The organism is Rhodococcus sp. MS16, assembly GCF_013277795.1.
Classification (GTDB): Bacteria; Actinomycetota; Actinomycetes; order Mycobacteriales; family Mycobacteriaceae; genus Rhodococcus_F; species Rhodococcus_F globerula.
Map to the genome: position 1 here is coordinate 859,178 of NZ_VBTM01000001.1, position 57,671 is coordinate 916,848.

Below are 57,671 nucleotides of genomic sequence, written 5' to 3' on the forward strand. Positions count from 1 at the left end.
CTGCGCGTGCACCGCATCGGCGGGTCCGCCGGCAGCGATAGTCCGCCGCAGCTGGACCGACGCCTTGGGCCAGTTGACGGTAAAACCGCCGCTTGCCCGGCCCTCGGAGTCCTGCCAGATCGCTGCCAAACGCAGCGGGTCGGACTGTTCCACCACTAGCGGGTCTGCCGCAACGTCACGGGTTCCGAACAACTGAATCTTCCAGTCGTACTGATCGCTCCACACGTAGGCCACCGGGTCGTGCGCGAGCAGATCATCCGCGTGAACAATGTTGTGGGCCACCGTGTTTGCTTGCTCGACAGCGTTGGTCCAGTGTTCAACCCGCGCCGACGTGCCGAGCCGCGGTTGGTACCACTTCGAAATGTCACCGACAGCGTGGATGTTCGCAAAGTCGGGAGTGCGGCCGTATTCGTCACACACGACACCGTCGTCGAGCGTCAGGCCTGACGACTCCAACCACCCGAGTTCCAGAACCGCACCAATTCCCACCACGACAGCGTCGACGGGAAATTCTGAGCCGTCGGAAAGCGTCGCGCGCAGACTGTCGTCTACGCAGTCGAGTGCGCTGACGGTGGTGCCGAATTTGGCCTCCACACCATGCACCCGATGCAGGTCCGACAGTCGTTCTCCCAGTTCAGTGCCGACAATACGGGCCATCGGGACAGGGGCGGGATCGACAATCGTGACGTCGACGCCCTGCTTGCGCGCGAGTGACGCGACTTCCGCACCGATGAACCCGGCACCGACGACGAGGAGACGGCTCGCGCCGTGCAGACTCTCGCGCAGCGCACGAGCGTCGGCAAGAGTGCGAAGTACATGGATACCAGGGCCGCTCCACGGCGAGGGCCGAGCCGCGGCGCCGGTAGCGATGACCAGCTCGTCGTAGTCGAGAACACTGCCGTCGGCGAGTGCCAGCTGGTTGGCCTGCGCCCGCACTTCGATTGCGACAGCGCCTAACCTGAGCTCGATGTCGAGCTCTCGTGCCTCCGCCGCGGTGAGCAGTGGCACGTGCGCGTCGCCGTCGAGCGGAACCTTCGACAGCGGCGGTTTGTCGTACGGCAAGTGCGGCTCGGCCTCGACAACTGTTACCGCCCCGGTGTAGCCCTCATTGCGCAACGCCCGGGCCGTACGGATACCGCCGACCGAGCCGCCGACGACGAGAACCCCGCCGCTCACTCTTCCTCCAGCCAGAGGGCGTTGGCGGGGCAGCTCTTCGCTGCGGTCTCGACGCGCTGGCGGTCGGACTCGTCCACTCGGGTTTTGAGCAGCACCACGAGGCCGTCGTCGTCCATGTCGTAGACGTCGTCAGCCGCGACCACGCAGTTTGCATAGCCCTGGCACAGTTCGAGGTTCGCTTTGAGGATTGCCATTTCCAAGTTCTTCTTTCGGTAGGTCGCGCGGTGCGACTCTTAAACTTTGATGCCCATGCCGCCATCCGAGTGGACGACGCGGCCGGAAATGCCGCGTGATCGGTCGGAGGCGAGGAAGACGTAGCTCCACGCGTGGTCGATGCCGGAGAGTGCGACTCCCAACGGGTTACGGCCGGCGAGTTCCTTCGCGCGGTCCGGACCGTCGAGTCGGTTCTCGGTCAGTCCCAGCGTCGTAAGCCCGCTCAGATCGGTCCCCAGGGTGCCGCCAGGGGCCACGCCGTTGACCCGGATGTCCGGTGCCAACTCGTACGCGAGGGTGGTGACCAATCCTCGTACGGCGAATTTGGAAGCGACATACAGGGTTCCGCCGCGGCCTGGGTAGTAGGCCGACGTCGACTCTGTGAGCACGATCGACCCACCCGACTCACGCAGCGCCGGCGTCGCGGCCTTGACGCTGTGCAGGTGCGACTTGACGTTGATCGCGAACATCTCGTCGAACGCCTGATCCAGCATGTCGGCGTCGATGCTCTCGAGCTTGCGGTAGAAGTCGAAGACGCCGACGCAGTTCACCAGAATATCCAGGCCGCCAAAGCGATCCACGACTGCAGAGACTGCAGCCTGATTCGCGGCAGCCTTGGTGGCGTCGCCCTGCACAACTTCGACCTCGGGGTGCTCGGCCGCAAGTGCCTCACACTTGGCAGTGTCGAGTTCGAGGACGCCGACCTTGGCGCCCTCGGAGAGGAAGGCGTCGACCACACCGCGCCCGATGCCGGAGCCCGCCCCGACGACAAGCGCACGCTTACCGTCGAGCCAGCCGGTCACGAGGCGTCCTCGGTGCCGAGGAGCGACTGGAACGGTTTCCCGACCATCGCAGACAGCGTGGTTTCGTTCTGCCACGTCAGCGCTTCGAGCTCGAGAGCGTCGAGAGTGATCCACTGGCCGGACTTCGGCGATTCGATGAGCAGCCGAACGCCGTTGCGGGTGTGGACCTTCGAAATTCGCATGTCGGCGAACTCATTCGCGACGACGATGGTCTCACCGTCGCGCTGGTCCTGCAGCACGCCGAGCCGGGAACTCGCCCGGGCTGCCGCTGCGGCGTCCTCGGCCTCACCCTCCCAGGCGAGCTTCACAGGAAGACCGCCAAGTTCTGCATGCGCAGCACGGACTCGTCGGCGGCGATGTGTCGACGGGCCAGGCGCCAGACGTCCTCCTCGAGACGCAGCAGGTCGACGCGACCAACCGAGAGCAGCGAGGGCTCCAGCACGTCACCGCGGCTGCGGAACAAGAGGACTGCCGACTCGACGACGAGTTCGTTCTCGTTCTCCGTCGCGAAGGTGCGGACGTTGGACAAGTGGTGACGCAGTCGTGAGGGCGGATCCTCTGCCCACGCGTGGCCCGTGTCGAAACGCGCGACGCGACGGCTCAACGAGTACTTGTCCTCGTCGAAGTGCGCCATGTCCTTGGCAGTGTCATAGCCGGTTCCCAGCGCCGTGGTGACGCGGATCGGCATGAAGTAATGGATGTCCTCGGCGAGGGTATCGAGCCAGGCGTCGTAGTCCTGTCGATCGAGAATGTAGGTCTCCTCCACGAGCCAGCGATTCGCGGTCAGGTGCCGCGGATCGTCGAATGCCAGTGAGGAGCCAACGGCGGTGGTCTTCGACGCGGCCTGACCCAGCGGGGAGCTGGCGGAGTCGATGGGGATGTAGGTGCTCATGAGTTATACCTCCGCCTTCTCGCTGCTGCACTGCGCTGCCGTTTCACTGCTGCACTCACCATCGACATTGGGAGCACCGACGTGAATGTTCTCCGTCACCGGCGCCGGCTTCTCCAGATAGTCGGCCCACTCGTTGAGAAGGTGCCGCTGGTTGTATTCGCCGTAGCCGACGTGCGCCACGCCGGGACCGCAGAACTCGTCCTCCGTCAATGGCTGCACTACCGGGCTGTCGTCGTGCAGCATGCCCATGCGGCCGTTGAGCAGCAGGCGGCGGGCCATGGACCCACCGGCGGTATTGGTCAGAGAAACCCAGTTCTCGACGTCATCCTGCTCGAACATGCCGCTGGAGCCGAAGCACATCAGGTAGGCCTTGTAGGAGAGCTTCTTGAACTCCTCCGGAGCTTCCTTGTCTACGACGAACCAGGACAGGACCTCGGTCTCGTCGGCGCTGATCGGCTGCCACTGCCGGATGGAGATGAAGGGCAGGACGTCGTCGCCTTCAGCGACCTTCGGCCAGTTGTGAACCAGGCTGATGTTCGGGAAGACCGAAGCGGCCGAGATCATGAAGCCGTCGCGTCCGATGACGTCGACCTGCTCCTGGGACCACTGCTCCTTCATGCGCTCGACCATTTCGTCGGGGTAGCCCACGTAGTTCATCTTCTCTTCGAAGGTTCCCGGGGGCAGCTTGTACGTGGTGCCGCCGCCTTTGCCCGCCCAGTATGTGTTGCCGTCCTTACGCTTTTCCGCCTTCGGCTCGCGGAACAGGCCGATCTCGACGACGCTCGTGTGCGTCTGCGGCGTGTGGTACATGTCGCCGGCGAAGTTCTCGGCGCCGATCTTCCAGTTGGCCTTGACTCGCCAGCGCTGGGGTCCGCGAACCTCGACGCCACTCGCGCTCTGCTTGGTGTAGTAGTCGAGGTAGAACTTGAAGTCGCCGAGGAAGTCCTCCAGCGACTCGGCGTCCGGGTCCATCGACACGAAGATCAGCCCGTTGTAGATGCCCAGGCTGGGCGCCGGCAGCAGTCGCTGTCCCTTACGCGCGAAGCCCTCCTCGCCGCCGTATGCCTCCTTGTGGAACGGCATACCGACGATGCGGCCGTCGTTCTTGTACGACCAGCCGTGGTACGGGCAGCGGAAGTGCGAGGCATTGCCCTGCTCGGCGCGGCATACCTGCATACCGCGGTGCAGGCACATGTTGAACATCGCGTGGATCTCGCCGGACTGGTCACGGCTGACGATGAACGAATTCTCCATGACGCGGCGCACAACGTAGTCGCCAACCTGCGGCAATTCCGACTCGTGCGCAACAAACATCCATGCACGGCTGAACAGCCGCTCCTTCTCAGCCTCGAAAACCTCTGCGTCGTTGTAGATGTGCGCAGGGAGCATGCCTCGTCGGACGTTCGCTATAACGCCATCCGCGTCACGCATGAGAAGCCTCATTTCGATAGTTTTTCTGATGTACAGAAAGTTATTCTGCTTTCAGGAAGGAGCGATGTCAACCGTCGATTCACCGCACGGTTCGTTCAGCTTCGCGGACTCGAATCTCCGCAGAGAAGAATTATGGTCTGTTCACCAGAGGTATTGTGGTGCTCAAGCAGCACAAATGCACCGGCCAGGCCGGTTGAATGCGAAACCCGTCGCGTCACGTTGTGCAGGTGAGCCTGGACAACTTCAGCCGTGCCGGAAGTCGGAAACCGCGCCTGGCCCGGTCGGTCAATCCTGGATCGCGAGGGGAAGCTCGGCGTACACACGCCAGCTGCCGTCAGGGCGTCGACCGGTCTCGAGAGTTCCCTGCAGAACTGCGACGCGCTCACGCATTCCGACCAAGCCGTTGCCGGAACCACCTGTGAAAGCAGACGTCGCCATCCCCTTGTCGATGACTTCCACCAGGACTGCGGTGTCGGTGCGGCGCACGGTAACTCGCGCTTTCGGACTGTCACCACCGTGACGCAGCACGTTGGTCAGTGACTCCTGAACGATCCGGTGAATACCCAAACTCACGGACGGCGTGATGTCGTCGAGTTCGCCAGTCAACTCCAGTCGTACGTTCAAACCCGTCGCACGCATCATCTCCACAACCTTCGCGATGCCCGCAGAACCGTGTTGCGGCATCGCCTCGTTGTTGACTTCGGTGCGCAACAGCGAGACCGTGCGTCGTAGTTCTGCCAGCGCGTCTCGCCCTGTGCTCGAGATGTTGCCAAGCGCTTTCTTCGCTAGCGCCGGATTCGTGTCGACGGCATAGCTCGCCCCGTCGGCTTGGACGATCATCACGCTCACCGCGTGGGCAACGACGTCGTGCAATTCGCGCGCGATGCGGGTCCGCTCCGCGGCAACGGCTTCCTCGGCCCGGCGGTCGCGGTCGTATTCGGCCACCTCCAGACGTGCCGCCACTTCTTCGTCATACGCGCGTCTGGCACTGACAAATTCGGCGCTGATCCAAGCCAGGGCGAACAGCATTGCGGTAACGATGAGATCCAGGACGATGTCTGTTCGCACCACAAGCATCGCCAGAGTCGAGTCGATGAGGAGAAAGCCGAGGTAAATCGCGGCGGTGCGCCGGTCCACGTACACGACCAGCGTGTAGAGAGCTACGCCTAACGCCAGCAACCCGGGATGTTCGACTGATGCATTCCCACTCATCCACATGAGAAAAGTACTGGTGAACGACATCAGGAGGATCGCCACCGCAGACACTCGCGGGTACTTACGACGCCAGAGGACGGGAAGGCAGATCAGGAATCCGAGCGCCAGTTGTTGCCAATGTTCCTCGCGCTCAGAGCTTATGTACGAGACGATCTCCAGGGCAAAGAACAGCAACGCCAACGCGCCGTCGGCGATCATCGGCTTGCCTCGCAGCCACAGGCTGAACCTCCTCATGCGATCAAGACTCCCACACCGTCACCGCATCACCGCTCACTCTGTGAGAGAGTCACCGCCGTGGATATTGCGGACTGGGGCCTGCTCATGACGGCGGCGACGGCGGCCGGATGGGTTGATGCCGTTGTCGGCGGCGGCGGGCTGATTCTGCTGCCGGCACTGTTCCTGGTTGCACCCCAGTTGACGCCGCAGGCCGCATTGGCTACCAACAAGCTCACCGCGTTCACCGGGACCAGCGCTGCGGTGTGGACGTTCTCACGCCGAGTTCCGATGCAATGGCGACAGTTGATCCCGGCGGCGATCTTGGCCGCGATTACTGCAGCGTGTGGCGCGGCAGCAGTGTCGTTGATCGACAAAAAGTACTTCATTCCGATCGTGATGGTTGTCCTGGTGGCCGTCGCCGTGTTCGTCACGATGCGTCCGAGCCTGGGTACGACGCTCGCCACGCACCGCCCGACTCAACGCAAGTCGGCTCTGGTGATCTTGCTGTCAGCGGGACTCATCGGGCTTTACGACGGTTTACTCGGCCCAGGCACGGGCACGTTCCTGATCATCAGCTTCGCGACGTTCCTCGGAACGGAGTTCGTCCGCAGCGCGGCGATGGCCAAGGTCATCAATCTCGGTTCCAATTTCGGCGCTTTGACGTACTTTGCCGTCACCGGCCACGTGTGGTGGAGCTTGGGATTGGCGATGGCCGTGTGCAATGTTCTCGGCGCGGTCGTCGGTTCGCGTATGGCGCTGAGTAAAGGCTCCGGTTTTGTCCGGATCACACTGCTGGTTGTCGTGATTGCCATGGTGATTCGCCTGGGGTGGCAGCAGTTCGGCTAGCGTCATGACGGTGACCGTCACCCGAGATGTCGATGCAGATTTCCTCGCCCTCCCTCTGAAGGCAGTAGCGGACGCCGCGCTGTCCGCAGCGCGCGCCGCCGGAGCCGAGCACGCGGATGTACGTGTGCACCGGTTGCTCACTCAGTCGATCCGGTTGCGCGACGGCAAAGTTCAATCGGTTTCGGACAGCGACGAAGTGGGAGTGGCTGTCCGCGTGATCGTGGACGGAACCTGGGGGTTTGCCTCCCACGCGGAGGTGTCACCCGCTGTTGCGTCGTCGTTGGCACGGCAAGCCGTCGAGGTGGCGAGGGCGTTGCGATCACTCAATCGCGATCCGGTGACTCTTGCCGACGAACCGATCTACGCCGACGCCACGTGGGTGTCTCCGTACGAGATAGATCCGTTCACCACTCCGACGTCCGACAAGGTCGATCTTCTCCTGGACTACTCGGGCCGACTTCAGGCGTCCGACGGCGTCGACCACGTCACCGCTGGGGTTCTCCAGGTCAAGGAGCAGACGTTCTACGCCGATATGGCGGGCTCGTCGATCGTCCAGCAACGGGTGCGACTGCATCCCGAAATCGAGGCAACAGCCGTCGACAAATCAGCGGGCAGCTTCGAGTCGATGCGTACTTTGGCGCCGCCGGTCGCGCGGGGTTGGGAGTATCTCGGCACCGGTAGCACGTGGGACTGGGCTGAGGAGCTGGCGCAGATCCCGCAGTGGCTCACCGAGAAGGTCAAGGCGCCGTCGGTCACACCTGGCCCGACAGACCTCGTGATCGACCCGACCAACCTGTGGCTCACCATTCACGAATCCATCGGGCATGCAACCGAATACGACCGGGCAATCGGATACGAAGCCGCCTATGCCGGCACCTCCTTCGCGACCCCCGACAAGCTCGGCACACTGAAGTACGGCACCGACATCATGCACGTCACGGCTGACCGCAACGTCGCACACGGACTGGCCAGCGTCGGTTATGACGACGACGGCGTCGCCGCCCAGCGCTGGGACCTGGTCGCAGACGGCACGCTGGTCGGATATCAACTCGACCGCGCGTTTGCCCCGCGTCTGGGCCTGGAGCGCTCCAACGGGTGCTCGTACGCCGATTCGCCGCACCACGTTCCCATCCAGCGCATGGCCAACGTTTCCCTCTCCGCCGATCCGGAGACCGACACGTCGACGGCCGACTTGATCTCGAGAGTCGAAGACGGCATCTACATCGTCGGAGACAAGTCGTGGTCAATCGACATGCAGCGCTACAACTTCCAGTTCACGGGTCAGCGGTTCTTCAAAATCCGGGACGGCAAACTCGACGGCCAGGTCCGCGACGTCGCTTACCAGGCCACCACCACCGACTTCTGGGGCTCGATGGAAGCTGTAGGCGGAGCGTCGACGTGGAAACTCGGCGGCGCATTCAATTGCGGCAAGGCGCAACCCGGGCAGGTCGCCGCTGTCAGTCACGGATGCCCGTCCGCTTTGTTCCGCGGCGTCAACATCCTCAACACCCGTTCGGAGGCCCAGCAGTGATCACGGCGCAGCAGGTAGTGGACCGCGCGCTGGCCGCGCGAACCGTCGACGAGTCGATCGTCATCGTCACCGACGCCAGCGAAGCGTCGTTGCGGTGGGCCAACAACTCCATGACCACGAACGGTGTCTCACTGTCTCGGACCTGGACCGTCATCTCGATCGTTCGGGACGGTGACACCGCCCGTGTCGGGACAGTGAGTTCCAGCAGTGTCGATCCCGCGCAGATCGAGACTGTCGTAAAGGCAAGCGAGGGCGCCGCCCGAAGTGCAACACCCGCCGACGACGCCTCCGACCTTGTACCGGCAGGTCCAGCAGATTCTGAATGGGAATCCGGCCCTGCACTGACGGACATCGCTGTCTTCAGCCGCCTTGCTGCCGACCTCTCCGCCGGTTTCGACGGACAAGATCAACTGTTCGGCTTTGCGCATCATCAACTGCACACCACGTGGCTCGGAACCTCTACCGGCCTTCGCCGCCGCACCGTTCAGCCCACCGGCTCAGTCGAGATCAACGGCAAACGCGGCGACGCCAGCGCCTGGGTCGGATCCGGGACGGTCGACTTCAGCGACATCTCCATACCCAATCTTTTGTCCCAGTTGACTACTCGTCTCGACTGGGCAAAAAACTCGGTCGCGTTGCCGGCTGGACGGTACGAAACAATCCTTCCGCCGTCCGCGGTTGCAGACCTCATGATCTACCTGATGTGGACCATGGAAGGCCGCGGAGCCGAGGAAGGCCACACCGCACTGTCGAGGACAGGTGGCACGCGAATCGGGGAAACCCTCGGAACACTGGGATTGACACTGACCTCGGACCCGGACGCCGACGGCTTGAAATCCGCGCCGTTCGTGGTGACCACGTCGTCGAGTGAATCCGTCTCGCTCTTCGACAACGGTATGGACATCGATCGTGTCGACTGGATCAAAGACGGCACGATCTCAGCCCTCGCGTATCCGCGTCATGCTGCCCGCGAATTCGACCGACCGGTTGCCGTGCCAGGTGACAACCTGATCCTCACCGGCGGCGATGACACCGGCATCGAGGACATTATCGCGAAAACCGAACGCGGTCTCCTCCTCACCACACTCTGGTACATCCGCGAGGTGGATCCGACAACGCTGCTGCTCACCGGGTTGACCCGCGACGGTGTGTACCTCATCGAGAACGGCACGATCGTCGGCGCGGTCAACAATTTCCGCTTCAACGAAAGCCCGCTGGACCTCCTTCGCCGTGTCACCGAAGCCGGACGAACCGAGATCACGCTCCCTCGCGAATGGAAAGACTGGTTCACCCGCACCGCCATGCCACCGCTGCGCATTCCCGATTTCCACATGTCGTCGGTCAGCGCGGCGCAGTAGAAACGTTTCCCTCCCACCCACTCTGGGTAGGCCGTCGATAGGACTACACGAAGAAGTTTTGTAATGGAGAAGTACAAGATCACCCTCCCGGAAGGCACCTCGACAGTTGGTGAATTCGAATCCGACCGGGATGCTATTGCCCACGCAGTGAAGTTGAATCACGGTTGCAGCGACAGTGTTTCGGTATCGAGGATCGACAACACCGGAAAACTGATACCGACCATGCTGCATTGCGATTCCTCCCCTCAGGCAGAGAATCATCGAAGGTCATCGAATTCCGCGCAGCACGCGTGAGATTGCCTGATACTGGGTGCCGAGACGCCGGTTACAGATGCACGGCTGTGCCCTTGCCGATAGTGGTGCAGAGTGCGTCGAGGTCGGCGGGCTGTGCTACCCGCCGACTCGGATTACTCCACTGATCGTCCCTTGAAGGTAGTCACCACTCGAATTGATCAGCGCGGACATCTGCAAGGTGTCGTTGACGATGGTTCCGGGTAGATCGCGCGACGCAAGCACCTCCCCAGTGTTCGGATCGATCACCGTGAACGCAAAGCCGTCGAGCGGGGTGGTGCTGTCGGATGAAAGCGGAAGCCCTTGACGAACGACGGTGTACAAATTTCCGTCGGCAGTCGACAGATGCGGCACGGCAGAACTACGAGCGTCGTTGTCCCACACTGTGTGGCATCCGGTTCCAGCATTATCGACATCGACTCGCGTCATGCCGCCGACAAACGGTGCACTCGCGGGTACCGCGGGCCCGGCGCCTTCGGGCACCGTCGGGTAGGGATAGCCGTACGTGCCGGCCACGAACACCGAGTTGCCGATACCAATCGGCGAGTTCTCGCTGCCTGGCCCTGCGGTACTGAGAACTTTTTGACTGCAGACCATTTCACCGGTCGCAGCTCGGTAGACCAAGAGATGCACCTGAGTGTCGGCATTGTCGACGATCGTCACGTAGTCGTCTCCGTTTGGGCCGAAATAGGTTGGCGTGGAACCGGTTCCCCAGCTGAGTTGACCTGGCTTGCGGGCACTGCCACGGTCGTACGGTGCACGCCAATCTATTGTCGGGGTGCCGTCCTGCGCGGCGCTGAGCTGGTACAGCGCGTGAGTAGTCGCGACGGCGGTGCCGAACGCCGAGGTAGAGATGCTGTTCTGCACTTCCTCGCCGGCCGGCAATTGCAGTGTGCGGGCGACTCCTCCCCCGTCGACGCTACCGACGCGACCGGCACCAGTCGCAAACCACACGTTGCCTTGCCAGTCCGGTGCGAGGCCGGTGACATTGTCGCCGTCGGGAATTGACGAGGTCAGATCAACTGATTGGTCGACGAAGAGTCGCCAACCGCCGTTTGGCTTCTGTTCGTGCTGCACCCGCACCAGCATGCGGTTACCATCCACCGCAACAAGCCGGTTGTCGTTGTCCAGGTACGCATAGACACCGCCGAGCAAGCTGCCTTTCGCAAGTTCAAGTTGCGCAACGGAAGCAGCAGGTGAGAATGATCCGACTGTCGAACCCGCCGATCCGGTGCCGAGCGCCGACGTGTCTATCAGGTGCACCGTCGGAGTCTGGCCGAGGATGCTGGTACACAGCGCAAGAACCAATCCATCGGATCCCTCGAGCAGTGTCGGGCATGCTGCAGCCAAGGGAAGCGGATCAACGGCTAATTTCCCGGTGCCCGGACCGCTGAGTGGTGTCGCATCGGAGGAACCGGCGTCACCGTGCATCGTCGAGGTACCCATGGGTCCGAGGAACGGGTTGGGAGCGGCGAGTGGACCCCAGGATGTGGGCTGAGCGGATGCGTTGCCACTGCCTGCTGCAATCAGTACCGCGGTCAGAGCTGTCAGAACCAGTCGGCCCCTCGTCCCGCTCGGCACTTTCTGCATCGCATCTCCGTTCCCCGTGGGAGTGTTTTTCGCGGACGACAGACAGAGACCCGCGCTATGTGCGGTTCGAGTCGACCACACATTTGTTTGCGGCCAGGCCTATTCCCGAAAAATTGCGACAATTACCCCAAAAGGTTGACGCTACGCATATCCACCCCAACTGGGGGCTTGAGCGATCAGCGATTTCGAGGTCAACGGCCGTGGTTCGCTGCCGTCTGGGTTCATGACCCAAATACCCACCAGGGTGCGAGGTTCAGCTACCCCGTGCGTGTAGACGATTTTCGAGCCGTCTGGCGAATACACGGCTCCGACATCATGTTCCGTCGTAAGTGCGCGAATGTCCTTACCGTCGGCTGTCATCACATATGTCTCGGATTGATTCTTCCCACCACGGTTGCTCGAGAAGACGATCGTCGACCCATCCGGCGAATAGGCGGGATCGGAGTTCCAGTACTGGTCACGCAGCACCTGGAACCATCCGGTGCCGTCAGCCGAAAACCCTGCAATGTAGCCATTTTCGTTGAAGATGATCTTCGTTCCGTCCGGGGAGAACGAAGGAAAAGACCTACTCGGGATGCTGCGATCGTCATTCACCTCCGGTGAGAGTTGTTGCCGATCGGAACCGTCAGCATTGATCAGGCAAATCCCGCCGACGCAGCCGAATACGATTTTCGAACCATCCGGCGAGAAATTGGGGGAACCGCCGCGGTCGGTCACGGTCGTCTGCTCGGTTCCGTCGACGTTCATCACCGCGATCCCAGATCCGCGGGTGTAAGCAATCTTGCTTCCGTCCGGAGCGACAGCAGGGTCGGACGCGTATTCAGAGTAGTTGTCGTCAGTGATGGTGGTGGTGAGCTGGCGAAGGCCGCTCCCGTCCGGCTTCATCGTGTAAATCGAACCGTCGCCATCTGCAAAGGCAATGATTTCTGTCGCCACGTCATGTTCGGGTTCAGGGCTGCTACAAGCCGCGACGAAGAACATGGTAAGAGCCGCAACAACGAGGACTCTTGATTTGCTCGATCGAAGCCAACCGTAATTTCTGCGAACTCTCATCATCGACCTCAGCTCCCTAACCGTGAGGACCAGGAACCTGGCCAACTATTACTGCGAGTGTGCCAGGGCCGACGGGCCCTCAAGTCCCAGACAGCAATGACAACCCGACGATTTCTTGCCGCAGTCACGACGCGCGCAGGGCCAACTGCTCTAATCAACCAATGACGATCACGGGATTGATAGAGGTCGAGCACCACACGTTTCTCATCTCGGCGGCCGACGCCGATCCCACCGACACCTACACCACCGGCCAGGTTTTCGACGCCGGCAACCACCTCATCTCCGTTCACACCGGAATCGCCTACGGTCCCGTCAATGTCACACTTGAACTGTTGTCCGGTGAAGACCACATCTTTGAAAACGGTGGACCTTATATCGATCTCGACGCATGGGACAACATCGAAGAAGTCACCGTCGTGTGCCGCGAACCCATGCTTTTCATCACCTTGGCAAACGAGATCGTCGAAGAATTCGGGAAGCTCACCTCCCACCGAGGTGCTCGGCACTTCCGCATCGCCACCCGTGGACGAGCATCGCACTGGGACCTTGACGTCGACACACCCACCGAGGACTACCTCATCCAGACCTGGCCCACAGGCGGACCTTCGATGATCCGCGAGATCAAAGCCACCGATGGCGTCTGGAAAGAATGAGCGCATGCAGATTCGATCGCGGTTCGGCTTGCGCGAACTGATACCGCTCTATGTTGTTCCGTCGCTGTACACGTCAGACCTCAAACGCAGCACCCATACCGCTCGCCCTACCGGCGATCAGTTCGGAATCGAGCTGCTACTTCTCTCGGCTCTGGGAGAGGCGTATAACCCCCATAGCAGGTCGTGACGTCGCCGAGTTCGCTCGCCGATTATGCACACGCGCGGATGATCCCGCCTGCGCGAGCACAATTGCCACGCGGCGATCGACCGGGTGATCTGTACTTTCGAATCGCGCCGGAATGCTGTATCCAATGTCGGGATCGACTGCGGAATAAATGATCAACGGACATCGTCGGCGCCGCACCCGAGACGTGGAAAGCAACCCGAGCGCTTGTAGCGACAGAGGGCTTCGGTGCGCGACTACTCGCGTTGCAGGATTCCGACGGACAGTGGGCGGGAGGCTCATTCATGCCCGTCGACTTCGCTGGGCTCACGGCCGGTCGCATGCAGCCGTGGACAGCGACGACGTGGACTCTCAACTCCCGGAGGGAGTGGGGACTCGATGAAGCAGTGCTGAGGAAGAGACGGACACCAGAATTGCTCGCCGAGAACAGTCGGTGGGACTACAACGGACTCCCGTATTGGGCCGGCGAGGTCGACGCCTGCGTCGACGCGTGGACAGTCGCAAACGGACTGTGGCTCGGTGCGGACGTCAGGGGCATCGTCGACTGGTTCCTCGAGCACCAACTCGAGGACGGCGGGTGGAACTGCGAGTGGATCAACGGTGCTGAGCGTTCGTCGTTTCACTCCACGCTGAACAGTCTCAAAGGTTTGTTAGCCCATGACGTTGCAACTGGCGGGAGCACAGAAACACGTGCTGCCAGATGTCTAGGCGAGAATTTCTTGTTGCAGCGCAGCCTGTTTCGCAGGCTATCGACCGGAGAGCCGGTTGCGCCCTGGGTCGACAGTTTCGCGTACCCGTCCCGGTGGCGGTACCGCACCCGCACCACCCGCCGACCGGATGGCACTTGGTTGCAGAACGGCGTGATGACCGGACGGGTCTGGTTCGAGGTGGACGCCCCCGGCCGGAGGCAAGTACCTGCGTGAGCGCGCACCGGTTGGCTGGTGTTAGCAAGGCACGTCCAACCCCTTGGCCGCGTAGAGAAGGTGCGGTGCGCATACTTTTGAGCTCCTCGTGGCCCGGCCCGAACCGCGCAAAGTACACCGGTCGCGACAACCTCATCGCAATGCGGGACAACCCAGAGTCGGACGGAGGGTTTCCTGAGCTCCGACAGATCGAGCGCGTGACGGCTTTCTTCTGGCGCCGTTGGAGCGATGTCGTCCAAGTGCGCCTGCAGGAACACGGCAAGGCTCAAGTCACCAAAGTCAGCCCGTTCGAATGTTGATTGCACACGTCAATCTTGTCGCAGGCAAATCTGCCCGTTCGCGACTACCGTGGGCAGATGGAGCGCAACGTAGGTAACGAACCCACCCCGGCCCAGCCTGCGTCAGCACGCTGGTTCAGAATGTCGCTCCGAAGAGTGGGTTTTGCCCTCCGAGGGCTCATGCAGGACCGGAAGGCTGGTCCATACTCTTCCCTCGCCCCGCGCCATCCCGATGGATCACGCACCTCCGTCACGTCCTTCAACAGCAGCTGCGGATCAGATGGAGCGCCGTAGACTACGCACGCCCAGTGTGGAAGGCGTTATGCGAGCAATACCTGCCGCCGACGCCGGTGTCGGTGTCGGTGCCGAATACTGAGCGCTGTGGAAATATCTGCGAGTGAGCTCGACCGCAACACCGAGCCTGAACTCCTTGAACTGCTCGACGAGCTCAAATGTCGAGAGCCGATCTTCCACTACCCAGAACTAGGCAACACACGGAAGATTTTGACCGACTCACCGACCCGGACTTCTGGGAAACTGGTGCGTCCGGCCACCGGTACAGTCGCGAGTACGTCTGGTCGATCCTCGAGCAGCGCTACACGTCGTATTCTTCCGACCCACGCGATCAAGACTGGCACACCAGCGAGTTCCACCTACGCGAGATCGCCCCGGCTACCTATCTACTGACCTACCCACTCCAGCAAGACACCAAGCTCACCCGCAGGGCAACTATTTGGCAATGGCGCGAACGCGATTGGACGGTCCTCTACCACCAAGGAACTCTCGTCTCCGACCCAACACTGAACGTGGTGATTCATCACCCTCGAGTGGATCAATAGCTAGGCTCACGTTATGACACGACAAGTAAGTGCATGGGGTGGCGCGCTCTGGCTGAGTCCGCAACATCGCGAGGCAGCACTCGACGCAGCTCGCGAACTCGACGAGTTGGGTTACACGCGGTTGTGGACGTCAGGCGGTTTCGGAGAAGGCCTGCCTGCCGTGTACGGCGAAGTGCTTTCTGCGACAACGCGAATCGGTGTCGCCAGCGGCATTGCCAGCATCTGGCATGCTGACCCCACCGAAACCGCCCAAGCCGTCAGCAACCTCGAGCGCGACTACCCTGGCCGCTTTCTCCTGGGAGTAGGAACCAGCCACGCACCGATCGTCGATGCGAAGGCGCAGCACACCTACACCAAGCCTTACACGCACATGGTCCAGTACCTGGACGCTTTGGACGCCGCACCTGAACCGGTCCCCGCCAGTCGCCGAGTCCTGGCAGCCCTCGGCCCTCGCATGCTCAAGCTGTCGGCTGCCAGATCGGCCGGAGCACACCCGTACTTCGTGCCGCCAGAACACACAGCCCTTGCCCGCGAGATTCTCGGAGCCGAGCCACTGCTCGCACCTGAAGTTGCCGTGGTCCTCGAAGAGGACGAAACCATTGCCCGCGGGATCGCCCGCGAATACATGCGCGGCTACCTGTCGTTGCCGAACTACTCGGACAACCTCCGCCGTCTGGGGTACACCGACAAGGATTTGTTGGGCGGAGGTAGCGATGCTCTGATGGACACGCTGATTCCGTGGGGTGACCTCGAACGTGTCTGTGCCGGCATCGAAGCGCACTACGAAGCGGGCGCCGACGAAGTAGCAATCCAAGTGCTCACTGCAGACCCGACTTCCTTCCCAGCGGCAGAATATCGGGATCTTGCCACGGCACTGATCGCCTGACAGGCACCTAGAACACTTGCACGAACGTGTACCAATCACCGTCGAATTCCTGGTAGCCGATGTCGCCGTCATGTCTGGGAACGCCGAGATACGGCGCCCCGCCCGGCAGGTACGCCAGACCGATCGAGTTGATCAGCCCGCCTTCGATGAAGAACAGACACCCGTGCTCAACTGACTCGATCCGCCTGACCTGATACACACCTATTCGACGGTCAGTCGACGACGTCGAGCATTCCTGGGCCTCGGCAGCCAGTGAGTCCTTCGACGCCATGAACGCAATTCGCGACGGCACCGACAGCGCTACAAGTGCACATGTGAGGAGAACGAGCGCCGGCGCAATCAAACTCCAGCGCAAGGCTCGAAATTTGAACCACCCAATCAGGCTGAGTATCAACCACACTGCACCCAGGGCAGCGAGCACGGCCATGGCGAGCGCGAAGTACACATACGAAGCGAGTGGCACGGCACTCCACAGGACAACACCACAAGCGCCGGCAACGAGCAGCGCTGTGATCCCGACGAGCACAGTCCACCAAGCCTCAGGGCCCACCTCTTCGCTCATCTGGCGACTCTGGCAGACGACGATGCGCACGGTGCCGAAACAGGACACACCACTCGAGCGCCAGCGGTGTAAAAAGCAATTCCTCGTCACTAACGTGGAACTCGGAGCGATCACGGCTCGCTCCCCCAGCAGACGCAAAAGGAGGACCACGTGAGCACCATCGAAAGTCGACCCCACGCCACCCAACGACTGTCTGTCACCGACATAGACCCCGAGGCGTACAAAGGCATGCTGGCCATCGAGAAATATGTCCACGCCGGCGACCTCGAATCGAAAACACTCCATCTCCTGAAAATCCGTGCCTCGCAGATCAACGGCTGCGCCTACTGTCTGGACATGCACACAATCGAATCTCGAAAAGACGGCGAGGATCAACGCCGGCTGGACGTATTAGCGGCCTGGAGAGAAGCGTCGTCGTGGTTCAGCGAGGCCGAGCAGGCCGTGTTGGAATTGACGGAAGAAGTGACGCTCATCGGGAAAGGCGGCGTTTCGGATGCAGTCTGGGCGCGAGTGAAGGCGTCATACTCCGAGAATCAGATCATTCGCCTGTTGATGGCAATCTCAGCGATCAACACTTGGAATCGGCTCGCCATCTCAACCCATCAGGAGCTCACCCCGCTTTAACACTATGCGGACAAGGAATAGAACGGGACTGCATTCCGGGATGCAGATAATTTGATGAATAAATAGATTTCGTATTCAATCAGAGTCGAATACATGGCCGCCGCTGCACGTTCCGCAAACGACAGTTGGTGCTGCGTACGCACCCTACATAGGGCGTACGCAGCACCTTTCGTCACTTACATTATTCCACGGTCTCCGGCGAGTCCGATGAGAATGAATCCACGAATGCGATCAACTTTTGCAGCACTGCCGAGATATCGAAATCTTCCAAACTACCCATTTCAATCTTCCCTTCCGTGGTGAGGTTGAATCAATCCTTACAACACCGAATGTAGATCATGTTTTGTCATCGCGCACAGCATCTCCACCGAAGCGTCGAAAATACGACAATCAGCAAGACATGGGTTAATTTCGCGTATACAGCCTGCTCAACCGACTGTAATGCGCATATTAATCCCACCTGAAATGCTGGTGAAAAAATTCAAGCTAATCTTCGGAAAAGTTATCGGAACCCGCGTGGCGAAATATTTTGCACACCAACACGCGATGGCATGCTGCGCATCGCCACTCTCTCCGGAATATCCGATACCGTGAAGGGAGCCACATTTCCGAAGGGAGCGAGATTGGTAATCCACGTAGGCACTTCTAGTTTCGACGCGAGCGAAGCCCTCCCTACCTCGATCCAATCGCCCAGATCACCAGCGCTACTGCCATGACGATCTGGCGAGCAGATGAAACTCTTCGGGCGTCGATCGTCATCGACGGCAAGGTCTTCCGAGCCGTCTTGTTCGACATGGACGGTGTGGTCACCGACACCGCGAAAGTTCATCTCGCGGCCTGGCGTCGACTTTTCCACTACCTGACCGAGCGAGGCGAGGTCGGCGATGTGGAACTCAGCGACAACGACTACCGACGATATATCGACGGCAAAGCACGAGCTCAGGGCCTGCAGTCGTATCTCACGTCGCGCGATGTGGTTCTCCCGCTGGGAAATTCGGAAGGCTCCCCGAATGCGGTTACCATCACCGACCTTCTCGGGCGCAAGAATACGTACTTCCTCGAAGAGCTTGGTCGACATCGTGTCGAAGTGATCGTTCCCACGGTCCGGTGGATTCAGCAGTTGCGCTCGGCCGGCGTCCACACAGCGATCGTCTCGGCAAGCAGAAACGCGAAGTTCGTACTCGACAGCGCCCACTTGGCAAACCTCTTCGATATCCGCTGTGACGGCATCGACGCCGCAAAGCGCGGCCTTGCAGGGAAACCGAACCCCGACACCTATCTGGAAGCTGCGGCGCGCCTGTCAGTCCCACCATCTGAGTGTGTTGTCATCGAGGACGCGACCGCCGGAATCCGCGCTGCCAATTCCGGCGGCTTCGGCCTCAGTATCGGACTGGGCCCGGCGGAGAACGTCGCCGACCTGATCGGCAGCGGAGCCGACTTCGTGGTGTTCGACGTCAGCGAAATCGATTACCACTTCGTCACCTCTGCCTCGGCAGAGGGCGACAACAACGATGCTGCGTGCGAACTGTGTACCGACGGCGCCGACCCGTCCTGGTCCCTCGAATACCGCGGCCTCAGCCCCGACACTGCTGGGCTGCGGGAAACACTGTTGACACAGGGGAACGGCTATTTCGCCACCCGCGGAGCGCTCCCGGAATCACATGACGACGGCGTGCACTACCCCGGCACATACATCGCCGGGTGCTACAACAGATTGACTTCGGAGGCAGCGGGTAGGTCTCGCGACGACGAAAGTGCCGTCAATATTCCGGATTGGACGGTATTCACCGTGGCCGGACCCGACGGCCAGTGGCTTGGGAGCGGGTCCCATCTGATCGATCATCACCATGAAGAATTCGATCTACGCTGCGGGACGGTTCGGCGTGAGACGACTTTCCGCGACATCACCGGCCGAGTCACCAGAATTCGTCAACAACGATTCGTATCGATGGACGATCCTCACCTCGCAGCAATCTGCACGACGATCATCCCCGAGAACTGGGACGGCACTGTCCATGTGCGCTCAGGAATCAATGCAGCCGTGTCCAACAACAACGTCCCGGACTATTCCTTACTGGGGAATCACCACCTCACCGTCATTTCCGCAGAAGCCGTTGATCACGAACGTGTTTCGACGACAGTCGAAACGTCGACCTCACATATCCGTGTGTCGCAGTGTGAACGGTTGAGAGTCCGGTTCGATGACGGGTCGACGCCGCAACACACACGGCGCGTGGACGTCAGCGAAAATTCCGTCGCACAGTTGGTCAAATACACGGCAACATCGGGTCAGCCCGTAGTTTTCGAAAAAACCATGTCGCTCTTCACATCTCGTGACCACGCAATAGCGGAACCCGACCATGCTGCACGGGAACACGCAATCGATGCGGCCGATCACCGCGAATTGTTCCGCCGGCATTTCATCGCGTGGGAGCTTCTGTGGCACAAATTTGCCATCACTCTGGGCTCCGATGTCACAACATCTTTGGCCGCCAACGTCCAGCTCGTTCACGCACTGCAGACCCTGTCCGCGCACACCATCGATCTCGACGTGGGCGTTCCGGCGCGAGGACTACACGGCGAGGCCTATCGCGGGCACGTGTTCTGGGACGAATTGTTTGTCACGCCAATCCTGACTCTGCGCCTACCCGAATTGACACGATCATTGCTGCTGTATCGAAGTCGCCGACTTCGACAGGCAAAGAGCAATGCCGGAAAGACAGGACACGATGGCGCACTGTTCCCCTGGCAGAGCGGTAGCGATGGGCGCGAGGAAACGCCGACTGCACTGTTCAATCCGCGATCCAAGCGCTGGATGCCCGACAATTCCCGACGTCAGCATCACGTGAACCTCGCCGTCGCATACAACGTGTGGCACTACTGGCAAACAACCACCGACCTCGAATTTCTCAGGAATCACGCGGTCGAACTTCTAGTCGAAAATGCGCGCTTTTGGATCAGCCGGGCTGACTACGACGCCACCGATGACCGCTACGACATCCGTGGCGTCATGGGCCCGGACGAATTTCATGACGGCTATCCAGGTCGCCCTGGCGAAGGCATCGACAACAATACGTACGTCAACATCATGACGGAGTGGTCACTGATGCGAGCGCTCGACGCCGTCGAGATTCTCGGCCGCACAAGCCGATCCATCACCGAAGACCTCGAGGTCACAGAATACGAGTTGGCGGCCTGGGACAAAATGAGTCGTCGTCTGCGCCTCACCTTCCTTCCGAATGGCCTGCTCGCGCAATTCGAGGGTTTCGATACCCTCAAAGAACTGGATTGGGCAGACTACCGATCCCGGTACCTCGATATCGGTCGGCTCGATCTCATTCTCGAAGCTGAAGGCGACTCGACCGTCCACTACAAGGCATCCAAGCAAGCAGACTTACTCATGCTGCTGTATGTATTCTCCGCGGAGGAACTGACCGATCTGATCGCACGGTTGGGTTACCACTTCGATCCGTCGTCGATTCCGTCCATGATCGATTACTATCTGTCCCGCACCACGCACGGATCGACTCTCAGCCGAATCGCGCACACCTGGGTGCTCGTCCGCGGTAATCGTTCGCAATCATGGGACATGCTTCGCAGCGCGCTCGCGTCGGATCTCTCGGACTCCCAGCATGGCCGTACGCGAGAGGGCATTCACCTCGCTGCGATGGCGGGCGCGATCGATATTCTCGAACGCTGTTACACCGGCCTCGACTTCCGTGACGATGTTGTGTGGTTGCATCCGCAATTGCCGATCGAACTGAGCGAACTTGCCTTCACGATCTACTACCGTGGCCATCGATTGCAGATCCAGTGCACACATTCTTCAGTGACCGTATCGTCGGAGACGAAAGATGCTGCACCGATCAAACTTTCGATCGACGGCAGCAGTCACATAGTATTACCAGGATCGTCCGTAACCGTTTCCGCCCAGTAACTGGAGATCCAACATGCCTCACACCAACCCGGACGATCCAAATTCCGCGTCGACGGGATACAACAACTCATCCTCTACCGCCGGCCAAGTCGCCCAGAACAGCATCTTCGAGCGTATTGCCCGAGCAGGCTTCGTCGGGAGCGGCATCGTTCACCTGATCATCGGCTACATCGCCATCCGCCTCGCTCTCGGGGGCGGCGGCGGAACCGCAGACCAGTCCGGGGCGATGACAGAACTGGCGAACAAGCCGGGTGGCGGCTTGGCGCTCTGGATCGGCGTCGTCGTATTTGCAGCTATGGGCCTGTGGCGGGTGGTTGAAGGTGTACTCGGCAGTTCGTCCAGGCCCGATGCCAATAAGAAATTGTCGCGGATATTCGATCGAATCAAGGCGTTCTCCCTGGCCGCGGTCTACTTTGCATTTGCGTTCACCGCGTGGGGTTTTGCACGCGGAATCGGCAAATCCAGCAGCAGCCAGAGCACCGGGATCACCGCGCGTCTGATGCAATCCGGTGTCGGCTCGGTCGCACTCGTTGTCGGCGCTCTCGTCATTGTCGCGATCGGCGGTTACCACGTGTACAAGGGAGCCAGCCAGAACTTCCTCGACGACCTAGAGGGGCCCACCAGTGATCTGGTTCGACGCCTCGGCACGGTTGGGTATATCGCCAAGGGATTGGCCATTGCGGCAGTGGGTGTGCTTGTGATCGTTGCGGTGATCCAATCGGCCCCCGATAAGTCCTCCGGCCTCGACGGTGCCCTGAAAACCCTCGGCGCCCAACCTTACGGAGTCGCACTCCTGGTGGCCGCGGGACTTGGCATCATCACCTACGGTCTCTACTCCTTCGCTATGGCCCGATCGGCCAAGATGTGATCAACCCACGTTGATGACACCGTCATACCTGCGTTCTGCGTAGAGCGCTTTGATCGTGTCGGCATACTTACTCGCGATCGGTGTGCGCCGCAACTTCATCGTCGGCGTCAGTTCATCACCGCCTGGAACCCACGCCGATGGAATAATCGAAAAGCGTTTCACCTGTTCAACTGTGGATAGTTTTGCGTTTCCAGCCCTGACTGCCAGTGTTGCCTCTTCCACGATCTTCGGGTGTGCTGCCAAATCCGCGAGTTGCGCTCCGGGCACCCCTAGGGCCTCTGCTCGCAGATCAGTGACGTCCGGATCCAGCGTCACCAGCGCGGTGACGTAGCTCTGGTTGTTACCGATCGCGACAACTTGGGCGATCAACGACGAGGATGCCTTGACAGCATTCTCGATATTGTTGGGCGCCAAGTTCTTTCCCGACGAATTGACGATGAGTTCTTTCTTGCGGTCGACGATGGTCAGGTTGCCGTTGTCATCGCACTTTCCGATATCGCCAGTCGCCATCCAGCCGTCCGAATCGATTGTTTCAGCGGTCTTCTCGGGCTGATTGCGGTATCCGCGCATCACGATCGGTCCTCGTACCAGAACTTCACCGTCCGCTGCGAGTCTGATTTCTACGCCCGTGACGGGTTTACCCACTGTCCCGATCTTCAGATTGTCGGCCGTGGTCATCGCACCGAGGCCGATAGTTTCCGACATCCCCCAGATCTCGAGCAACGGGATACCCAAGCCGGTGAAGTACTCGAGGATCTCGACAGGAATAGCCGCTGCGCCTGTGAAAGCCAACCTGAGCTGATCGAACCCCAACGCGGTCCGCACCTTCGAAAACACCAAGGTGTCGGCGACCCGGTATTGCAGTTGCAACGCCCGCCCCCGTGGTGTCCCGTTCAGAGTCGCTCTCGCCGCTCGCGCACCCACAGCGAAAGACCACGCCGCCAACTTGGACGTGATCGGGTTTGTTTCCGCTGCCAGCTTTGCCTCAATTCCGGCCTTGATCTTCATCCAGACCCGTGGGACACCGACGAACATGGTCGGCCGGACATCGGACAGCGCGGACATCAAGTCGCGCAGATCTCCGACCGCCGTGATTTGCACACCAAAGATCTGGTTGGCGCCGTGCGTGGAAATCCGATCCGCAATGTGCGCCGACGGCAGGTACGAGATCGCCCGGTCCTCGAATCCGAGGTCGAAGCCGGCTATCGCCCTGGCGGCAGCGATTGCGTTGCGCTGCGTGACCTCCACACCTTTAGGGGGACCGGTGGTGCCCGAGGTGTAGACAAGGGTCACCAAATCGTCCGGTCTCACCGCTCGCCACGACGCCTCGAAATCGAAGTTCGCGGCTGGATTCGATTCGATCTCGGCCAACTCGAGTGCTCCATCCGCCGGGCCGTCCACGGTGACGATGTGCTCGAATGTCACGCGAGATGCTGCGATCGGCGCCAGGAACACCTGCTCCGTGACGACCACCTTGTTGCCCGCATCGGTAAACAGAAATTGGAGTTGTTCTGGCGCGCTGGTGTTGTACACCGAAAACGGAATAGCTCCTAGATGCGTGATTGCAGTATCAACGAGATTGAATTCCGGCCGGTTGGTGAGCATGAGCCCGACGGTGTCGCCGCGCCGAACGCCTAGTTCGGCCAGTCCACTGGCGATGGCCTCGACACGCCGCGCGTATTCACGCCAGGTCACCTCCTGATGTCCGCCAGGAGTCCGCAACGCGACTTTGTCGGGGTGCATCCGCGCGGTGTGCTGGAACGCCTCTACTGCGGTACGCACTTCGTTTCCCGACGGATGGACAAGAACTATGTCATCGGTGCCATCGATCATCACTTCTCCTGCCGACATCGAAATCGATTGCCGAAGTCGAGGATTCAGAACAGTCTGCGCATGATTTTCACGGAACGCGCGGAATACGGAGGATAGACGAACTTCAGATCAGGCTTGAATGGCTTGACCAGCACAGACTTACGATGACTGAACGCTTCAAAGCCCCACTTTCCGTGGTAGGCGCCCATCCCGCTGTCACCGACACCACCGAACGGCAATTGCGGCACCATCGCGTGCACGGTCACATGATTCACCACTGCCCCACCAGAACTGATCGCATTGACCAGCTTCGTCGCCACGGTTCGCGAACTCGTGAAGTAATACGCAGCAAGTGGTTTGGGTCGCGCGTTGACGAACGTGATCGCCTCGTCGATCGAATCCACGGCGAGCACAGGAAGAATCGGCCCGAAGATCTCCTCCTGCATCACTGCGTCGTCAGGATCGGGGTCGATGATCACCGTCGGTTCTATCGTGAGGGCATCACGATCCGATCCACCCCCGAACACGATCCGCCCGGAAGTGTCGGCCAGGCTTGCAGCGAGCCTGTCGAACTGCCGCTCGTTGACGATCTGCAATCCCTGGCCGTGCTGATCGGCGCGAAACTGCGTGAGAGTGTCGATGATGCGATGCACCAATTGTTCGTGGATCGACCGTTCCGCGAGCACATAGTCGGGCGCAAGGCATGTCTGTCCCGAGTTGAACAACTTCGCCCACGCAACGCGTCTGGCTACGACATCCATTTCGGCGTCGGCAGCGACGACGACCGGGCTCTTGCCACCAAGTTCGAGCAGTACCGGCGTCAAGTCCGGCGCCGCTCTTGCCAGGATCTTGCGCCCGATCTCGGTACCGCCCGTGAACAACACCTTGTCAGGGCCTTGGGACAACAGTTCCTGCGTCACCTGTGCATCGCCTTCGACAACCACAACGGCCTCTGGATCGACGTACCGCGGCAGCCAATGAGCCAGCAGTGCGGACGTCGCAGGAGCCCCTTCCGACGGTTTGACGATGACTACGTTGCCCGCAGCAAGTGCTGCAACAAGTGGGACGAGAGTGAGATAGACGGGATAGTTCCAGGCTCCGATCACGAGCACAACACCGCGCGGCTCGTACTGGACCCAGCCGACTGCCGGCAGTTGGTTCAGCGGGAGCGGTTGTGGTCGCCGACGCATCCACCAGCGCAGACGTTTTCGCGCATAGGTCGCCTCTGCCTTGACGAGTGCGACGTCAGCGAGCCACGCCTCCATCTCACTGCGTCCGAGATCTGCCGCAAGAGCCGCCGCTATCTCCAGCTCGCGTTCGTCGAGAAATCGTTCGATTCCCTCGATCTGGCCTTTGCGCCAGTCTGCTTTACGGGTCCGGCCACCTGCATACACTTCCCGAAGCTGAGCCGCGATAGGCGCGACATCAGATTCTGCGGACGAACCCTTGGAATGTGATTGATTGGTGAGTGTCATGGGAAACTCCGTCAGATCGAAGATCTGGACATGCCGATGAGGGAGAGCACCCATTGTGATGGTGCGTCTGTGCTGGTGCGTCGCACACACCGACATGTCCAGCGTATCGACCCGAGCCACACCATTCGATGGCTAGGAATGGATCTCCACATTCGCTACACTGCGGCACGTTAGCCGTCAGCTCGATTGATCAGTTCATCCAATCATGTAGTCCACAAACACTATTCATCGAATAGACACCCGACTATGTTTCGGAAATCGCGATTCCGACAGTTCCGGTCTTGCCGCGACGGAGGAGACTGCCCTTCATGGTGAGCCAGCCGATGATTCCGTAGCGACGAGCAATCGCATCGCGGGCATGATCGGTTCCATGCCCGTCGAGGATTTCTGCCTTCGCGGCGACCGGGTCACCCTTGGGGTTTCCGCGAGCATCGCACACTGCAACGGTCACGGACGGGTTCCGCCTGATCCGCTTCACCTTGTAGGAATCGGTCACCGTCCACACCAGCAACCGCTCACCGTCGAGGGCAGCCCATAGCGGCGTTGCGACGGGTGTGCCGTCTTTACGGAATGTGGTGAGCAGGACGTACTTGGATTCTGTCACTCGCTTGAAGTCTGGGGTCACCTGTCGAGGATAGGTGCGAATCGTGGTTATCACGCGGCCGGCATTTCAGACACCGTTCCGCGATCAATCAATATGTCCGGATTGCCGCACTTTAGGGGCTCCAAGCTATGCATGATCCCCAACCGAATTCTCACTCGAGCTATTCTGTCGTTACCTATGTCTTCGAGGTATCGGGAGTTGAGCTTTTCATCATGCAGCGTCGAAGTTTCTTGAAGGCGGCCGGTGTTGGCGCAGCGGTTGCCGCCACGACAACGGTGACGTCCACTGCCGTGAGCCACGCGACGCCGCGGCACACCCTCCCGATGGGCATGGACCACTACCGCAACCTCGTTCCCGAACTATTTGACCCCTCACCAGTCCCCCAGCAGCATTCGGAAGCCATTGTCATCGGCTCCGGATTCGGTGCCAGTGCCACCGCGCTTCGACTCGCGCAGAGCGGGACTCAGGTCACGGTATTGGAACGGGGACTTCGATGGCCTCATGATCCGTATCGCGAAATCCATACCTCGGACCTGCTCGCTGACGGCCGAGGCGTGTTTCGCCGGACGTCGTTCACCAACCTCACCGGGATTCCCGTTGCGTGCGATTACTTCAGTGGAGTTCTCGACGCCACCGATTACGAAAACATGTCGGTATGGCGCGGAGCCGCAGTCGGCGGCGGGTCCGTCATCTTCACCGGCGTGATGATCGCACCCGAACGTAGATTCTTCGACGCCGTGTTCGGCAACTCGTTGAACTACGACGAGATGTCCGCTACCTGGTACCCCAAGGTCCGCCAGATGTTGCGCCTGAGCCCGCTGCCCGAGGATCTCTACCGAACGGCGAACTTCGGGCATTCGCGTCGGTGGGATCAGGATGCCCGCCGTGCCGGCTTCGATCCGCATCGCATCGACGGCATCTGGAACTGGGACGTCGTTCGCTCCGAACTGAGCGGCGGCTCCCGCCCGTCCGCAACCGTCGGCGACACCAACATGGGCAATTCCAACGGAGCAAAATTCGATCTCACTCAGAACTACATTCCTGCCGCTGAAGCCACGGGCAAGACCACGGTGTGCTTCGGGCATCAGGTGTTGAGCATCGGCCGCGAAAAGGACGGACGTTACGTTGTCGACGTCGAATCGAGTGATCCCACCGGCGCCGTGCTGACCAGGCGCACTATTACGTGCGATCGTCTTTTTCTCGGCGCTGGGTCGATCGGAACGTCCGAACTGCTTGTCCGCGCTCAGGCGACCGGCGCCCTGCCGAAGCTCAACGAACACATCGGTAAAGGGTGGGGCACCAACGGCGACGGCGCGATGGTGCGATCCTTCGGGTTCAGCGACGGCTCAGCGCAGGCAGCACCTTCCGCATCGCGCATCGTCGACGAAACGGGACTGCCTCTGTCTCTCGAGAACTGGCATGCGGCAGGAGTTCCGATGAACATCGGCATGCTTGCCAGCCTGGGTATGACCCTCGATCCGCAGCGCGCCGATTTCAGCTTCGACGCGCGCGCAGACCGTGTTGTTCTCAACTGGCCGCACAATGGCAGCGCGGCCACGATCGAGGCCTTGCGAGCTGTGCAGAACAAAATGGCCTTTGCAGGTTCGACGCTGCCGTCGGCATTGCCGTTTGCGCAGGACGTCAACTGCTCGTTCACCGCGCATCCACTCGGCGGCGCAGTCTTGGGCAAAGCCACCGACGGTTACGGCCGGGTCAAGGGGTACGACGGTCTGTACGTCATGGACGGAGCGGCGATCCCCGGAAGCACAGGCACGGTCAATCCGTCGTTGACCATCACAGCTCTGGCCGAGCGAAACATCGCGGAGATCATCAACTCGAAGCGCTGAGGCGATCTACCTGCTGAACGGATGGTCCCGGACCCCGATCAGCACACGGCAATCAGGTGAGACCAGCCAGAAATTGTTGTCAGCCTGGATTTCGAACAGCCCTTCATCGATGCTGACCAGCGTCCGTGGGTCCCATTGCGCGAGGGACTGCCGAATTGTGGTGTCGACGTCGGAAGTCAGCGCATGGATACGCGCAAACGCCTGACGGACCCGCACCGTCAGATGCACGGAAGCCGGGTCGAAGGTGTTGGCAAAGTCCTCCGCCAACACCGGCGGACCGATTTCCGGGCGTGGCACTCCCGGACCGCCATGACTACGACCCGAGAAACGCGACTTGACCCCGCTCTTGACCTGCTCCCACGTCCGCTCACGGTGGATCGTCGAATATCCCGTAATCGTGCCTCGATCGGGCGAGAGCACGACGTCGAAACCGTTGCGCGAGAGCCGCAGGTAACCGCCACTCGACGGTCTGCGGGCAGACGTCAGCAGGAAATCCTCGAGCATGTTGCGCAGTTGAAACTCCGCTGCCCGCTCGTCTCCGCCGTGGTGGTAGCGAAAGCTGTCCGTGGCGCGCACCGTAACCCGCACGTCGTGGACATCCTCGACCGAGATGTCGCCGACCGGTAAGTCTCGAGACATGCGGATGTGTTTGGCCGTGCCGTGTGGAACACCGACCGATTCGGGCGCGCCAGACTGCTCGGCCCGCAGAAATCCGTCACACTCGTCCGCGCGGCACCAACCGTCGACGTACTCGGTCTGGTTGGTGCAGCGGACGCCGTCCCGTCGGAAACGTGTGCAAACTGACATTCCGCCATTATGGGTCGAAGGACCGACAAACTCGGGTAACTACTCCCCTTCGAGCTCACCTTCAGTTTCGAGATACACCTGACGCAACCCGTCGAGCGTCTTCTGCTCCGGGTGCTCCCACATCTTGCGCTCAGCAGCTTCGAGAAGTCGTTCGGCGATACCGTGCAATGCCCACGGGTTGGACTGCGTCATGAACTTCTGGTTCTGCTCGTCCAGGACGTAGGTTTCGGCCAGCTTCTCGTACATCCAGTCCGCAACAACATTGGTGGTGGCGTCGTATCCGAAGAGGTAGTCGACGGTGGCTGCCATTTCGAACGCACCCTTGTAACCGTGACGGCGCATCGCGTCGAGCCACCGCGGATTGACAACGCGAGCGCGGAACACGCGCGCCGTTTCCTCCGAAAGTGTCCGTGTGCGAACCGATTCCGGGCGGGTGCTGTCGCCGATGTATGCCTCGGGCGACTTTCCGGTCAGCGCACGCACGGTTGCGACCATGCCGCCGTGGTACTGGAAATAGTCGTCGGAATCCGCGATGTCATGCTCACGCGTGTCAGTGTTCTTGGCCGCCACGTTGATTCGACGGTACGCGCTGCGCATGTCGTCGGCGGCGGGGATCCCGTCGAGGCCGCGGCCGTACGCAAAGCCGCCCCACGTGGTGTACACATCGGCCAGGTCGTCGTCGCCGCGCCACGTCTTGGAGTCGATGAGTTGCAGCAGACCAGCGCCGTAGGTTCCGGGCTTGGAGCCGAAAATACGCGTGGTTGCACGTCGCGCGTCTCCGTGTTCGGCGAGGTCTGCCTGGGCGTGGGCGCGGATGTAGTTCTGTTCATCCGTTTCGTCCAGCGCTGCGACCAACTGGACAGCGTCGTCGAGGAGCGCCAAGACGTGCGGGAACGCGTCGCGGAAGAAGCCGGAGATGCGGACTGTGACATCGATGCGCGGGCGGCCGAGTTCTTCGAGGTCGATGACCTCGAGGTTGACGACGCGTCGGCTGGCTTCGTCCCAGACGGGGCGAACACCGAGGAGTGCAAACACTTCTGCGATGTCGTCGCCTGAGGTACGCATGGCGGCGGTACCCCACACGGACAGCCCCACCGAGCGCGGGTACTCGCCGTGATCGGCCAGGTAGCGCGCGGCGAGAGACTCCGCCATTGCCTGGCCGGTCTCCCACGCCAATCGCGAGGGAACTGCTTTGGGATCGACCGAGTAGAAGTTGCGACCAGTGGGGAGCACGTTGATCAATCCGCGCAGCGGTGAGCCACTCGGACCGGCCGCGATGAAACCGCCGTCGAGCGCGTGCAGGACCTGCTTGATCTCGTTGTTCGTCTGTCGCAGGCGCGGAACCACTTCAGTGGCGGCGAACTGAAGGATCTTCACGACGGTGAGGTCGTCGCTGAGTTCTTCTGCCGCAGCAGGATTCCACGCGGCTTCCGACATCGCGCGAACCAGAGCGTGCGCCTTTTCTTCGATGTCGTCGACGCGATTACGTGATTCGTCGCCGTCTTCGCTGAGTCCGAGAGCCTCGCGCAGACCTGGGACGCTCTGCTCGCCGCCCCACATCTGGCGTGCCCGCAGCATCGCGAGGACCAGTTCGATCTCGGCGTCGCCCTCGGGTGCGCGGCCGAGAATGTGCAGACCGTCGCGGATCTGGACGTCCTTGATCTCGCACAGCCAGCCGTCCACGTGCAGGAGCATGTCGTCGAACACGTCTTCTTCGGGACGTTCGGCAAGTCCGAGGTCGTGGTCCATCTTGGCGGCCCGCATCAGGGTCCAGATCTGCTGGCGGATGGCCGGGAGCTTGGACGGGTCCAGCGCGGAGATGTTGGAGTGCTCGTCGAGTAGTTGTTCGAGGCGGGAAATGTCGCCGTAGCTTTCGGCGCGGGCCATCGGTGGGATCAGGTGATCGACGAGCGTCGCGTGCGCCCGACGCTTTGCCTGGGTTCCCTCCCCCGGGTCGTTGACCAGGAACGGGTAGATAAGGGGCAGGTCACCGAGAGCGGCGTCGGTGCCGCAGTTGCTGGACATGCCGAGCGTCTTGCCTGGCAGCCATTCGAGGTTTCCGTGCTTGCCCAGGTGAACAACCGCGTCGGCACCAAATCCGCCGTTGTCCGGGGTTGCAGCGATCCAGCGGTACGCGGCGAGGTAGTGGTGGCTCGGTGGCAGATCAGGATCGTGGTAGATCGCGACAGGCTTTTCACCGAATCCCCGCGGCGGCTGGACCATGAGCACGATGTTGTTGAATCGCAGTGCCGCAATGACGATTTCGCCGTCCGGGTCCTGCGAGCGATCGACGTACAGCTCGCCGGGCGCTTCGCCCCAGTGCTCCTCGACACCGCTGCGCAGATCTTCAGGCAGGGTGGCGAACCACTCGCGGTATCGCGCCGCCGAAATACGGATCGGGTTGCCCTCGAGCTGCTCGGCCGTGAGCCAGTCGGGATCCTGCCCGCCTGCGGCGATCAACGCGTGAATCAGCGCGTCGCCATCCTTGGCGGCCAACCCGGGAACCGAGTCCGGTCCGTCGATGGGTCCGAGATCGTAACCAGCGCTACGCATTTCGGTGAGCAGGTCGATTGCGCTGGCAGGTGTATCGAGGCCAACGGCATTGCCGATGCGAGCGTGCTTGGTGGGGTAGGCCGACAGCATCAAGGCAACACGGCGCTCCGGCGTCGGAATATGACGCAACTTGCCGTGACGCACCGCGATGCCGGCCACGCGGGCTGCGCGCTCCGGATCAGGCATGTATGTGGACAGTCCGTCGGAATCGATTTCCTTGAACGAGAACGGCACCGTGATGATGCGCCCGTCGAATTCGGGGACCGCAACCTGCGTCGCGACGTCGAGCGGCGACAATCCGTCGTCGTTGGCATCCCAGGTGGCGCGGCTGCTGGTCAGGCACAGTCCCTGCAAGATCGGAACGTCCAATGCGGCGAGTGCTGCCACGTCCCACGCTTCGTCGTCGCCGCCCGCGGATGCGGTGGCCGGCTTGGTTCCGCCGGCCGCGAGAACCGTCACGACCATGGCGTCGGCGCGGCGAAGTGTGGTCAGCAATTCGGCTTCGGCGCTGCGCAGCGAGGCGCAGTAGATCGGGAGCGCGATGCCGCCGGCATCGGCAATCGCGTCGCAGAGCGCCTGGACGTAGCGGGTATTCCCGGCGAGGTGCTGGGCGCGGTAGTAGAGAACCGCGATGACGGGACCACTGTTGTCGCTGATGTCGGGGGCAAATTCAGCGATTCCCCACGACGGCAGCCGCGTCGGGGCCTCGAAGCCGTGACCGGTGAGCAGCACTGTGTCGGACAGGAAGTGGTGCAGCTGCGCCAGGTTGTCTGCGCCGCCCTCGGCCAGGTAATTGTGCGCTTCAGCCGCAACGCCCGGGGAGACAGTCGAGCACTCCATGAGGTCGGCATCAGGCGCGTGTTCGCCGCCGAGCACCACGACGGGCAGGCCACTGGCCAGGACCATGTCCAGACCGTCTTCCCAGCTCCGACGGCTGCCGAGGATGCGCACGATCACAAGATCGACGCCGTCGAGCAAGCCGGGTAGATCCTCGGAAACCAGCAGCCTGGACGGGTTTGCCCAGCGATATGAAACGCCGTCTCCGTTGTCCTGGCTTGCGCGAGCGCTCAGCAGATCGGTGTCGGACGTCGAGAGCAGAAGAATCACAGGTGAAACCTTCCTGGGGTTTCGCGCCCCGTGAAAAAGATCTTTCATGGACAGCAGTTGAGGGTCTGACTCGTGTTTACGAACGGAAACACTTCCGCTTGTACACACTCACAGTGGCGCGACCGCACCGGAATCTCACCGGTTTCCTCACCTGCTGTCACTGGTTGACCGTGATGCTACCGGTCGCGGGTCTGTGCTCTGCACGGTCGTACCCTTGAACCATGTCCACAGACCGTTCTCAGCCAGACGCGTGCCCTGGAGCGCTGCAGGTCCACCAGGCCGCAGACGGCCCGTTGGCGCGCGTGCGCCTACCCGGCGGCGCTTTGGCTCCACACCAATTGCAAACGCTGGCCGAGGCTGCCCGCGACGTGGGCAACGGTCAGATGGAACTCACCTCACGTGGGAATATTCAGCTCCGAGCCGTCAAGGACCCCCGCGTATTCGCCGAACGGATCGCGTCCGCTGGTTTGCTCCCCTCGGCGACGCATGAGCGGGTTCGCAACATTCTGGCGTCGCCGCTGTCCGGCCGAATCGGGGGTGTCGCCGATGTGCGTGAGCTGGTTCGCACTCTTGACGCGGCGGTGCAGTCGGACCCCGCGTTGGCGCAGCTACCAGGGCGAACACTCTTCACACTCGACGACGGCCGCGGCGACATCAGCGGTCTACACGGCGATTTCGGACTGCACGCCCACAGCGAATCCGAGCACTCACTCGTCCTCGCGGGGCATCGCACGAACCACCTTGTCCATGTCGACGACGCTGTGCCGATGCTCCTCGACGCTGCGCACGCGTTCCTGAATCTTCGGGACAAGCACTGGCGACTGGCCGAAGTGCCAGACGGAATCGCTCGAACGATCGATCATCTGGGCCTTTCAGCGGAATTTGCCGGTGCCGTCGACCTCGCCCCGGATGCGGGGCCGTCGATCGGATGGCTCGAACAACGCGACGGAACCGTCGCATTAGGCGGCGGACTCCGCTTCGGACTCCTGGACGCACGACTCGCCGAATTCCTCGCCGCCATCGAAAAACCTGTGGTCGTGACGCCGTGGCGCTCGATCATGATCTTCGATCTCGACGAAGGCGCAGCCGAGCAGGTGGTGCGAGTTCTCGCTCCGATGGGCTTGATCTTCGACGAGAATTCGCCGTGGCTCGACGTCACAGCCTGCACCGGAAGCCCTGGATGCGAGAAGTCGCTCGCCGATGTCCGGGCGGACGCCATCGAAGCCGTCGAGCAGGGCTCACTACCGATCGAAGGCCGGCAGCACTGGGCGGGCTGTGACCGTTCCTGCGGGCGCCCCCGCGCGAAAGTAGCCGACGTGATTGCGACGACCGACGGTTACCGGGTGAATCAGACCGATCGGTGATACCTCTATCCTGTGCCCCATGATCGAGTACATCCGTGACGGCGCAGAAATTTATCGCCAGTCCTTTGCCACAATTCGGGCCGAAGCCGACCTGAGCCGTTTTCCGGCGGATGTCTCGCAAGCTGTTGTGCGGATGATCCATGCGAGTGGTCAGGTCGACCTGGTCGACGACATCGCGTTCACACCCAACGTCGTCACCGTCGCGAGGGCTGCCCTGCGAGCGGGTGCGCCGATCTTCTGTGATGCGAACATGGTCGCCGCCGGCATTACCCGTAAGCGCCTGCCCGCCGACAACGACGTGATCTGCACACTGCGCGATCCGCAGGTTCCCTTGCTGGCGAACACAATCGACAACACACGCTCTGCTGCGGCTATCGAACTGTGGGGCCCGAAACTCGAAGGCGCCGTGGTCGCGATCGGCAATGCGCCGACCGCGCTGTTCCATCTCCTCAACCTGATCGAGGCGGGCGGACCGCGGCCTGCTGCTATCGTCGGCGGACCCGTGGGATTCATCGGATCCGCAGAATCCAAAGAAGCGCTGATCGGACACCCCAGCGGCATAGAACATTTGATACTGAGAGGCCGACGCGGCGGCAGTGCCGTCACCGCGGCTGTCGTCAATGCGATTGCGAGCGAACAAGAATGAGCGAAGGCAAGTTGTGGGGAGTCGGCATCGGACCCGGCGATCCGGAGTTGGTGACCGTCAAAGCTGCCCGAGTGATCGGCGAGGCCGACGTCATCGCATTCCATTCCGCGCGGCACGGTAAGAGCATTTCCCGCGGGGTTGCTGCTCCGTACATGCGCGAGGGCCAGATCGAGGAACACCTCGTGTATCCCGTCACGACCGAAACCATCGACCATCCGGGTGGGTACCAGGGTGCGATGGACGAATTCTACGAAGCCGCAGCCGAAAGGTTGGCCGTCCACTTGGCCGCCGGACGCACTGTGGCACTACTCGCCGCGGGCGACCCACTGTTCTACAGCTCGTACATGCACATGCACAAACGCCTGGCGGATCGTTTCGAGGCCGAGGTCATCCCCGGTGTCACCTCCGTCAGTGCCGCGTCGGCCGCACTCGGAAAACCCCTGGTCGAAGGTGACGAAATCCTCACCATCCTGCCCGGAACCTTGCCGCAAGCGGAGCTCACGCGACGCTTGAAGGAAACAGACGCCGCAGCGATCCTCAAGTTGGGCCGCACCTTCCCACCGGTTCTGCGCTCACTCGAGGACGCCGGCCGACTCGGCGAAGCGCACTATGTCGAGCGAGCCAGCACACCTCGCCAGCGCGTCGACGCTGCCGCCGACGTCGATCCAGCGGGCGTGCCGTACTTCTCCATCGCCATAGTTCCCAGCCCGTCGAACAATGCAGCGACGCGCGAAAACACCGCAGGTGAAGTGGTTGTCGTCGGCCTCGGACCCGGCGACACGGCATGGACCACACCTGAAGTGGCGCATGAACTTTCACTGGCCACAGACCTTGTTGGATACGGCCCGTACGTCGACCGCGTGCCAACCCGCCCCGGACAGCGCCGCCATTCCAGCGACAATCGCGTCGAATCGGAGCGGGCAGCGATGGCCCTCGACCTCGCCAAGAACGGCGCCCGCGTGGCCGTCGTCTCGTCCGGCGATCCCGGTGTATTTGCCATGGCTGCAGCGGTACTCGAGGTGGCAGCCGAAGATCAGTGGAGCGGCGTTCCCGTCCGAATCCTGCCCGGCATGACAGCGGCAAATGCCGTGGCCAGTCGCGTCGGAGCCCCGCTGGGTCATGATTACGCCGTGCTCTCCCTCTCGGATCGGCTCAAGCCCTGGGAAGTGGTGTCGCGTCGCATCTCAGCGGTCGCCGCGGCAGATATGGCTTTTGCCGTCTACAACCCGGCGTCAAAATCCCGAACGTGGCAGGTCCAGGCCATGAAGGATTTGGTACTCGAGCACCGCTCCCCCGAAACTCCGGTCATCATCGGCCGAGATGTTGCCGGTGCGGAGGAATCGGTGCGCATCGTCACGCTCGGCGATCTCGAACCGTCCGAAATCGATATGCGCACGTTGCTGATTGTCGGATCGTCCATGACAAAGGTTGTGGATACCGGTTCCGGCCGACAGGTGTTCACGCCGCGTCGCTACCCCTAACCTGATTGTGAAGGATTTTGTTCGCTCAGCGAGCAAAATCCCTCACAACCACTGCGCGGATGTAGCGCCGGGTCACCCACGCCTGCACCAGACGCCCGATCGGCGCACCCAACCGCACCCACCAGGTACCGGGCTTGGAGAATGCCGTTATCTCGAGGCGAACCTGATTGCCGAGTTCGTCGAAATGGACAATGAACGACTCTTCACCGCACTCGGGATGACCACGGCGCGTGCCGTACGCAAATCCGGCCCGGTTCGGCTCGTCGACCACGTAAACAACGCGGACGGGCACCAATATCGGTCCGAAACCGAAAGTTGCGTCTTCGCCGGTCCTGGCGGTGTCACCGGCAGCTTTTACCGTCAATCCAGCGCCGCGATGCATCCCCCACGTCATGACAGCGTTGGCCGCTGCCTCGAAATCGGCGCGGGTAGTACCGACCACCGCACGCTCGCGCACGTGGTGATAGCCAACGGGCAGTAGGCCACCTGTTGCTCCGATTTCGGAGTAGGTCAGCGGTTCCTGGTCCACGTCAGCAGTGTGGCACAGCTAGGCGGCAGCGGGTTCCCATCGCGCCTTCACGAGTCGGTCGATGTCACCCACGGCCGGCCCGGACACGATTCCCGGTAGGAGCAACTGCCACATCTCGTCGACACGTTCGGTGAGATCAGTGCGCCGGGTGATCACGTTGGACACCAGTTGAACTCCGGTGAACGCAGCCGGAATGAATCGCCCCAAAGCGGCGACGTCCACCGACGGCTTGATCTGGCCGCTGTCCTTCGCTTGCTGCACGAGTTCGGTGCATGCATTGATCCAGTCTGCGTACGGCTCGACGGGACCTTCGAATGTGCTCAGTTCCAAGGTCAATCGAATTCCGGCTCGGACGATGGGCTCCTCGACGATCTGCCGTGCCATCTCATGGGTGAGCATGACCGTTTTTTCGAGCGGAGTCGCCGACGTTGCGGATATCGCCTCGACCGACTCGATGGACATGCGGTGCTGTTCTGCGATGACAAACTGTGCCAGTTCGTCTTTCGATGCAAAGTGGAAGTACAGGGCGCCCTTCGTGGTGCCGGCGCCCTCCACGATGTCACTCATGCTTGTGCTGCCGTACCCGGTCTTTTCGAATTGTGCTGCCGCGCCGGCGACGATCTGCTGCCGCGTCAGCTCGGCGCGTGCTTGCTTGACCACGAGAACTCCTCTCTCACTCGAGGGTCCCCCGCAAACCCTCTTCCGGTTTGCACCCCAATCGGGCTATACCCAGAATGATCTCAACTCCCCCAACTAACCAGCAGTGAATTGTCAGAAAATATTTCGCAAATACATAACTCCAGGTGAGGGATGAATCACAGGTGAGATTCGATTCGTCCGGAGGCGCTTTCGTCGACCCGGGCACGGTCGACAAGCTCGCCGACCATGGCAGTCAATTCCATCATCTGATGTGTAATCTCGTCTCGCAGTAGTGCTGTCTCGGCTTCCGACACAGTTCCGGAGGCGGTGTCGATCGACATCAACAGTTCGATATTCGTTCGCAATGCCGTCAGGGGTGCCAGCAAATCCTGTCCGGCATCAGTGATCAATCTACGCTGACGCGCCCGTGATTCCGACAGGGTGCCCAGCATTCGGTTGAAACTGACAGTCAGCGAGGCCAACTCGTCGTCACCCGTGACTGGTATCGGTGTGAGATCGTCCGTTGCGGCAACACGTTGTGTCGCCGCGGTCAATCGTGCGATCGGCCGTAATCCTGTGCGCGCCACAGCATCTCCTGCGGCATAGGCCAACGCTATACCCGCGGCACCGAGCGCAGCCAGCACCACCGCAAGTCGCTTCAAGACGGAATTTGTCGGCCCGAGCGATTGCGCGACGATCAAAGTCTGACCCGCGACCGACGGCGTAACCAACACCCGATACGAATCCAAGGTCGCAATGGTGGACCCGGAAGCTTTGTGGGCCAGGGATTTGATTGCCTCACCGCTGGTACTGAATGGTGGCAATCCCGGTGTTGCCGTCACCAATGCTCCATCGGTCGTCACCAATCCCACAGCCTGGATCACTGCGGTATCGGCGCCGGCTGTCAGTCCCAAAACCGGTGTGACACCACCGAAGTTGACGGTATCGGCAATTGCGTCGGCTGTTCGCTCCAACTGACGATCGACGTTGCCTTGAAGGTAGGCGTTGAATACGAAATACACCGAAGCGGCAGACGCGATCACAGCAATCGCCACCAAGCCCGCAGTGAGTACTTTCACGCGGGCGTGGAGAGTCCGGACACGAATTGTCGAACGCTTCCGACGCCCGAGTGCGGGGACGGACACCCTCATAGGCACCCTCGGCGTGTTGGACCCGTTCCTGACATAGGTCCAGTATGTTCCGCGAACCTTAGACGAACCTGAACCGCGTGCCCCCGAACTTTCACGTAACTGTCGATTCGAGCCACGCTGCGGCGGCAGAAGGCGAGTTGAAGCTTTCCACGCCCTCCGGTGCCGGTGGGCGCTCCACCACGATCACCGGCAAGCCCAGTTGCCGAGCGGCAACAATCTTGGCGTACGTCTGGTCACCCCCGCTGCTCTTGGTCACTACAACGTCGATACCGCGGCGGCGCATGAGTTCGCGCTCCGATTCGACGTCGAACGGCCCGCGCGCCAGGATCAGTTCGTGGGGCGCAGGCATGGCGCCCGTCGGCGGATCAATGGACCGCACGAGAAAACTCACGCCACTGACCTTCGCAAACGCAGAAACTCCTTGCCTACCAATGGTCAAGAACGCTCTAGTGCCCAACACAGGGACCAATTCCGCAGCATGGCTGAGATCGCGAGCCGGAAACCATCGGTCCTGTGGGTGCTGCGCCCACGACGGCCGCTGGCAGACAGCAAACGGAATCTCGCAGGTGCGAGCCGCCAGATGAGCATTAGCCGTGATACGTGACGCAAAGGGGTGCGTCGCGTCGAGCAACGCCCGAATATCGTTTTCCGCTAACCACCCCGCGAGGCCTTCGGCGCCACCGAAGCCCCCGACGCGAACCTCGCCTTCAGGCCAGCGCGGGTCGCGGACTCGGCCGGCGAGCGACGTGACCACCTCGAGGTCCACCGAATCCGCGAGGCGGGCGGCAATCTCGCGTCCCTCGCCGGTTCCTCCGAGCACAAGAACGCGGGGGCGGGCGTTGTGCACGGTCAGTGTGTGACCCGCTCACGTGCGGCCGAGTACAGGTAACTATCCGGGAACCCCTCGGCCGTGAGCACGCGTCCGACGATGACTACGGCAGTCTTGGTGATGCCGGCCTCGTGAACCTGACGCACTATCGAACTCAACGTTCCACGCACCACGATCTCGTCGGGGCGCGACGCAAATGCGACCACCGCGACCGGGCAGTCGATCCCGTAGTTCTCGGCAAGCTCGTCGGCGATCTGCTCGATGCGGTGCGCGCCGAGATGAATCACCATGGTCGAACCACTGCGTCCGAGTGACCGGAGATCCTCACCTTCGGGCATCGCTGTCGACAGCGTCGACACTCGGGTCAGCACGATGGTCTGCGATACGCCCGGAACCGTCAATTCACGGCCCAGTGCGGCCGCTGCAGCGGTAAATGCCGGAACACCCGGCACCATGTCGTATCGGACTCCGGCAGCGTCCAGCCGTCGCGCCTGCTCGGCTACCGCACTGAAGATCGACGGGTCACCGGAATGCAACCGCGCTACGTCGTGTCCCGCCGAATCCGCTGCGACGAGCAGCGCGGTGATTTCGTCGAGGCTCAATCGAGCGGTATCGACCACCTGCGCGCCGGCCGGGCAGTATTCGAGCAGTTCCGCGGGGACGAGGCTGCCCGCGTACAAGCACACCGAACTTGCTGAGATGATGCGCTGCGCGCGCACTGTGATCAAGTCGGCAGCACCGGGACCAGCACCGATGAAATGAACGGTCATTGAGCGTCTTCCTTTGTGTGATCGGCATCTGCACCGGCAGTTGCCTCTGTTTTTGTGACCGACCACTGCACGACGGGCAGTTGGGGTCGCCACACGTTGAATGTTCCCAAGGGCTCGGCCCGCTGGATCTGCAACCGACGCAGCGTGCCGCCGAATCGGGTGAACCACTCCAGGAGCAACGCTTCCGATTCTGCGGTAACGGCGTTGGCCACCAGTCTGCCGCCGGCCTCGAGGTGGTCCCAGCAGGCGTCGAGCATTCCGGGTTGCGTCACACCCCCGCCGACAAAGATGGCATCGGGTGTGCGAGTCACCTCGGCAAACGATTCGGGCGCGCGCCCGAGGACATCGAGGCTCGGCACACCCAAGGCCCGCGCATTACCCTCGATTTGGGAGATCCGCGATGCCGCCTGCTCGAATGACGTTGCGGTGCAACGTGGGTGGGTGCGCATCCATTCGATCGCGACAGTGCCGGACCCGCCGCCGACATCCCACAAGTATTCACCGGGAGCCGGGGCCAGCGCACAGATCGTCAGCGCGCGGATCTCCTGCTTCGTCATCTGACCGTCACCGCTGTATGCCGCGTCGGGCAATCCGGGCACGCGCGTCAGACGGTGCGGTGCGCCCGACACAACACATTCCACGGCAAGAACATTCAACGGGTCGACATCTGCGGCGTCGACATCCCACTGGTCAGCCCTGGCAACGGTTCGTGATTCGTGCGCTCCACCCAACTGTCCGAGGACAGTGATCATGGACCGACCGAAACCGGTGGAGGTCAGTATTTCTGCCACCTCACCGGGTGTGGCCCTGCCGTTACTCAGCACCAACAACCGCGCACCGTTGGTGACGGACGGCAAGACGGTGGTGGCATCACGGTTGACCAGGCTCACCAACTCCGCATCGGCCGACGCCCATCCCATGCGAGCACTCGCCAGAGCAATCGACGACGGGTACGAGATCACCCGAAGGTTGTCAACACCCAACACACGCACGAGTGTGGCGCCGATCCCGTGGAACATCGGATCGCCGCTGGCCAGCACACATATCCGAGAGCCCGCGTGAGCGTCGAACAGTCCGGGGAGCGCCGGGAGCATCGGTGTGGGCCAGGCGATCCGATCGGCCGAGGAGCCGTCTACCAATGGGATCAGGTCCAGTTGACGCGAGGAACCCATCAACACCTGAGCGCCGAGCACAGCGCTCTTCGCCGAGTCCGACAAGCCCTCCCAACCGTCAGCGCCGAGACCGACGACAACAACGGGTTCGTCGGCGGTCATCGCGGCATCCGCCGCCAGATCGATTGTGGGAGAAGTCGCATCATGAAGAAAACTGGTTGGAGGATTCGCGGAACCCACACCCGCGTTGCGCCGGACTGCAATCCCCGAACTACCGCGTCGGCGACCTGCGCCGGTGTGCTCGACATCGGCGCCGGCTTCATGCCCTCGGTCATCGAGCCGATCACAAAACCAGGCCGGACAAGCAGTAGTTGAATTCCGCTGCCGTGCAACGCATCTCCGAGGCCGCTGGCAAAGCCGTCCAGGCCGGCCTTTGCAGAACCGTAGACGTAATTTGCGCGGCGCACCCGGACACCGGCCACGGACGAGAAGACAGCGATCTTGCCGCGGCCTTGTCGTTTCATCAAGTCCGCGAGAAGAGTCAGGATGCTGACCTGCGCCACGTAATCGGTGTGAACAATTGCAACGGCATGAGCGGCGTCGGTTTCCGCGCGGGCCTGATCACCCAGGATTCCGAACGCCAGCACCGCGACGTCGATCCGGCCGTGCGCTCGGGCAACCTGTGCGAGGAAGTCTGCATGAGTGTCGGTTGCATCGGCATCGAATTCGACGGCTGTCACGGCTAGGGCGCCCGCGTTCGTCAGCATCGTGCGTTGCTGTTCGAGGTCGCTGCTGCGCCGCGCCGCCAGCACGATTCTTCTGCCGGGGGCCAACCGGACGGCAATCTCCAGACCGATTTCGCTTCGCCCTCCCAGCAGGAGGACCGTCTCGGCATCTTCAGTGTTCGCACCCGCAGTCACTGCACCAGTGTCCTCGATTACCGTCGTGGCATGACCATCACCCCCTCCGCACCCGCCGCGCTCTCCGACGACGGTCTGGCGTTCGTGCGCGAATACCATCTCGCCACCCTGACAACTCTGCGCCCGAACGGCACACCGCACGTCGTGGCCGTGGGATTCACGTGGGATCAGGAAGCAGGAAAAGCACTTGTCATCACCAGCGGCGGATCACAGAAAGCCGTCAACGCCGCCCGGGGTGGTTACGGCGCCATCAGTTCTGTCGACGGTGGACGCTGGCTCACCCTCGAAGGTCCGGCGCGCGTGCTCGACGACCCTGAATCCGTGGCCGACGCCGTTCAGCGCTACGCCGAGCGGTACCGCCAGCCACGGATCAATCCGGCGCGGGTGGTCATCGAAATCGACGTCACCCGCATTCTGGGAACGGCCGCATTCAAACCCGCGGCCGAAGAGCTGACCAGCTAAAGGATCGTCAAACCGTGCGGACGGTTGTTGAACGACTCGCAACCGTCCGCGGTGACAACAACGATGTCCTCGATCCGGGCACCCCAGTTGCCCCGGAAATAGATTCCCGGTTCGATGCTGAAAGCCATACCCTCGGCCAGTTCGATGCTGTTGCCCTCCACGATGTACGGCTCCTCGTGGACCGACAAGCCGATCCCGTGGCCTGTGCGGTGAACGAACACGTCGGCCAACCCTTGTGCAGCGAGCACGTCGCGCGCAGCGGCATCCACGAATTCCGCCGACACGCCGGGGCGAACAGAGTCCACAGCCGCCTGCTGAGCCGCTTCGAGCACGGCAAACTGGGCAGCAACCTCGATTGACGGCTTCCCCATGCTGTACGTGCGAGTGGAATCGGAGTTGTATCCGGGCTCCACCGGCCCGCCGATGTCGATCACCACAATGTCGCCGCTCTCGATCACCCGATCGGACACCTCGTGATGCGGATCGGCGCCGTGCGGACCCGACCCCACGATGACAAATGCCGCCTCGGTGTGACCTTCCTCGAGAATCGCTGCTGAAATCGCCTCGCCGACTTCGGCTTCCGTCCGTCCCACAACGAGAAACTCGGCCATCCGTGCATGCACACGGTCGATGGCCTGACCGGCGCGACGGAGCGCGTCGACCTCCGCGGAGTCCTTGACCATCCGCAGCTCACGCAGCACGCCCGTAGCAAGAATCGGCAACGAACCAACAGCATCCGCCAACGGAATCAAATGCAGCGCAGGCATCGCATCCGTGACCGCGACCTTCGCGCCCGTCGGCAATTGACCAGCGACAATGGCATACGGATCAACACCGTCCACCCAGTCCAGCACGTCGAGACCAAGATCCCCGACCGCCGATTCCTTCAACGACGCCAGTTCCAGCCGAGGAAGCACCACCGACGCCCTTGCTCCGTCGGCAGCGATCACCAGGGCCGTCAACCGTTCGAAAGAATCCGCACGGGAGCCCGTCAGATAGCGCAAATCCGGCCCCGGCGTGACCACAAGACCGTCCAGACCAGCCGCGCTCGCCAACTCCGCGGCGCGGGCAATACGAGATTCGTAGACGGCTGAGGGGAAACGTGAACCATATTCGGCGGGAGAGGTCATGGCTTCCAGATTAGTGCCGACTGGCAGGATGGTGACCATGAGTGGGCCTTTGCTTCTCCTTGACGGTGCCAGCCTGTGGTTTCGTGCGTTCCACGCACTACCCGAGTCCTTTGTCGGCGATGACGGCAGACCCGTCAACGCTGTCCGCGGATTCACCGACATGGTCGCGTCGCTGATCACCAAGCACCAACCGAGTCGCCTCGCCGTCTGCCTGGATCTGGATTGGCGACCGCAGTTCCGCGTCGACGCCATCCCCACCTACAAAGCTCACCGCGTTGCCGAGGGATCCGACGGTTCGTCCGAGGAAGTGCCCGATACCCTCACCCCGCAGGTCGACATGATCATGGATGTCCTCGCGGCAGCGGGAATCGCCACCGCCGGTGCGGTCGGTCTCGAAGCCGACGACGTCCTGGGCACGCTGGCCGCCACGGAACGCGATGATCTCACCGTCGTGGTCAGCGGAGATCGCGACCTGTTGCAGGTTGTCACCGACGACTACGTTCCCGTTCGCGTTCTGTACGTCGGCCGCGGGTTGGCCAAGGCCGAACTCTTCGGGCCGGCCGAGGTAGCCGAGAAATACGGTGTGCCCGCCGATCGCGCCGGTGACGCCTACGCGGAACTGGCTGCGCTGCGCGGAGATTCGTCCGACGGACTTCCTGGCATCAAGGGGGTCGGCGAAAAGACCGCGTCGACGCTCATGCTCAGGTATGGATCGCTCGACGGCATCCGCACGGCTGCCGAAGATCCCGAATCCGATATGGCCAAAGGTCTGCGAGCGAAACTGACGTCACCCGAGGCGAAGGCATACCTCGACGCCGCGTTACCCGTTGTGCGTGTCGTGCGTGACGCAGATGTGCAGTTCTCGAGGTCCGACGTACTTCCCGACGCACCGATCGATCAAGCCCGCTTCGACGAACTGGCTGAAACCTTGAGAATCGAGCGTTCGGCCGGCCGTCTTGCCGCGGCACTCAAAGCTGCGGCAAGCCGACCGGCTGACAACTGACAACTCAGCTGGGGCGCGAGACTTCGTAGGTTCCGGTGTCGTCGACAAACGTCAGCGTCACCGACTTCTTCTCACCCGAGACGGAGAGGGTGCACGTGAACTTTGCACCGGACTTGATTTCCTGACCCGACGGGCAGGAAACGTCGCTGACGTTCTTGGCGCCGTACGACTCGGTGACGATTTTCTCGACACCCTTGGCCGCAGCATTTGCGTCCAGCGTGTCCTTCGACGTGAATACGAAGAGGCCGATGACGACGGCTGCCAGAACGACCAGTACACCGATCGCACCGAAGATCAGCGGCTTCTTGGACTTTGCACCTTGCGGCGGTCCCTGATTCCACTGAACCGGCGCGCCGGGCTGAACACCGGGCTGCGCGCCCCACGCCTGTTGCGGTTGCTGGGCCGTTGGCTGCCCCCAGACCTGAGTCTGGTCGCCGCCTGGCTGTTGACCCCACTGCTGCTGACCCGGCTGACCGGGCTGCTGAGGCTGACCCCACGGCTGCTGACCGTATCCGGGCTGACCGGGCTGACCGGGCTGCCCCTGTGGCTGGCCTGGCTGGCCGTATCCGGGTTGCCCGTACGCGGGCTGGCCTTGAGGCTGACCTGGCTGGCCGTATCCGGGTTGCCCGTACGCGGGCTGGCCCTGTGGCTGACCGTAACCCGGTTGACCCTGGGGCTGACCCGGCTGCCCGTATCCAGGCTGTCCCCACGGCTGCTGCGGTGGTTGTTCACCGTTGCCCCACTGCCCATTCGGATCATTCGGTCCGTAAGGCCCGCTCATCTTCGCCTCCACTCGAAACACCAGTCTTCAGTTACCGCGTACGTCACGCATGCCAGATGCCGCGTGCACACGCAACTCCTGGGAATCCAACCACACAGTCCGCGCTCAAGCTGCGTCGAGAGCGACCACTCCGCGACGAATCGACCCCACAGCCTTCGCCGCGACCTTCGCGACGACGGGATCCGTAGCCGTCAGCCGCACCTGATCGAGGAGATCGATTACCTGTCGGCACCAGCGGACAAAATCGCCCGCCGACAACGCGCGCCCCTGCACACCGGCAGCCAACAACGCTTCGACCAGCGAATTGTCGCTCGCCCAGTGATAGACCGCCGTGACAAAACCCAGATCAGGCTCACGCGTCGGCGGCAATTTGTGGCGAATTTCGTCCGCTCGCAGTTCACTCCACAGGCGCTGGGTGTCTGTGAGCGCATGACGGATCGCCTGCGTCGGCACTCGACTCGTCGTGTCGCCGTCCCTACGGGATTCGTACACGACCGAGGACACGACCGCCGCAAGTTCGGGCGGAGTCAGACCCTGCCACGCACCGGTACGTAGGCACTCGGCCACCAGCAAGTCGCTCTCGCTGTAGATCCGGCTCAGACGTTGCCCTGCTTCTGTCACTTGGGGCACGGACTCGGCGCTCATGTAACCGCGCTCCTTGAGCAACGACACGATGCGGTCGAACGTACGCGCCAAGGAATTGGTGGTGGCTGCCGCTTTTTGTCGCAGTGCCTGTGTTTCCCGAGCCAGCCGGTTGTACTTCTCCCCGATACGACCGAGATGGTCACGATCGGGCCAACTGTGGCACGGGTGCGACCGAATCGCGCGACGCAACGACGCCACCTCGGCGTCCTCGGACGCGCCGCCCTTGTGCCGCTTCTTCCGGCGCGGCGCGGTGAATCCGGTGCTGCGCAACGCCGACGCCAGATCGCGCCGCGACCGTCCGGTGTGGTGATCGACGAACTTCGGCAACCGCATCACACCGAGCGTTTCGGCAGCTTCGGGGAAATCCGCGGCGGACAGCTTTCCGGCCCACTGATCTTCGGCGAGAACCAACGGCCGTGGATCCTTCGGATCGTTGTCCGGCACAAGCACAACGGCGGTACCCGAATGCCGTCCGATCGGAATCGCGATGACGTCACCGCGTCGCAGCGTCCGCAGCGACGCGACGGCCTGATCGCGGCGATCCTCACGACTTTCTCGTTCGAGTTTGCGTTCCCGATCGCTCAGTCGATCACGCAACGACGCGTACTCGTAGTACTCACCGTCTGGACCACCGAGCTTGTCCTGCAACGCTTTCAGCGCGGTCTCGTTGCGTTCGATGCTCCGCACCACGCCTACCACGGAGCGGTCCGCCTGGAATTGGGCGAACGAGCGCTCGAGCAGCGTGCGGGATTCCTTGACGCCCATGCGATCCACCAGATTGATCGACATGTTGTATGACGGCCGAAAAGAGCTGCGCAGCGGGAATGTTCGGGTGGACGCCAAGCCGGCGACGTCGGTCGGTTCGACACCTGGCTGCCACAGGACGACTGCATGCCCCTCGATATCGATGCCGCGTCGGCCAGCTCTACCGGTGAGCTGTGTGTACTCACCCGGCGTCAGCTCGGCGTGAGTTTCGCCGTTGTACTTGACCAGCCGTTCGAGAACCACGGTGCGGGCCGGCATGTTGATGCCCAGTGCCAGAGTTTCAGTGGCGAATACAGCGCGGACGAGGCCCTTGACGAACAACTCCTCGACCGTCTGCCGGAAAGCGGGCAGCATCCCGGCGTGGTGGGCTGCCAGACCGCGCTGCAACGCCTTACGCCACTCCCAGTAACCGAGCACCTCCAAGTCCTCTTTGGGGAGGCCACCGATGTGTTTGTCGATGATCGTGTCGATCTCGCGCACCTGTTCGGGAGTCGTCAGATCCAGCCTCGAGCGAACGCACTGAGTCAGCGCGGCATCGCACCCGGCGCGCGAGAAGATGAAGGTGATTGCCGGCAGCAAACCTTCCTTGTCCAGTTGTGCGATCACGTCAGGCCTGGGAAGTGGCCGGAAATCGTTGGCACTCTGGTAGCGACTACGGCCACGACCGCGCGGCTGCCAGCTTTCCACCCGGTCGAGGGCCTGACGTTGTTTGACATGCCGAACCAGATCCTGGTTGACAACAAACTTCGAGGGTCCGGCCGAAGGATTGCTACGGCTGTCGAAGAGATCGAAGATCCGGCGCCCCACCATGATGTGCTGCCACAACGGAATCGGCCGCGTCTCGTCGACCACAACGGTGGTGTCGCCGCGGACAGTCTCCATCCAGGCGCCGAATTCCTCGGCATTGCTCACGGTGGCGGACAAACTCACCAACCGCACGTCCTCGGACAGGTGCAGGATCACTTCTTCCCACACTGCGCCGCGGAAACGGTCGGCCAGGTAGTGAACCTCGTCCATGACAACGTGTGACAGACCGCGCAACGCCTCCGAATTGGCGTACAGCATGTTGCGAAGCACCTCGGTGGTCATGACAACAACAGGAGCGTCCGAGTTGATGCTGGTGTCTCCGGTGAGCAAACCGACCTCACTGGGGCCGTATCGCTCGCTCAGTTCGGCGTACTTCTGATTGCTCAATGCTTTGATGGGCGTGGTGTAGAAGCACTTTCGCCCAGCAGCCAACGCCAGGTGGACGGCGAATTCGCCGACCACAGTCTTTCCCGCACCTGTCGGCGCGCACACCAGCACACCGTGACCCTCTTCGAGGGCGCGGCAGGCGTTGATCTGGAACGGATCGAGGTCGAACTTCAGCCCCGAAGCAAATTTGCTGAGCTCAACATCAGAACTCGTTTCACTACTACTCATAACCACCTCGTCAGCGTGTCACACGCCGGCGACACGGGAACCCCAGCACCCTGGAGACACGCCTCACAAGGTACCGGGGAACGCCTCACAGGGTGTCGGTAAAGTCCTGGCCCGACGTGTTGCCGGCAGCACCGGAACCGGCTTCGGTCGCGGCAGTTGCCTTCGCCTTCGACTTCCGGCCGAACAATCCGCGTGACTCCGCCTTCGGCTTCGCGGGTTCATCCAAAGCTTCGTTCAAGTCGGTCGGCGCCGAGATCGACGACGCTTCCTCGTCCGACAGCGCGCCCCAGTCTTCGCCGGACTTCCTGGCCTTGCGCTTGTCGTTGATGCGCGCAATCTGCACTGCGAACTCGAACAGCAGAGTGAGCGAGAGCGCAAGCGCGAGCATCGAGAACGGGTCCGAACCCGGAGTTGCGATGGCCGCGAACACGAACAAGCCGAAGATCAAGCCGCGACGCCACGCCTTGAGCCGCTCGTAGGTAAGGATTCCCGCAAAGTTCAGTACGACGACCAGTAGCGGAATCTCGAAACTGACGCCGAAAATCAGCAGCAGGTTGATGATGAATCCGAAGTACTCGGAACCACTGAGCGCGGTGATCTGAACGTTGTCACCGATGGTGAGAAGGAAGTGCAAAGCCTTCGACACGACCAGGTACGCAAGAACGGCACCGAGGATGAAGAGGCCGGCACCGGCGGTGACAAACGCCACGGCGTAGCGGCGTTCCTTCGAATACAGGCCCGGAGTGATGAATGCCCACAACTGGTACAACCAGATCGGACTGGCAAGCACGATTCCCGCGGTGAGGGCCACCTTGAATCGCAGCATGAACTGCTCGAACGGACCGGTTGCGAGCAAACGACACGCATCGTCGACGCTGAGGTTTGCGCGGCTTTCGACCGGAAGCTCACAGTACGGTCCGCGCAGTAGGTCGCCGAGGCTTTCGATCCCGAAAATCGACGCGGAGTACCAGAAGAATCCGAAGGCGGTGGTAATGATGACACCGAGGAACGCGAACAGCAGTCGAGTTCGTAATTCGTACAGGTGGTCGATCAACGACATGGTGCCGTCGGGGTTGACCTTCCGCTGGCGGTTACGCGGGTCTAACGGAATTCGCACTGGTACATCCTGCTCTTGGCAAACTGGTTTTGGTCAGCACACAACCGGGGTGAATACAGATTTCACCCCGGTTGGACAGCGGCATGTAGCTAGAGCGGCTTAACTTCGGTCGGCTGCGCGATCGGAGCAGCAGCGCCGGTAGCGGTCACCTGTGCGGTCGGCAGCTGAGCCGGGGCCTGAGCAACGACGGGCGCAGCAGGAGCCGCGTCGTCATTCTGCATTTCCTTGACTTCACTCTTGAAGATGCGCAGTGAACGGCCGAGTCCTCGAGCTGCGTCGGGCAGTTTCTTCGACCCGAACAGAATGACAACGACAACAGCAACAATCAGCCAATGCATCGGCTGCATTGCACCCATAATGACCTCCCATGATCAGATTCCTCGATGCTACCGGACACAACCGGCGTAAGGAGGCTTCCAAGTCCTTACTTCAGCTACCGTTTACCTGTTTGTTTCATGCGCGGTTGCTGTGAAGCCCGCTCACGATCCGATCGTGTCGTAAGCGTCCAACGCCGTCACCGCCCGATTATGCACTTCGGCAACCAGTTCCGGCGGTGCAAGCACCCGAACACCCTCGCCGAACCCGAGAACCAACCGTGCCATCCACTCGAGTGTCCCGAAACTCATTGTTGCCTCGACGGAACCGTCGTCGTTCACCTTCTGGACGTCCATCGGGTAGTAATCGAGCATCCAGACACAGTTCTGAGCTACGAACAATCGGGCTTCGGGCAGTGATCCGTCGCCACTGAACAATTCCAGACTGGAATCCTCGTCGAGCGCGTGCGGTGGCGGAGTGGACGGCTCGTCGAGTTCGATTGCCGCATCGATCCGATCGAATCGGAACAACCGCACACCCTCGGCCTGGCGGCACCAGCCCTGGAGATAGCTGAAATTGTCGACCAACACGATTCGCACCGGATCGACCACCCGCTCGGACACCGCGTCCCGCGAAGCCGAGTAGTAGGTCAGCTTCAGTGCGCGCCGATCAGCCAGCGCCGACCGGACCGTCGCCGTTACCGGATCTTCGGCGACATCCACTTCCGGTTCGGCCTCATGCCCGTTACCCGTGGCGCGCGCTGCCGCAGAGCCTGCCGCCGCTTCGATCTTGGCAATTGCTCGTTGCGCCGCGGACGGATCGACCATGCCCGGCATCTCCACCAGCGAGCGCAACGCGATGAGCAACGCGGTCGCTTCGGTCGAGGTCAACCGAAGGGGCCGGTCGATACCGGCGGAGAACGTGACGTCGATGCTCTCCTCGGAAAATGACAGGTCGATCAGATCGCCCGGGCCGTACCCGGGCAGCCCGCACACCCACAACTGATTGAGATCGTTCATCAACTGCGTTGTGCTGACACCGAGTTCGGCGGCAGCCTCCGCGGCGCTCATTCCAGGGTTCGCGATGAAAAACGGAACAAGATTCAGCAATCGAGCAAGCCTCGACGACAGGCGATTGTTCATCAGTGAGTTTCCTTCTGCTCGGCAATCTCCGAGCGTGCCGCAGCACCTTGAAGTTTGGTGATCACGTCAGCCCGCAGGTCCGGCGGATCAAGCACCAACGCATCTGCCCCGTGTCCGGCGATCAATCTGGCAGTCCACTCCCACGATCGAACCGGGATCGACAGAACGCTTCCCTCGCGTTCGGTCAGCGTCCGATCCGTCATCGACGACGCCAACCTGCGCAGCTCGTGTGCGCGGTTCGCCGCCACCCAGACAGTCGCGGTACCGGTCACGACACCGGATCCGGTTACTCGGTCCACAACCTCGCGAAGATCAAGACCCTCCGGTTTGTGCACCGCGCCGGCTGGGCCGAATTCGCGAACATCGTCACCGATGCGGGACAGGCGGAACGTGCGGACAGCGTCCCGATCGACATCATGACCGACCAGATACCACTTGCCGTTATGCGTGACCACGCCCCACGGCTCCACTGTCCGCTCGATGAACGGTTCGTTGAGCGCAGCGCGATGCTGGAAATGAACGGCCCGGCCCGCGTCGACTGCGGCGAGCAGCTTCCCGAGAGCCGGTTCGGAACCACGTGAGCGAGCCGGAATCGCGGTAATCGGCGCGGCGGAAACATCCCCGTCGACCTGTACACCGGCAGCACGCAGTTTGAGCAAGGCACTCTGTGCGGCGGAAATCAGCTCGGGCGATTCCCACAGCTGCACGGCAACGGCAACGGCCGCCGACTCTTCGCTGGTCAAATCGACATCAGGAAGCTCATACGCATTGCGATTGATCCGATATCCCTCGACCGTCGAAAACCGCCCAGCCGGTCCCGTCTCCAACGGAACTCCGAGGTCACGAAGCTCGTTCTTGTCCCGCTCGAACATCCGGGAGAACGCCTCGTAGTTGGCGGAATCGCTGTAACCGGCTACTGAATCACGGATTTTCTCCGCAGTGAGGAACTGCCTGGTGGAGAGCAATGCAATCACCAAGTTCATCAACCGCTCGATTTTCGATGTCGCCACGCCGAAATCCTAGTGGCTCTGCGGTTGCCGACACGTCAGCGCACTACATCGACGCGATGAGTCGCTCAACTCTCTCGTCGACCGAACGGAACGGGTCCTTGCACAGGACTGTTCGCTGAGCTTGATCGTTGAGCTTGAGATGCACCCAGTCGACGGTGAAGTCACGCCCCGCGGCCTGCGCTGCAGTGATGAAATCGCCGCGAAGTTTCGCGCGTGTCGTCTGCGGTGGGTTGTCGACGGCGTCGTCGATCGTTTCGTCCTCCGTGACGCGCTTGACCAAGCCCTTCTTCTGCAACACGTCGAACACTCCGCGCCCACGCTTGATGTCGTGATACGCAAGATCGAGCTGCGCGATCTTCGGGTCGGACAGATCAAATCCGTGACGATCCTGGTAGCGCTGGAACAACTTACGCTTGATCACCCAGTCGATCTCGGTGTCGACCTTCGCAAAATCCTGGGCTTCGACGGCGTCGAGCATGCGGCCCCACAAATCGACAACTTGCTCTACCTGCGGATCCGGTTCGCGATTGCGCAGGTGCTCCACAGCCTTCGAGTGATACTCACGCTGGATGTCGAGAGCACTGGCCTGGCGGCCGCCGGCCAACCGGACCGGACGCTTTCCGGTGACGTCGTGGCTGACCTCTCGGATGGCACGAATCGGATTGTCGAGGGCGAAGTCGCGGAAGGAGACTCCAGCCTCGATCATCTCGAGCACCAAGGCGGCAGAGCCGACCTTCAGCATCGTGCTGGTCTCGGCCATGTTGGAGTCGCCCACGATGACGTGCAGGCGACGGTACTTCTCGGCGTCGGCATGAGGTTCGTCGCGGGTATTGATGATCGGACGCGAACGTGTGGTGGCCGACGAGACGCCTTCCCAGATGTGCTCGGCACGCTGGGAGAGACAGAACGTGGCTGCCTTCGGTGTCTGCAGAACCTTTCCGGCACCGCAGATCAACTGACGCGTCACGAGGAACGGCAACAGCACGTCGGAGATGCGGGAGAACTCGCCAGCTCGCGCGACCAGGAAGTTCTCGTGGCAACCGTACGAGTTTCCGGCGGAGTCGGTGTTGTTCTTGAAGAGGTAGATGTCGCCACCGATTCCCTCTTCTGCCAACCGCTCTTCCGCATCGATGAGCAGTTCCTCGAGAACTCGCTCACCGGCCCGGTCGTGGTTGACCAGTTGGATGAGGCTGTCGCACTCGGCGGTTGCGTACTCCGGATGAGAACCAACATCCAAGTACAGGCGCGCTCCGTTGCGGAGGAAGACGTTGGAACTACGACCCCACGACACGACACGACGGAAGAGGTAACGAGCAACCTCGTCGGGGCTCAGTCGCCTGTGCCCGTGAAAGGTGCAGGTAACGCCGAATTCCGTCTCGATACCCATGATTCGTCTCTGCACACTTCGACAGTACAACCAGAATGCCCGCTTCACCCGTGTTGACGAACTCCCGTGGCGTCACGACTCGACAACATCTCGAGTCGGCATAGTGTGGCGGGGTGAGCTACCTGCACCGAAAACTTGTCCGAACCGACGTCAAATGGATGGAAAGCACTGGCGCACTGAAGCCTTCCACGCTCGATTCCGTGATGCGGCGGCTCTCGCGAGCAGCCAACCACGGGTTCCTGTGGATGGCTATCGCCGGTGTCCTCGCGCTGATCGGCGGACAACCGCGCCGCGCGGCTGCCCGCGGAATGCTCGCATTGGCCGGATCGAGCGCACTGGCAAACGGTGTGTTGAAACCGCTTTTTCCCCGTCGACGCCCACCCGTTCGCGCGTGGATCAACCCGAAGCGCGGAGTCGAGTTCCCGACGTCCTCGTCGTTCCCGTCGGGTCATAGCGCCTCCGCAGCCGCATTCACTACCGCGGTAGCAATGGAATCTCCGACAACCGGCGCAGTACTCGCTCCATTGGCCGCGGCCGTCGCCTATTCACGCGTGCACAACGGGGTCCACTGGCCTTCGGACGTGTTCGCCGGAATAGCCGTCGGAGGTGCCGTGGCAGCGGGAACGCGCAGGTGGTGGGCAGTACGCGACGAAGAACCCGCGGATCTTGGTCCCGAGTGTGTGGTACCTGCGCTGCCTGGAGGCGAAGGACTGGTTGTCTTCACCAATCCCGGATCCGGCAGCGAAGACGACGGCATCGTGGATACGATCCGGGAAGCCCTGCCCGCAGCAGTCATTATCGAATTCAACCCGGACATAGATTTCGACAAGCAGATCGAAGCGAAGCTTCGTGAGTCGAAACCACTAGCGGTAGGTGTGTGCGGCGGCGACGGCACCGTCGTCACGGTCGCAGACGCGGCAACACGACACAATCTTCCGCTCGCAGTTTTCCCAGGTGGAACCCTCAACCACTTTGCCCGCGACGTCGGCGTCGCGGACGTCGCTGAAACGGTGACGGCGGTCGAGTCCGGACAAGCAGCGTTTGTCGATCATGCCGTGGTGACAACCGATACCGGGGTTACCGCTCGTTTTCTCAACACAGCCAGTCTGGGCGGCTATCCGGATGCGGTACGGCTACGTGAAAAGTGGGAACCGCGATTCGGCAAGTGGCCGGCGGCCGCCGCGGCGATGATCCGCGTGCTAGCAGCCGCAGAGCCGATGAGTGTCACCATCGACGGCACCAAGGCCAGTATCTGGATGCTCTTCGTCGGAAACGGCCGGTACTCCCCCGGCGACCAGGTCCCGATGTCGCGGCCCGAACTCAACCGTGGGCTGCTCGACGTCCGATACTTGCGAGCCGACCGGAAATTCTCCCGCTCCCGGTTGCTGTTTGCCGCTGCCACAGGAACATTGGGCAGCTCACCGGTCTACATCCATGCCCTGGCGCCGACGCTCTCGGTTCAGGTGAATGCTGAGTCTGTAGCGATTGCCACCGACGGTGAAGTCGTGGCAGACGCGCGCCGGTTCGATTTCAGCACCGAACCGGCCGCGGTTGCCGTCTACAGATTCTCGAAGGACTGAAAAACAGTTGCTATTGGGGTGCGTCGCCGTTTGACGGCGGCGCATCCTCAGCCTTCTCAGCCTTACTCTGGGGCTCTGCTGCCGATGGCAGCATGGCTTCGAGTGCTGCTCCCGAGATTCGCTTGAACGCACGGCGCGGACGGTTGTTGTCGAGAACTGCAACTTCCAGTGCCTCGACGGTCAGCACCCGGGGCTCGGCCTCGGTTGTTCCGACGGGCGCCGGCCCACCCTTCTGCAATGCTCCAACTGCGATACGTACAGCGGACTCCAGATCGAGGTCTCGCTGATACGACTCGCGCATCGCGGTAACGATTGGCTCTGTGGTGCCGCCCATGACCACAAATTCCTGCTCGTCGGCAATCGAACCGTCGTACGTGATCCGATACAGCTGAGCCGGCGTGTTGCTACCGAAGCGGCCGATTTCCGCAACGCAGATCTCGACCTCGTACGGTTTGGGTTGCTCGGTGAAAATTGTGCCCAGAGTCTGGGCGTACGCATTGGCGAGCGAACGGCCTGTGACGTCACGACGGTCGTACGAGTACCCACGCATATCCGCGTGCACAATGCCCGCACGACGGAGATTCTCGAATTCGTTGTACTTGCCGACGGCCGCAAAACCGAGACGGTCGTACAACTCACTGACCTTGTGCAACGCCGTCGACGGATTCTCCGCGACAAACACCACACCGTCGCGATACGTCAGTACGACGACGCTTCGTCCACGGGCAATTCCTTTGCGCGCCAATTCCGAACGATCACGCATGATCTGTTCGGCTGATGCGTAATACGGCATCGTCATAGCGCAGAACCCCCTTCCGGATTACCGAGCGCCGTACGCGCCGCAACAATGTCCCTGGCGATTTCGGCCGCCCGCTCCGTGGACAGTTCCACGGCTCCTGCTGCGGTGATCGTGACTGCGGTCGGATAAATTCCGCGCGTAACGTCTGGTCCACCCGTCGCCGAATCGTCGTCGGCGGCGTCGTACAGAGCCTCTACCGCCAAGCGAAGCGCAGTGGCCTCGTCGATGCCCGGTGAATACAACTTCTTGAGCGCCGACTTCGCGAACAATGATCCCGATCCGACAGCGTGATAGCCGGCACGTTCCTCGTACCGCCCACCCACGACGTCGTACGAGACGATGCGACCCGCCGTCGTAGGGTCGACGGCGTCCACGTCGTAGCCGACCAGCAGCGGTACAACTGCGAGTCCCTGCATTGCGGCGCCGAGGTTGCCACGCACCATCGACGACAGACGATTTGCCTTGCCGTCGAACGTGAGTGAAACGCCTTCGATCTTCTCGTAATGCTCGAGTTCAACCGCGAACAGGCGCACCAGTTCGATCGCGATGCCGGCGGTCCCGGCAATCCCCGCAGCCGAGTAGTCGTCCGTGATGTACACCTTCTGCACGTCACGGCTGGCGATGAGGTTGCCCATGGTCGCCCGGCGATCGCCGGCAAGCAACACGCCACCGGCGTAACTGATCGCGACGATCGTGGTCCCGTGCGGAGCAACATCACCCCCGCCCATGGTTACACCTCCCCTGTCAGCGAATCGGTTCTGCGGAAGATGCTCCGGTGCGTGCACTCGAAGATATTCCGAGAATGACGACAGATTGGAGCCGAAGCTCAACCGTGTGTCCCCGTCGGTTATCCGGGGCGCGCGATCCACCGTCACTGGCCGCCCTTCTGCACGTAAGCGCGGACGAAGTCCTCGGCGTTCTCTTCCAACACGTCGTCGATTTCGTCGAGTAGGTCGTCGGTTTCTGCAGCGAGCTTCTCGCGACGTTCCTGGCCGGCACTACCGTCGCCGCCAGTGGTGTCGTCGTCTTCGCCGCCACCGGCACGCTGCGTCTGTTCTTGAGCCATCGCCGTCGACCTCCTTGTGTGAAGGGAGCTCTCACGAGCATCCTGTTCTGCCCAGCAGTCTCGGTTACTGATCCGCTCGGACCTTTACCCTACCGAGCGACACCGTCACGCGCCGGGAGACTCGGCCGCGATTAGGCACCAAAATCAATGTGTCAGCTGATCCACCAACTCCGCAGCGCTGTCGACGGAGTCGAGCAGAGCACCCACATGAGCCTTACTGCCGCGCAGTGGTTCCAGGGTCGGTATCCGGATCAGCGATTCACCCCCGAGGTCGAATATCACCGAATCCCAGCTGGCAGCAGCGATATCGCCACCGAATCGACGGAGGCATTCACCACGGAAATACGCACGCGTATCGGTGGGCGGATTGGACACCGCGTCGAGCACCTGTTGCTCGGTGACCAGTCGTTCCATCGATCCGCGGGCAACCAATCGGTTGTACAAACCCTTGTCCAAACGGACATCGGAATACTGCAAATCGACCAAATGCAGGCGCGGAGCCGACCACGCGAGACCTTCGCGGTTGCGGAAACCTTCGAGCAGGCGCAGCTTTGCCGGCCAGTCCAGGATGTGTGCGCAGTCCATCGGATCGCGTTCGAGAAGATCGAGAACCATGGCCCACTTGGACACGATGTCGTCGGCGCGCGCATCCCGATCAGTTTCCCGATCGAGGAACTTCGCGACGCGTTCGAGGTAAATACGTTGCAGCGCAAGCCCAGTCAACTCGCGCCCGTCGGACAAGGCGACGGTCTTGCGCAGGGTCGGATCATGGCTGATGTGGTGAACCGCGGTGACGGGGCGCGCCAACTGCAGATCCGTCAGATCGACGCCCGCTTCGATCAGATCGAGAACCAGCGCCGTGGTCCCCACCTTGAGGTACGTGGACATCTCCGCAAGGTTCGCGTCACCGATAATGACGTGCAGACGGCGGTACTTGTCCGCGTCGGCGTGCGGTTCGTCGCGGGTGTTGATGATTCCGCGTTTGAGAGTCGTCTCCAGCCCGACCTCGACCTCGATGTAATCGGCTCGCTG

Annotated in this window: 52 protein-coding genes and 1 riboswitch (2 of these 53 running past the window's edge); of the genes, 18 read left to right on the forward strand and 34 right to left on the reverse strand. The window is 61.7% G+C overall.

The window, feature by feature from the left end:
• The 7 genes from FEZ60_RS03905 to FEZ60_RS03935 form a co-directional block, all read right to left on the reverse strand.
• On the reverse strand, window positions 1-1,176 hold the 5' portion of the coding sequence (locus tag FEZ60_RS03905; protein ID WP_172935549.1) for an FAD-dependent oxidoreductase. 27 nt of this gene lie to the left of the window's left edge; the window shows 1,176 of its 1,203 coding nt (coding positions 1-1,176); it begins with the start codon at window positions 1,174-1,176; the stop codon falls past the left edge of the window.
• On the reverse strand, window positions 1,173-1,370 hold the full coding sequence (locus FEZ60_RS03910; protein ID WP_033231992.1) for a ferredoxin: 198 nt from the start codon (window positions 1,368-1,370) through the stop codon (window positions 1,173-1,175). Before FEZ60_RS03910 ends, FEZ60_RS03905 begins: the two co-directional genes overlap by 4 nt.
• Window positions 1,371-1,409: 39 nt before the next feature.
• Window positions 1,410-2,192 carry a 3-(cis-5,6-dihydroxycyclohexa-1,3-dien-1-yl)propanoate dehydrogenase gene (gene hcaB / locus FEZ60_RS03915; protein WP_092807799.1) on the reverse strand — a complete coding sequence of 261 codons (783 nt, stop codon included), beginning with the start codon at window positions 2,190-2,192 and terminating at the stop codon, window positions 1,410-1,412.
• Window positions 2,189-2,500 (reverse strand): hypothetical protein, encoded by a 312-nt coding sequence (locus FEZ60_RS03920; RefSeq protein WP_033231990.1) that lies wholly within the window; start codon window positions 2,498-2,500, stop codon window positions 2,189-2,191. The genes hcaB and FEZ60_RS03920 overlap by 4 nt, the downstream gene beginning before the upstream one ends.
• Window positions 2,497-3,084, reverse strand: coding sequence for a 3-phenylpropionate/cinnamic acid dioxygenase subunit beta (locus FEZ60_RS03925; protein WP_033231989.1), 588 nt, complete (start codon window positions 3,082-3,084; stop codon window positions 2,497-2,499). The genes FEZ60_RS03920 and FEZ60_RS03925 overlap by 4 nt, the downstream gene beginning before the upstream one ends.
• 3 nt (window positions 3,085-3,087) lie before the next feature.
• On the reverse strand, window positions 3,088-4,515 hold the full coding sequence (locus FEZ60_RS03930; protein ID WP_242484378.1) for an aromatic ring-hydroxylating dioxygenase subunit alpha: 1,428 nt from the start codon (window positions 4,513-4,515) through the stop codon (window positions 3,088-3,090).
• A 285-nt stretch (window positions 4,516-4,800) separates the two neighbouring features.
• The gene (locus tag FEZ60_RS03935) at window positions 4,801-5,964 is read right to left on the reverse strand and encodes a sensor histidine kinase (RefSeq protein WP_045067804.1); all 1,164 of its coding nucleotides are present in this window, start codon (window positions 5,962-5,964) and stop codon (window positions 4,801-4,803) included.
• 60 nt (window positions 5,965-6,024) lie between these two features.
• Here FEZ60_RS03935 and FEZ60_RS03940 point away from each other — a divergent pair, with 60 nt between their 5' ends.
• Genes FEZ60_RS03940 through FEZ60_RS03950 form a run of 3 tightly spaced genes read left to right on the forward strand, consistent with a single transcriptional unit; the run spans window position 6,025 to window position 9,681 of the window.
• Complete coding sequence (locus FEZ60_RS03940) at window positions 6,025-6,792, forward strand: TSUP family transporter (RefSeq protein WP_172935550.1); 768 nt, start codon at window positions 6,025-6,027, stop codon at window positions 6,790-6,792.
• A gap of 4 nt (window positions 6,793-6,796) precedes the next feature.
• Window positions 6,797-8,323 carry a TldD/PmbA family protein gene (locus FEZ60_RS03945; protein ID WP_172935551.1) on the forward strand — a complete coding sequence of 509 codons (1,527 nt, stop codon included), beginning with the start codon at window positions 6,797-6,799 and terminating at the stop codon, window positions 8,321-8,323.
• Window positions 8,320-9,681 (forward strand): metallopeptidase TldD-related protein, encoded by a 1,362-nt coding sequence (locus tag FEZ60_RS03950; protein WP_172935552.1) that lies wholly within the window; start codon window positions 8,320-8,322, stop codon window positions 9,679-9,681. The genes FEZ60_RS03945 and FEZ60_RS03950 overlap by 4 nt, the downstream gene beginning before the upstream one ends.
• A 390-nt stretch (window positions 9,682-10,071) precedes the next feature.
• Here FEZ60_RS03950 and FEZ60_RS03955 read toward each other — a convergent pair whose 3' ends face one another.
• Together FEZ60_RS03955 and FEZ60_RS03960 are read right to left on the reverse strand one after the other, a co-directional pair.
• Complete coding sequence (locus tag FEZ60_RS03955; protein WP_172935553.1) at window positions 10,072-11,562, reverse strand: hypothetical protein; 1,491 nt, start codon at window positions 11,560-11,562, stop codon at window positions 10,072-10,074.
• A 141-nt stretch (window positions 11,563-11,703) separates the two neighbouring features.
• Window positions 11,704-12,498, reverse strand: coding sequence for a PD40 domain-containing protein (locus tag FEZ60_RS03960; RefSeq protein WP_172935554.1), 795 nt, complete (start codon window positions 12,496-12,498; stop codon window positions 11,704-11,706).
• Window positions 12,499-12,776: 278 nt separating this feature from the next.
• Here FEZ60_RS03960 and FEZ60_RS03965 point away from each other — a divergent pair, with 278 nt between their 5' ends.
• From FEZ60_RS03965 to FEZ60_RS03985, 5 genes are all read left to right on the forward strand, one after another.
• The gene (locus FEZ60_RS03965) at window positions 12,777-13,268 is read left to right on the forward strand and encodes a hypothetical protein (protein WP_095886341.1); all 492 of its coding nucleotides are present in this window, start codon (window positions 12,777-12,779) and stop codon (window positions 13,266-13,268) included.
• A 4-nt stretch (window positions 13,269-13,272) separates the two neighbouring features.
• A complete protein-coding gene (locus tag FEZ60_RS03970; RefSeq protein ID WP_172935555.1) occupies window positions 13,273-13,455 on the forward strand; it encodes a hypothetical protein in 183 nt (60 codons plus the stop codon).
• A 281-nt stretch (window positions 13,456-13,736) separates the two neighbouring features.
• Entirely contained in the window at window positions 13,737-14,375 is a 639-nt protein-coding gene (locus tag FEZ60_RS03975) for a hypothetical protein (protein ID WP_172935556.1), read from the forward strand.
• A gap of 730 nt (window positions 14,376-15,105) precedes the next feature.
• A complete protein-coding gene (locus FEZ60_RS03980) occupies window positions 15,106-15,492 on the forward strand; it encodes a DUF4440 domain-containing protein (RefSeq protein ID WP_242484379.1) in 387 nt (128 codons plus the stop codon).
• A gap of 13 nt (window positions 15,493-15,505) precedes the next feature.
• Window positions 15,506-16,378 (forward strand): TIGR03620 family F420-dependent LLM class oxidoreductase, encoded by an 873-nt coding sequence (locus tag FEZ60_RS03985; protein WP_172935557.1) that lies wholly within the window; start codon window positions 15,506-15,508, stop codon window positions 16,376-16,378.
• 7 nt (window positions 16,379-16,385) lie between these two features.
• Here the strand turns inward: FEZ60_RS03985 and FEZ60_RS03990 are convergent, their stop codons facing one another.
• Window positions 16,386-16,940: a hypothetical protein gene (locus FEZ60_RS03990; protein WP_202025600.1), complete on the reverse strand. Its 555-nt coding sequence runs from the start codon at window positions 16,938-16,940 to the stop codon at window positions 16,386-16,388.
• Window positions 16,941-17,090: 150 nt separating this feature from the next.
• On the opposite strand from FEZ60_RS03990, the gene FEZ60_RS03995 reads away from it, so the two are divergent.
• The 3 genes from FEZ60_RS03995 to FEZ60_RS04005 all read left to right on the forward strand — a co-directional run bounded on the left by FEZ60_RS03995 (window position 17,091) and on the right by FEZ60_RS04005 (window position 22,369).
• Window positions 17,091-17,564 carry a carboxymuconolactone decarboxylase family protein gene (locus FEZ60_RS03995; protein ID WP_202025601.1) on the forward strand — a complete coding sequence of 158 codons (474 nt, stop codon included), beginning with the start codon at window positions 17,091-17,093 and terminating at the stop codon, window positions 17,562-17,564.
• A gap of 712 nt (window positions 17,565-18,276) precedes the next feature.
• Complete coding sequence (locus tag FEZ60_RS04000; RefSeq protein WP_172935558.1) at window positions 18,277-21,501, forward strand: HAD-IA family hydrolase; 3,225 nt, start codon at window positions 18,277-18,279, stop codon at window positions 21,499-21,501.
• 13 nt (window positions 21,502-21,514) lie between these two features.
• Window positions 21,515-22,369 carry a DUF1206 domain-containing protein gene (locus FEZ60_RS04005; RefSeq protein ID WP_051730315.1) on the forward strand — a complete coding sequence of 285 codons (855 nt, stop codon included), beginning with the start codon at window positions 21,515-21,517 and terminating at the stop codon, window positions 22,367-22,369.
• Here the strand turns inward: FEZ60_RS04005 and FEZ60_RS04010 are convergent, their stop codons facing one another.
• The 3 genes from FEZ60_RS04010 to FEZ60_RS04020 form a co-directional block, all read right to left on the reverse strand.
• Window positions 22,370-24,202, reverse strand: a complete 1,833-nt coding sequence (locus FEZ60_RS04010) for a long-chain fatty acid--CoA ligase (RefSeq protein ID WP_172935559.1) — start codon at window positions 24,200-24,202, stop codon at window positions 22,370-22,372.
• A gap of 44 nt (window positions 24,203-24,246) precedes the next feature.
• Entirely contained in the window at window positions 24,247-25,656 is a 1,410-nt protein-coding gene (locus FEZ60_RS04015; RefSeq protein ID WP_172935560.1) for an aldehyde dehydrogenase family protein, read from the reverse strand.
• Window positions 25,657-25,900: 244 nt separating this feature from the next.
• A complete protein-coding gene (locus FEZ60_RS04020; RefSeq protein WP_172935561.1) occupies window positions 25,901-26,281 on the reverse strand; it encodes a PPOX class F420-dependent oxidoreductase in 381 nt (126 codons plus the stop codon).
• Between the two features lie 191 nt (window positions 26,282-26,472).
• On the opposite strand from FEZ60_RS04020, the gene FEZ60_RS04025 reads away from it, so the two are divergent.
• Window positions 26,473-28,107 carry a GMC oxidoreductase gene (locus FEZ60_RS04025; RefSeq protein WP_172935562.1) on the forward strand — a complete coding sequence of 545 codons (1,635 nt, stop codon included), beginning with the start codon at window positions 26,473-26,475 and terminating at the stop codon, window positions 28,105-28,107.
• A gap of 6 nt (window positions 28,108-28,113) precedes the next feature.
• Here FEZ60_RS04025 and FEZ60_RS04030 read toward each other — a convergent pair whose 3' ends face one another.
• On the reverse strand, window positions 28,114-28,914 hold the full coding sequence (locus tag FEZ60_RS04030; protein ID WP_172935563.1) for a hypothetical protein: 801 nt from the start codon (window positions 28,912-28,914) through the stop codon (window positions 28,114-28,116).
• Between the two features lie 39 nt (window positions 28,915-28,953).
• Window positions 28,954-32,574 (reverse strand): cobaltochelatase subunit CobN, encoded by a 3,621-nt coding sequence (cobN, locus tag FEZ60_RS04035; protein WP_172935564.1) that lies wholly within the window; start codon window positions 32,572-32,574, stop codon window positions 28,954-28,956.
• Window positions 32,575-32,637: 63 nt separating this feature from the next.
• A riboswitch (cobalamin riboswitch) is annotated at window positions 32,638-32,721 on the reverse strand.
• 74 nt (window positions 32,722-32,795) lie between these two features.
• On the opposite strand from cobN, the gene cobG reads away from it, so the two are divergent.
• Genes cobG through cobJ form a run of 3 tightly spaced genes read left to right on the forward strand, consistent with a single transcriptional unit; the run spans window position 32,796 to window position 36,065 of the window.
• Window positions 32,796-33,938 (forward strand): precorrin-3B synthase, encoded by a 1,143-nt coding sequence (cobG, locus tag FEZ60_RS04040; protein ID WP_095886349.1) that lies wholly within the window; start codon window positions 32,796-32,798, stop codon window positions 33,936-33,938.
• 19 nt (window positions 33,939-33,957) lie between these two features.
• A complete protein-coding gene (locus FEZ60_RS04045) occupies window positions 33,958-34,584 on the forward strand; it encodes a precorrin-8X methylmutase (protein ID WP_033231973.1) in 627 nt (208 codons plus the stop codon).
• Window positions 34,581-36,065 (forward strand): precorrin-3B C(17)-methyltransferase, encoded by a 1,485-nt coding sequence (gene cobJ / locus FEZ60_RS04050; RefSeq protein ID WP_033231972.1) that lies wholly within the window; start codon window positions 34,581-34,583, stop codon window positions 36,063-36,065. The genes FEZ60_RS04045 and cobJ overlap by 4 nt, the downstream gene beginning before the upstream one ends.
• A gap of 25 nt (window positions 36,066-36,090) precedes the next feature.
• Here the strand turns inward: cobJ and FEZ60_RS04055 are convergent, their stop codons facing one another.
• From FEZ60_RS04055 to FEZ60_RS04085, 7 genes are all read right to left on the reverse strand, one after another.
• The gene (locus FEZ60_RS04055; protein WP_261984556.1) at window positions 36,091-36,594 is read right to left on the reverse strand and encodes a DUF1990 domain-containing protein; all 504 of its coding nucleotides are present in this window, start codon (window positions 36,592-36,594) and stop codon (window positions 36,091-36,093) included.
• A gap of 18 nt (window positions 36,595-36,612) precedes the next feature.
• Window positions 36,613-37,254 carry a ScbR family autoregulator-binding transcription factor gene (locus FEZ60_RS04060; RefSeq protein WP_033231970.1) on the reverse strand — a complete coding sequence of 214 codons (642 nt, stop codon included), beginning with the start codon at window positions 37,252-37,254 and terminating at the stop codon, window positions 36,613-36,615.
• A gap of 155 nt (window positions 37,255-37,409) precedes the next feature.
• Window positions 37,410-38,312: a HAMP domain-containing protein gene (locus FEZ60_RS04065; RefSeq protein WP_257013015.1), complete on the reverse strand. Its 903-nt coding sequence runs from the start codon at window positions 38,310-38,312 to the stop codon at window positions 37,410-37,412.
• A gap of 163 nt (window positions 38,313-38,475) precedes the next feature.
• Window positions 38,476-39,231, reverse strand: coding sequence for a cobalt-precorrin-6A reductase (locus FEZ60_RS04070; RefSeq protein ID WP_116103377.1), 756 nt, complete (start codon window positions 39,229-39,231; stop codon window positions 38,476-38,478).
• Between the two features lie 2 nt (window positions 39,232-39,233).
• Window positions 39,234-39,983 (reverse strand): precorrin-4 C(11)-methyltransferase, encoded by a 750-nt coding sequence (gene cobM / locus FEZ60_RS04075; protein WP_092807761.1) that lies wholly within the window; start codon window positions 39,981-39,983, stop codon window positions 39,234-39,236.
• Window positions 39,980-41,257, reverse strand: coding sequence for a precorrin-6y C5,15-methyltransferase (decarboxylating) subunit CbiE (cbiE, locus tag FEZ60_RS04080; RefSeq protein WP_116103378.1), 1,278 nt, complete (start codon window positions 41,255-41,257; stop codon window positions 39,980-39,982). The genes cobM and cbiE overlap by 4 nt, the downstream gene beginning before the upstream one ends.
• A complete protein-coding gene (locus FEZ60_RS04085) occupies window positions 41,254-42,015 on the reverse strand; it encodes an SDR family NAD(P)-dependent oxidoreductase (protein WP_346343323.1) in 762 nt (253 codons plus the stop codon). Before FEZ60_RS04085 ends, cbiE begins: the two co-directional genes overlap by 4 nt.
• Window positions 42,016-42,045: 30 nt before the next feature.
• Here FEZ60_RS04085 and FEZ60_RS04090 point away from each other — a divergent pair, with 30 nt between their 5' ends.
• The gene (locus FEZ60_RS04090; RefSeq protein WP_172935566.1) at window positions 42,046-42,477 is read left to right on the forward strand and encodes a PPOX class F420-dependent oxidoreductase; all 432 of its coding nucleotides are present in this window, start codon (window positions 42,046-42,048) and stop codon (window positions 42,475-42,477) included.
• Here the strand turns inward: FEZ60_RS04090 and FEZ60_RS04095 are convergent.
• The gene (locus FEZ60_RS04095) at window positions 42,474-43,607 is read right to left on the reverse strand and encodes a Xaa-Pro peptidase family protein (RefSeq protein WP_095887864.1); all 1,134 of its coding nucleotides are present in this window, start codon (window positions 43,605-43,607) and stop codon (window positions 42,474-42,476) included. The two genes, FEZ60_RS04090 and FEZ60_RS04095, sit on opposite strands and share 4 nt — an antisense overlap.
• A gap of 37 nt (window positions 43,608-43,644) precedes the next feature.
• Between FEZ60_RS04095 and FEZ60_RS04100 the strand changes: the two genes are divergently transcribed.
• Window positions 43,645-44,610: a 5'-3' exonuclease gene (locus FEZ60_RS04100; protein WP_033231964.1), complete on the forward strand. Its 966-nt coding sequence runs from the start codon at window positions 43,645-43,647 to the stop codon at window positions 44,608-44,610.
• Between the two features lie 4 nt (window positions 44,611-44,614).
• On the opposite strand, the gene FEZ60_RS04105 is transcribed toward FEZ60_RS04100, so the two are convergent.
• The 7 genes from FEZ60_RS04105 to pafA form a co-directional block, all read right to left on the reverse strand.
• Window positions 44,615-45,391 (reverse strand): DUF4333 domain-containing protein, encoded by a 777-nt coding sequence (locus tag FEZ60_RS04105; RefSeq protein ID WP_172935567.1) that lies wholly within the window; start codon window positions 45,389-45,391, stop codon window positions 44,615-44,617.
• Between the two features lie 105 nt (window positions 45,392-45,496).
• Window positions 45,497-48,223 (reverse strand): RNA helicase, encoded by a 2,727-nt coding sequence (locus tag FEZ60_RS04110; RefSeq protein ID WP_033231963.1) that lies wholly within the window; start codon window positions 48,221-48,223, stop codon window positions 45,497-45,499.
• An 85-nt stretch (window positions 48,224-48,308) separates the two neighbouring features.
• On the reverse strand, window positions 48,309-49,340 hold the full coding sequence (tatC, locus tag FEZ60_RS04115) for a twin-arginine translocase subunit TatC (RefSeq protein WP_033231962.1): 1,032 nt from the start codon (window positions 49,338-49,340) through the stop codon (window positions 48,309-48,311).
• Between the two features lie 89 nt (window positions 49,341-49,429).
• On the reverse strand, window positions 49,430-49,696 hold the full coding sequence (gene tatA / locus FEZ60_RS04120) for a Sec-independent protein translocase subunit TatA (protein ID WP_033231961.1): 267 nt from the start codon (window positions 49,694-49,696) through the stop codon (window positions 49,430-49,432).
• A 123-nt stretch (window positions 49,697-49,819) separates the two neighbouring features.
• Complete coding sequence (locus FEZ60_RS04125; RefSeq protein ID WP_045067826.1) at window positions 49,820-50,797, reverse strand: YafY family protein; 978 nt, start codon at window positions 50,795-50,797, stop codon at window positions 49,820-49,822.
• A complete protein-coding gene (locus tag FEZ60_RS04130; protein ID WP_033231959.1) occupies window positions 50,797-51,807 on the reverse strand; it encodes a YafY family protein in 1,011 nt (336 codons plus the stop codon). Before FEZ60_RS04130 ends, FEZ60_RS04125 begins: the two co-directional genes overlap by 1 nt.
• 43 nt (window positions 51,808-51,850) lie before the next feature.
• Window positions 51,851-53,209 carry a Pup--protein ligase gene (pafA, locus tag FEZ60_RS04135; RefSeq protein WP_181317503.1) on the reverse strand — a complete coding sequence of 453 codons (1,359 nt, stop codon included), beginning with the start codon at window positions 53,207-53,209 and terminating at the stop codon, window positions 51,851-51,853.
• Between the two features lie 143 nt (window positions 53,210-53,352).
• Between pafA and FEZ60_RS04140 the strand changes: the two genes are divergently transcribed.
• The gene (locus tag FEZ60_RS04140; RefSeq protein WP_172935638.1) at window positions 53,353-54,774 is read left to right on the forward strand and encodes a phosphatase PAP2 family protein; all 1,422 of its coding nucleotides are present in this window, start codon (window positions 53,353-53,355) and stop codon (window positions 54,772-54,774) included.
• A gap of 10 nt (window positions 54,775-54,784) precedes the next feature.
• Here the strand turns inward: FEZ60_RS04140 and prcA are convergent, their stop codons facing one another.
• The 4 genes from prcA to dop form a co-directional block, all read right to left on the reverse strand.
• On the reverse strand, window positions 54,785-55,573 hold the full coding sequence (gene prcA, locus FEZ60_RS04145; protein WP_172935568.1) for a proteasome subunit alpha: 789 nt from the start codon (window positions 55,571-55,573) through the stop codon (window positions 54,785-54,787).
• Complete coding sequence (gene prcB, locus FEZ60_RS04150) at window positions 55,570-56,448, reverse strand: proteasome subunit beta (protein WP_033231955.1); 879 nt, start codon at window positions 56,446-56,448, stop codon at window positions 55,570-55,572. Before prcB ends, prcA begins: the two co-directional genes overlap by 4 nt.
• Window positions 56,445-56,639 carry a ubiquitin-like protein Pup gene (locus FEZ60_RS04155; RefSeq protein ID WP_033231954.1) on the reverse strand — a complete coding sequence of 65 codons (195 nt, stop codon included), beginning with the start codon at window positions 56,637-56,639 and terminating at the stop codon, window positions 56,445-56,447. The genes prcB and FEZ60_RS04155 overlap by 4 nt, the downstream gene beginning before the upstream one ends.
• A gap of 144 nt (window positions 56,640-56,783) precedes the next feature.
• Window positions 56,784-57,671 carry the 3' portion of a depupylase/deamidase Dop gene (gene dop, locus FEZ60_RS04160; RefSeq protein ID WP_033231953.1) on the reverse strand. The gene runs 612 nt beyond the window's last position, so the window shows 888 of its 1,500 coding nt (coding positions 613-1,500); the start codon falls outside the window, past its right edge; the stop codon is at window positions 56,784-56,786.

What these genes read in the sequence shown, in the direction of transcription:
- FEZ60_RS03910 (WP_033231992.1), bottom strand. Translation starts at nt 1,370, where the DNA reads ATGGCAATCCTCAAAGCGAACCTCGAACTGTGCCAGGGCTATGCAAAC.
- FEZ60_RS03925 (WP_033231989.1), bottom strand. Translation starts at nt 3,084, where the DNA reads ATGAGCACCTACATCCCCATCGACTCCGCCAGCTCCCCGCTGGGTCAG.
- FEZ60_RS03930 (WP_242484378.1), bottom strand. Translation starts at nt 4,515, where the DNA reads ATGCGTGACGCGGATGGCGTTATAGCGAACGTCCGACGAGGCATGCTC.
- FEZ60_RS03935 (WP_045067804.1), bottom strand. Translation starts at nt 5,964, where the DNA reads ATGAGGAGGTTCAGCCTGTGGCTGCGAGGCAAGCCGATGATCGCCGAC.
- FEZ60_RS03945 (WP_172935551.1), top strand. Translation starts at nt 6,797, where the DNA reads ATGACGGTGACCGTCACCCGAGATGTCGATGCAGATTTCCTCGCCCTC.
- FEZ60_RS03955 (WP_172935553.1), bottom strand. Translation starts at nt 11,562, where the DNA reads ATGCAGAAAGTGCCGAGCGGGACGAGGGGCCGACTGGTTCTGACAGCT.
- FEZ60_RS03965 (WP_095886341.1), top strand. Translation starts at nt 12,777, where the DNA reads ATGACGATCACGGGATTGATAGAGGTCGAGCACCACACGTTTCTCATC.
- FEZ60_RS03970 (WP_172935555.1), top strand. Translation starts at nt 13,273, where the DNA reads ATGCAGATTCGATCGCGGTTCGGCTTGCGCGAACTGATACCGCTCTAT.
- FEZ60_RS03975 (WP_172935556.1), top strand. Translation starts at nt 13,737, where the DNA reads ATGCCCGTCGACTTCGCTGGGCTCACGGCCGGTCGCATGCAGCCGTGG.
- FEZ60_RS03980 (WP_242484379.1), top strand. Translation starts at nt 15,106, where the DNA reads ATGTCGAGAGCCGATCTTCCACTACCCAGAACTAGGCAACACACGGAA.
- FEZ60_RS03985 (WP_172935557.1), top strand. Translation starts at nt 15,506, where the DNA reads ATGACACGACAAGTAAGTGCATGGGGTGGCGCGCTCTGGCTGAGTCCG.
- FEZ60_RS03990 (WP_202025600.1), bottom strand. Translation starts at nt 16,940, where the DNA reads ATGAGCGAAGAGGTGGGCCCTGAGGCTTGGTGGACTGTGCTCGTCGGG.
- FEZ60_RS04000 (WP_172935558.1), top strand. Translation starts at nt 18,277, where the DNA reads ATGACGATCTGGCGAGCAGATGAAACTCTTCGGGCGTCGATCGTCATC.
- FEZ60_RS04005 (WP_051730315.1), top strand. Translation starts at nt 21,515, where the DNA reads ATGCCTCACACCAACCCGGACGATCCAAATTCCGCGTCGACGGGATAC.
- FEZ60_RS04010 (WP_172935559.1), bottom strand. Translation starts at nt 24,202, where the DNA reads ATGATCGATGGCACCGATGACATAGTTCTTGTCCATCCGTCGGGAAAC.
- FEZ60_RS04015 (WP_172935560.1), bottom strand. Translation starts at nt 25,656, where the DNA reads ATGACACTCACCAATCAATCACATTCCAAGGGTTCGTCCGCAGAATCT.
- FEZ60_RS04025 (WP_172935562.1), top strand. Translation starts at nt 26,473, where the DNA reads ATGCAGCGTCGAAGTTTCTTGAAGGCGGCCGGTGTTGGCGCAGCGGTT.
- FEZ60_RS04030 (WP_172935563.1), bottom strand. Translation starts at nt 28,914, where the DNA reads ATGTCAGTTTGCACACGTTTCCGACGGGACGGCGTCCGCTGCACCAAC.
- cobG (WP_095886349.1), top strand. Translation starts at nt 32,796, where the DNA reads ATGTCCACAGACCGTTCTCAGCCAGACGCGTGCCCTGGAGCGCTGCAG.
- FEZ60_RS04045 (WP_033231973.1), top strand. Translation starts at nt 33,958, where the DNA reads ATGATCGAGTACATCCGTGACGGCGCAGAAATTTATCGCCAGTCCTTT.
- cobJ (WP_033231972.1), top strand. Translation starts at nt 34,581, where the DNA reads ATGAGCGAAGGCAAGTTGTGGGGAGTCGGCATCGGACCCGGCGATCCG.
- cobM (WP_092807761.1), bottom strand. Translation starts at nt 39,983, where the DNA reads ATGACCGTTCATTTCATCGGTGCTGGTCCCGGTGCTGCCGACTTGATC.
- cbiE (WP_116103378.1), bottom strand. Translation starts at nt 41,257, where the DNA reads ATGACCGCCGACGAACCCGTTGTTGTCGTCGGTCTCGGCGCTGACGGT.
- FEZ60_RS04090 (WP_172935566.1), top strand. Translation starts at nt 42,046, where the DNA reads ATGACCATCACCCCCTCCGCACCCGCCGCGCTCTCCGACGACGGTCTG.
- FEZ60_RS04095 (WP_095887864.1), bottom strand. Translation starts at nt 43,607, where the DNA reads ATGACCTCTCCCGCCGAATATGGTTCACGTTTCCCCTCAGCCGTCTAC.
- FEZ60_RS04100 (WP_033231964.1), top strand. Translation starts at nt 43,645, where the DNA reads ATGAGTGGGCCTTTGCTTCTCCTTGACGGTGCCAGCCTGTGGTTTCGT.
- FEZ60_RS04105 (WP_172935567.1), bottom strand. Translation starts at nt 45,391, where the DNA reads ATGAGCGGGCCTTACGGACCGAATGATCCGAATGGGCAGTGGGGCAAC.
- FEZ60_RS04110 (WP_033231963.1), bottom strand. Translation starts at nt 48,223, where the DNA reads ATGAGTAGTAGTGAAACGAGTTCTGATGTTGAGCTCAGCAAATTTGCT.
- tatA (WP_033231961.1), bottom strand. Translation starts at nt 49,696, where the DNA reads ATGGGTGCAATGCAGCCGATGCATTGGCTGATTGTTGCTGTTGTCGTT.
- FEZ60_RS04125 (WP_045067826.1), bottom strand. Translation starts at nt 50,797, where the DNA reads ATGAACAATCGCCTGTCGTCGAGGCTTGCTCGATTGCTGAATCTTGTT.
- FEZ60_RS04140 (WP_172935638.1), top strand. Translation starts at nt 53,353, where the DNA reads ATGGAAAGCACTGGCGCACTGAAGCCTTCCACGCTCGATTCCGTGATG.
- prcA (WP_172935568.1), bottom strand. Translation starts at nt 55,573, where the DNA reads ATGACGATGCCGTATTACGCATCAGCCGAACAGATCATGCGTGATCGT.
- FEZ60_RS04155 (WP_033231954.1), bottom strand. Translation starts at nt 56,639, where the DNA reads ATGGCTCAAGAACAGACGCAGCGTGCCGGTGGCGGCGAAGACGACGAC.